This is a genomic window from Streptacidiphilus carbonis, assembly GCF_000787775.1.
In the GTDB taxonomy this organism is placed as follows: Bacteria; Actinomycetota; Actinomycetes; order Streptomycetales; family Streptomycetaceae; genus Streptacidiphilus; species Streptacidiphilus carbonis.
The window spans coordinates 1-46,382 of sequence record NZ_BBPM01000059.1 but is presented as its reverse complement, the minus strand read 5'-3'; the positions used below and the strand labels follow the sequence as shown (position 1 = coordinate 46,382).

At 70.3% G+C, this 46,382-nt stretch carries 35 protein-coding genes and 1 pseudogene; 20 read left to right on the top strand and 16 right to left on the bottom strand.

All coding sequences use genetic code 11. The features are described from left to right. The 5 genes from TR46_RS38470 to TR46_RS31200 all read right to left on the bottom strand — a co-directional run. Nucleotides 1-550 (bottom strand): BRO-N domain-containing protein (locus TR46_RS38470; protein WP_084719098.1); only part of this gene is annotated, 550 nt, incomplete at its 3' end. Beyond that, complete coding sequence (locus TR46_RS41680; RefSeq protein ID WP_052433248.1) at nt 550-1,248, bottom strand: BRO-N domain-containing protein; 699 nt, start codon at nt 1,246-1,248, stop codon at nt 550-552. The genes TR46_RS38470 and TR46_RS41680, both read right to left, overlap by 1 nt. Before the next feature lie 170 nt (nt 1,249-1,418). Further along, entirely contained in the window at nt 1,419-2,393 is a 975-nt protein-coding gene (locus TR46_RS31210; protein ID WP_042408287.1) for a helix-turn-helix domain-containing protein, read from the bottom strand. Between the two features lie 285 nt (nt 2,394-2,678). Beyond that, complete coding sequence (locus tag TR46_RS31205) at nt 2,679-4,124, bottom strand: glycosyltransferase family 87 protein (protein ID WP_042408323.1); 1,446 nt, start codon at nt 4,122-4,124, stop codon at nt 2,679-2,681. 302 nt (nt 4,125-4,426) lie between these two features. Continuing rightward, the gene (locus tag TR46_RS31200; protein ID WP_084719096.1) at nt 4,427-7,042 is read right to left on the bottom strand and encodes a transglycosylase domain-containing protein; all 2,616 of its coding nucleotides are present in this window, start codon (nt 7,040-7,042) and stop codon (nt 4,427-4,429) included. Between the two features lie 400 nt (nt 7,043-7,442). Between TR46_RS31200 and TR46_RS31195 the strand changes: the two genes are divergently transcribed. From TR46_RS31195 to TR46_RS43295, 4 genes are all read left to right on the top strand, one after another. Further along, entirely contained in the window at nt 7,443-8,102 is a 660-nt protein-coding gene (locus TR46_RS31195) for a PadR family transcriptional regulator (RefSeq protein WP_042408285.1), read from the top strand. Nucleotides 8,103-8,219: 117 nt separating this feature from the next. Continuing rightward, on the top strand, nt 8,220-9,302 hold the full coding sequence (locus TR46_RS31190; protein WP_042408283.1) for an inositol-3-phosphate synthase: 1,083 nt from the start codon (nt 8,220-8,222) through the stop codon (nt 9,300-9,302). A 142-nt stretch (nt 9,303-9,444) separates the two neighbouring features. Continuing rightward, nucleotides 9,445-10,800, top strand: coding sequence for an MFS transporter (locus TR46_RS31185; protein ID WP_236655598.1), 1,356 nt, complete (start codon nt 9,445-9,447; stop codon nt 10,798-10,800). A gap of 89 nt (nt 10,801-10,889) precedes the next feature. Then, nucleotides 10,890-11,675 carry a toxin-antitoxin system, toxin component gene (locus TR46_RS43295; protein WP_152626787.1) on the top strand — a complete coding sequence of 262 codons (786 nt, stop codon included), beginning with the start codon at nt 10,890-10,892 and terminating at the stop codon, nt 11,673-11,675. A gap of 22 nt (nt 11,676-11,697) precedes the next feature. On the opposite strand, the gene TR46_RS31175 is transcribed toward TR46_RS43295, so the two are convergent. Together TR46_RS31175 and TR46_RS31170 are read right to left on the bottom strand one after the other, a co-directional pair. Then, nucleotides 11,698-12,393, bottom strand: coding sequence for a hypothetical protein (locus tag TR46_RS31175; RefSeq protein WP_052433245.1), 696 nt, complete (start codon nt 12,391-12,393; stop codon nt 11,698-11,700). A gap of 154 nt (nt 12,394-12,547) precedes the next feature. Next, nucleotides 12,548-13,957 (bottom strand): CCA tRNA nucleotidyltransferase, encoded by a 1,410-nt coding sequence (locus TR46_RS31170; protein ID WP_042408308.1) that lies wholly within the window; start codon nt 13,955-13,957, stop codon nt 12,548-12,550. Between the two features lie 304 nt (nt 13,958-14,261). Here TR46_RS31170 and TR46_RS42760 point away from each other — a divergent pair, with 304 nt between their 5' ends. The 8 genes from TR46_RS42760 (at nt 14,262) to TR46_RS31130 (ending at nt 26,227) form a co-directional block, all read left to right on the top strand. Next, nucleotides 14,262-16,763 (top strand): DUF6049 family protein, encoded by a 2,502-nt coding sequence (locus tag TR46_RS42760; RefSeq protein ID WP_161790235.1) that lies wholly within the window; start codon nt 14,262-14,264, stop codon nt 16,761-16,763. A gap of 92 nt (nt 16,764-16,855) precedes the next feature. After that, on the top strand, nt 16,856-19,375 hold the full coding sequence (gene murJ / locus TR46_RS31160; protein ID WP_042408281.1) for a murein biosynthesis integral membrane protein MurJ: 2,520 nt from the start codon (nt 16,856-16,858) through the stop codon (nt 19,373-19,375). Between the two features lie 148 nt (nt 19,376-19,523). Further along, on the top strand, nt 19,524-21,557 hold the full coding sequence (locus TR46_RS42755) for a protein kinase family protein (protein ID WP_161790234.1): 2,034 nt from the start codon (nt 19,524-19,526) through the stop codon (nt 21,555-21,557). Then, entirely contained in the window at nt 21,554-22,366 is an 813-nt protein-coding gene (gene sigM / locus TR46_RS31150; RefSeq protein ID WP_084719095.1) for an RNA polymerase sigma factor SigM, read from the top strand. The genes TR46_RS42755 and sigM overlap by 4 nt, the downstream gene beginning before the upstream one ends. Next, nucleotides 22,363-23,385, top strand: coding sequence for an RsmA family anti-sigma factor (locus tag TR46_RS31145; RefSeq protein ID WP_042408279.1), 1,023 nt, complete (start codon nt 22,363-22,365; stop codon nt 23,383-23,385). Before sigM ends, TR46_RS31145 begins: the two co-directional genes overlap by 4 nt. A gap of 102 nt (nt 23,386-23,487) precedes the next feature. Further along, nucleotides 23,488-24,465 (top strand): thioredoxin-disulfide reductase, encoded by a 978-nt coding sequence (gene trxB / locus TR46_RS31140; protein ID WP_042408276.1) that lies wholly within the window; start codon nt 23,488-23,490, stop codon nt 24,463-24,465. Nucleotides 24,466-24,515: 50 nt separating this feature from the next. Further along, nucleotides 24,516-24,845, top strand: coding sequence for a thioredoxin (gene trxA, locus TR46_RS31135; protein ID WP_042408273.1), 330 nt, complete (start codon nt 24,516-24,518; stop codon nt 24,843-24,845). Between the two features lie 206 nt (nt 24,846-25,051). Further along, nucleotides 25,052-26,227, top strand: a complete 1,176-nt coding sequence (locus TR46_RS31130; protein ID WP_042408270.1) for an N-acetylmuramoyl-L-alanine amidase — start codon at nt 25,052-25,054, stop codon at nt 26,225-26,227. Between the two features lie 74 nt (nt 26,228-26,301). Here the strand turns inward: TR46_RS31130 and TR46_RS31125 are convergent, their stop codons facing one another. The 9 genes and pseudogenes from TR46_RS31125 to rpmH all read right to left on the bottom strand — a co-directional run bounded on the left by TR46_RS31125 (nt 26,302) and on the right by rpmH (nt 33,675). Continuing rightward, nucleotides 26,302-26,919 carry a GNAT family N-acetyltransferase gene (locus TR46_RS31125; RefSeq protein WP_042408268.1) on the bottom strand — a complete coding sequence of 206 codons (618 nt, stop codon included), beginning with the start codon at nt 26,917-26,919 and terminating at the stop codon, nt 26,302-26,304. A gap of 324 nt (nt 26,920-27,243) precedes the next feature. Further along, the gene (locus TR46_RS31120; protein WP_052433243.1) at nt 27,244-28,353 is read right to left on the bottom strand and encodes a ParB/RepB/Spo0J family partition protein; all 1,110 of its coding nucleotides are present in this window, start codon (nt 28,351-28,353) and stop codon (nt 27,244-27,246) included. 211 nt (nt 28,354-28,564) lie between these two features. Further along, nucleotides 28,565-29,411: pseudogene (locus TR46_RS31115) on the bottom strand (ParA family protein); the annotation flags it as partial. Between the two features lie 471 nt (nt 29,412-29,882). Continuing rightward, a complete protein-coding gene (rsmG, locus tag TR46_RS31110) occupies nt 29,883-30,668 on the bottom strand; it encodes a 16S rRNA (guanine(527)-N(7))-methyltransferase RsmG (protein ID WP_042408266.1) in 786 nt (261 codons plus the stop codon). A 105-nt stretch (nt 30,669-30,773) separates the two neighbouring features. Then, on the bottom strand, nt 30,774-31,316 hold the full coding sequence (locus TR46_RS31105) for a Jag family protein (RefSeq protein WP_042408263.1): 543 nt from the start codon (nt 31,314-31,316) through the stop codon (nt 30,774-30,776). A 68-nt stretch (nt 31,317-31,384) separates the two neighbouring features. After that, nucleotides 31,385-32,632, bottom strand: a complete 1,248-nt coding sequence (gene yidC / locus TR46_RS31100; RefSeq protein ID WP_042408260.1) for a membrane protein insertase YidC — start codon at nt 32,630-32,632, stop codon at nt 31,385-31,387. Beyond that, the gene (yidD, locus tag TR46_RS31095) at nt 32,629-32,988 is read right to left on the bottom strand and encodes a membrane protein insertion efficiency factor YidD (protein WP_042408293.1); all 360 of its coding nucleotides are present in this window, start codon (nt 32,986-32,988) and stop codon (nt 32,629-32,631) included. Before yidD ends, yidC begins: the two co-directional genes overlap by 4 nt. 38 nt (nt 32,989-33,026) lie before the next feature. Further along, nucleotides 33,027-33,521 carry a ribonuclease P protein component gene (gene rnpA, locus TR46_RS40215; RefSeq protein WP_084719094.1) on the bottom strand — a complete coding sequence of 165 codons (495 nt, stop codon included), beginning with the start codon at nt 33,519-33,521 and terminating at the stop codon, nt 33,027-33,029. Nucleotides 33,522-33,537: 16 nt separating this feature from the next. Then, a complete protein-coding gene (gene rpmH, locus TR46_RS40210; RefSeq protein ID WP_034089364.1) occupies nt 33,538-33,675 on the bottom strand; it encodes a 50S ribosomal protein L34 in 138 nt (45 codons plus the stop codon). Between the two features lie 495 nt (nt 33,676-34,170). Here rpmH and dnaA point away from each other — a divergent pair, with 495 nt between their 5' ends. The 8 genes from dnaA to TR46_RS44710 all read left to right on the top strand — a co-directional run. After that, nucleotides 34,171-36,003 carry a chromosomal replication initiator protein DnaA gene (gene dnaA, locus TR46_RS31090; RefSeq protein WP_500801530.1) on the top strand — a complete coding sequence of 611 codons (1,833 nt, stop codon included), beginning with the start codon at nt 34,171-34,173 and terminating at the stop codon, nt 36,001-36,003. Nucleotides 36,004-37,010: 1,007 nt separating this feature from the next. Further along, entirely contained in the window at nt 37,011-38,141 is a 1,131-nt protein-coding gene (gene dnaN, locus TR46_RS31085; protein ID WP_042408257.1) for a DNA polymerase III subunit beta, read from the top strand. Between the two features lie 123 nt (nt 38,142-38,264). After that, nucleotides 38,265-39,140 (top strand): phosphogluconate dehydrogenase (NAD(+)-dependent, decarboxylating), encoded by an 876-nt coding sequence (gnd, locus tag TR46_RS31080; RefSeq protein WP_042408255.1) that lies wholly within the window; start codon nt 38,265-38,267, stop codon nt 39,138-39,140. A gap of 74 nt (nt 39,141-39,214) precedes the next feature. Further along, nucleotides 39,215-40,396: a DNA replication/repair protein RecF gene (gene recF, locus TR46_RS31075; protein WP_042408252.1), complete on the top strand. Its 1,182-nt coding sequence runs from the start codon at nt 39,215-39,217 to the stop codon at nt 40,394-40,396. Nucleotides 40,397-40,460: 64 nt separating this feature from the next. After that, entirely contained in the window at nt 40,461-41,018 is a 558-nt protein-coding gene (locus TR46_RS31070) for a DciA family protein (RefSeq protein WP_084719093.1), read from the top strand. A gap of 362 nt (nt 41,019-41,380) precedes the next feature. After that, nucleotides 41,381-43,372 (top strand): DNA topoisomerase (ATP-hydrolyzing) subunit B, encoded by a 1,992-nt coding sequence (gene gyrB, locus TR46_RS31065; RefSeq protein ID WP_042408290.1) that lies wholly within the window; start codon nt 41,381-41,383, stop codon nt 43,370-43,372. 74 nt (nt 43,373-43,446) lie between these two features. After that, on the top strand, nt 43,447-46,107 hold the full coding sequence (gene gyrA, locus TR46_RS31060; protein WP_042408245.1) for a DNA gyrase subunit A: 2,661 nt from the start codon (nt 43,447-43,449) through the stop codon (nt 46,105-46,107). An 84-nt stretch (nt 46,108-46,191) separates the two neighbouring features. Further along, the coding region (locus TR46_RS44710; protein WP_236655595.1) for a hypothetical protein at nt 46,192-46,382 on the top strand (191 nt) is incomplete at its 3' end.

Sequence of the window (46,382 nt, the reverse complement as noted above, 5' to 3'; positions counted from 1 at the left end):
CGGCTTTGTGCACGCGCGCCGACGCAAGCCCCACCCGCGCTCCAATGCGCTCCCCGACGACCACCAGTTCTCCGTGCAGCAGGAGTTCCGGGACGATGTAGGCCGCGACGGACCAGACCTCGTCGGGAGCGGCGATCCGCGACTGCCAAGAGGCGAGGTATTCCGGTGCCGTACGCGGAGGGGCAACTGGCGGGACCTTCGGCATTGGCTGCTTCGGGATGCGAATGGTGCCGACGAGGCCGACAACCGTCTCGGTCAGGCGCTGGATTGCCTCCAACGAGACCCGATGCGATTCCATGACCGCCCGGTGGGACTCCATCAGAGCCTCGTGCGCGCGTTCTGCTCGATCGTCCACCACGGTCGCCGGCGGATCGACGAAGATCGTCCTCATTCGTGGAAGATCTACAGAACCGACAGACCTTCTCGGGAGTTCGTAAGAGCCGTCGCGCTGGATAGTGGTGACTAGCTCCGCGACCCAACGCTTGAACGGCCGGGCCTCCGGCTTGGTCGACCCGTTGACCAGCGCGACCAGGCCCTGCAGATTCACCATCAATGCATGCTTCTGCCAGCTCCGACCTGCAGGAATGTGAAGGTATAGCGTCCAGTTAGACCTTGGAGGTCTGTCCGGTCCTGGTCGGGGACATGGTCCGCGACCGTCTTTGCGGAGTTCGCATAGCCCAGGTGATTGCAGACGTCCGCTGCCGGGAACCAGTGCGATCCGTCCGGCATCGTCAGCCGGCGGATCCGGGCCCCGGTTGCCGCGTAGACGAAGTCGCTGATCTCGATGGCGTCGTGGCTGGGTTCGGGCTCGGGCTCGGGCTCGGGTTCGACCGGGTTGACGACGGCCGTGCCGGGGTGGGTGGGCGGCTTGATCACTGAGCTGCGGACCCAGTCCGCGAAGAGCGGGACCGCCGCGCCCACCGGGGAGTCCAGCAGGGCTTCCACGCCACGGCGGGAGAGCAGCGGGAGCTCGGTGCCCCAGGTCGCGTGGGTGGGGATGGGCAGGCCGTGCAGAGCGCACACGCTGCCGAGCGTGGTGCGCATCGCGCCTGGGACGTAGGTGCGGACGGCGAAGGCCTCGTCCGTTGCGTCGAGGCCCCCGCAGATGTCTGCGGTGGGGAACCACCAGCGGCCGTCGGGCATGGTGAGGCGGCGGACGAAGCCGCTGGTGGAGCGGTGGGCGAAGCTTTCGATCTCGATGTCGCGGCGGGGCGCGGCCTCGGGCAGGGCGGAGTTCTCCTGGGACACGGCGGATCTCCCTCGGGCAGGACGGATTGACGGGCCGTCGGGCCGTGCCCGTCGATGGCATGGCGGAGGAGCCCGTGAGGGTGGTGGGGTACCCAGTGCGTCGTCAGCTGGCAGGGCCCCAGGGCGGGCCGCCGGGTCGTACGTTCGTGGACCCGCCCGGTCTGAGGCGGTCAGGCCGGACAGCAGGCTGCCGGGACGGTGATGCCCCGTAGCGCGGCGCGGACGACCGCTGCGCCGCGTCGGGTGGCCGCGACGGCCGGGTTGGGCGGCGCGGGGACGTCGGGGGCCGCACAGGCCCGGCACAGCCCCGGCGCGGGCAGCGGGGCCCGGCAGTCGTCGCACTCGTGCCGGCGGGGGACCGGGGTCACAGCCACTGGATCCGGCTGCTCGGGCACCCTGGCCGGCGGCCGCTTGTGGATCAGCCGGTGCTTCAACAGGCCGACCGGCGCCAGGATCACCCGGGGCAAGCCGGTCGTCAGGGCAGCCCTGAGCTCCGCCTCGGTCGCCCCGTCGGCGAGCCATTCGGCCACCAGCGGCGCGAGTTTGGCGGCCTCGGGCACGCCGAGCCGCAGCCGCGGCTCGCCCCGGACGATCCGGTGCAGCAGGGCGGCGGCCCCGCTCAGGGCCGTGCTCGGCTCCGCGACCGGCGGCGAGGGCGGAGGCGGCTCGTCGTCGTGGTCGTCGTGATCGTGGCCGTCACCGTCATCGCCGCCATCGCCGTCGTCATCGCGATCCCCGCGATCCTCGTTGACGGCGTCGCCCCGGGGGGTGGTTTCTTTCTCCCGGTTCTTTACGGGTTTCGCTCCCGCCCCACCCTCGGGCCGCTCACCGGGACCCGGTGCCGGGGCCTGTTGCTGCGGGGTGTCGTAGACATGCGTCTCGGTGCAGAACCGGCCGTCCCTGCTCTTCCAGGTCACCACGAAGTAGTAGCCCGCGGCCTTGAGTTCGTTGAGCGCGTCGGCGACGCCGCGACGGCCCTCGGGGTGCTCCTCGGCGAGCCGACGGCAGTCCTCCTGCGCGCCGTCGGGACGGCTCAGCAGGTACCCGAGCAGACCCCGGGCGCGGAAGGAAAGTGTCTTGTTCTGGAGGGCGCAGTTCGCGAGAACCGTGAAATCGGCATGCTGGTTGGTACGGTGAACGTGCATGGGAGGTCTTGTCTCCTGTGTCGAGCCCCGGGGTGTTTGCCGCACCGCCGGGGCGTCTCGTTTCTTGGTCGGCACACACACCGTAACCGTGGAATCACTTTCTGCAACACTGATCAGTCCGGTTCATCCGATCGTGTGTGGTGCCCGAAATGTTCCCGATCGCTCGCACGGAAGTACGCCTCAACTACCCCTCCCGTACACCGTGTTGACGTACATGGAACCGCCCCTGTGGACAACTTGTTGTCCACAGGGGCGGGGTGAGTTATCCACAGGGCCGCTCCGTGCTCAATCCGGCACGGTGTCCTGGTACTTGGTCGCCGCACTTCGCCTCGCGCGCCCTGCGAAGATGTCAACTGCCCTGTCCAGCACACCTCCTGACGGATCGTCACTACCGTCCCAGCGCACCGAGTCGTACTCCGGCATCAGGATGTCGCGGATGACCATGACGCACAGGTAGAGGGTCCCCAGGATGTGGACAACGATCGCGCCGTGGTACCAGTCGGTGGGCAGCCCCTTCTGTGCGGAGGCGGAGGTGTAGGCGAAGTTGTACCAAATAGCAAGGAAGTACAGGACCTCGCAGGCCTGCCAGACCAGGAAGTCCCGCCAGCGCGGCCGGGCCAGCGCGGCCAGCGGCAGCAGCCAGAGCACGTACTGCGGCGAGTAGACCTTGTTGGTGATGGTGAACGCGGCGATGATCAGGAACGCCAGCTGCGCGAAGCGCGGCCGCCGCGGCGCGGCCAGGGCCAGCCAGGCGATGCCGAGGCAGCACAGCGCGAGCAGCATGGTGATGATCGTGTTGACGGTGCCGACCGACCAGTTGATCACCCCGTTCTGGCTGAGGATCAGCCAGAACGAGCCGTAGTCGATGGTCCGGGTCTGGCTGAAGGTGTAGAAGGTCGCCCAGCCCTTGAAGTTGAGCAGCATGAACGGCAGGTCCACGGCCAGCCAGGCCACCGCGGCACCGGCCAGCGCCTGGCCGAAGGCGCGCATCCGCCCGGCCCGCCAGCACAGCACCAGCAGCGGGCCGAGCAGGAACACCGGGTAGAGCTTGGCAGCGGTGGCCAGGCCGATGAAGACGCCGGCCCACACGGTGCGGCGGCCGGCCCACAGGGCCATGGCGACGGCGGTGAGGGCGACGGCGAGCAGGTCCCAGTTGATGGTCGAGTCCAGGGCCAGTACCGGCGCCAGGGCGAACAGCAGCGCGTCCCAGGGGCGGCGGCGGTGGGTGCGCATCACCGCGACCACCGCGACCACCGCGCAGATCATCAGCATGCCGGCGTTCAGCAGCCAGAAGACCTGCTCGCGGTGGACGTCCCCGCCGCCCGACGGGGTCAGCCAGGCGGCCAGCCACATGAACAGGCCGGTGAGGACCGGGTACTCCAGGTACTGCATGTCGGGCGAAGCACTGGGGATCTTGTCCAGGTAGGGGATGTTCCCGATGGAGAAGCCGCGCAGCGTGAACAGGTGCGGGATGTCGCTGTAGCAGGCGTGGTCGTACTGGGCGGTCGCCCCGTAGAACCAGCCGCTGTTGTAACAGGGGATCTTCTGCACCATGCCGAGGGCGAAGACGATGATCGTGCAGATCGCCAGCACCCGGGCCGCGGTCCACCAGCCGACGCCGAGCAGGGCCCGGCGCCCGGGCGCACCGCCGAACAGTTCGCTGCCGGCCGCCGAGACCGGGTCCTCGTCGGCGGGCACCACGACGGTGTCCTCGGGCGGCGCGGCGGGCATGGTCACGGTGCCCCGCCCGGCCCTGTGCCCAGGGGTGCTGTCAGGGGTGCGGTCCGGCTCGGGCGCCGCTGCCTCGTCACGCTCGCTCGACGTCATGCCGGACATCCTGCCGCACCTTCCTGTCGCCGCACTGGGCACCCGGCAGTTGGACATGGGCCCGGGCCCGGAACGGGCTAACTGTCCGGCTTTTGCCGGGTGCTCCCGGGGAAGGAACGCCCCTGGCCCCGGCGCGCGCCACCTGAGTGGCTCGTACCGGGGCCGGGAGGGCCGTCCGAGCGGGACCGGACCGCTGTCCGCTTCCGCTATCCGCCGAACTTGTTCTTCGAGGGCGACGCGGACGCCGAACTGCTCGCCGAGCTCGAACTCGCCGGGGCCGACGGACCGCCGCCACCGCCGCACTTCCAGTTCAGCACACCGCAGGTGTTCGTCGCGGACGGGCTGCTCGACGGCGAGAGGCTCGGGGACAGCGAGATCGTCGGCGACGCGCTCTGCGACTGCACCGGCGGCTGACTGGAGGCACTCGGCGTGGCGCTGGCGCTGGCCGACGCGGACGGGGACGGGGCCCCGGACTCGTTGGCGCCCTTGCCCAGCTTGGGAGCGGCCGGGAAGTCGACCGTCGGCGTGCCGTTCAGGGCCGACTCCATGAACGTCAGCCAGGCGGTCGCGGGCAGCGCCCCACCGAAGAACTTGCCGGTCCCGGAGTCGCCGGTGCCCTTCATGCTCTCCAGGGTCGGGCTCTTCGGGTTCTCACGGAACATCGTGACCGCGGTCGACAGCTGCGGGGTGTAGCCGATGAACCAGGCCGACTTGAACTCGTCGGTGGTACCGGTCTTGCCGGCCGTGGGGCGGCCCAGCGGCTTCACGCTAGTGGCGGTGCCCTTGTCGACGACCTCCTGCAGCATGCTGTTGATGGTGTTGGCGGTGTCCGCCGACATCACCGCCGCCGACTTGGGCTTGGCCAGCACCGGCTGGTCCGCGGTGGCGACCCCGTTCACGCTGAGCTTGGTGACCGTGTAGGGGTCGTGGTAGACCCCGCCGTCGGCGAAGGTCGCGTAGACGTTGGCCATCCGGATCGCGCTCGGGGTCGAGGTGCCGATGTAGAAACCGGGGGTGTCCGGCGCGAAGATGCTCTTGTCCAGGCCCAGGTTGGTGGCCATCGACGTGACGTCGCTGTAGCCGACGTACTCGCCGAGCTGGACGAACGGGGTGTTCACCGAGTTGTCCATGGCGGTGCGCAGGGTGATGAACCCCGGCATGTCGGTGTTGTCGTTCTGCTGGTGCAGCAGCCCGTCCGGTGACTTGTCCTTGGGATCGGTGTCGGTGATCAGCGTGCCCGACTGGTTCCTGATGGTGATGCCGTTGTCACCGTTGAACTTGCTGTCCGGGGTGATCGCCGAGCGGGTCGAGCCCGGCGTCAGCAACGCACCCTTCTCCAGGGCCGTGGCCATCACGATCGGCTTGAACGTCGAGCCGACCGGGACACCGGAGGAGTTGGCGTTGTTGACGTAGTGCCCCTTGTCCATGCCGGGGCCGCCGTAGAGCGCCTTGACCGCGCCGGTGGCCGGATCGACCGCGGCCGAACCGGTCTGCACGTCGGTGTCGTACTGGGGCCGCTTCTTCGGGTCGATGTGGTCCTTGTTCATCTTGTCGACCGCGTCGGACATCTCCTGCACCTCCTTCTTGTCGAAGGTGGTGTAGACCCGGTAGCCGCCGTTGGCGAAGTTGCCGTCGGTCAGCTTGGGGGTGGTGTGCTCCTCGACGTAGTTCTGCGCCGTCTGCACCAGGTAGCCGATCTGGCCCTTCAGCGTCGAGTTCTGCGCCCACTTGACCGGGGTGGGGAACTTGTCCGGGGTGTAGGTGGCCCGCTCGGCCGCCGTCATCCAGCCGTTCTTGGCCATCCGGTCCAGCACGTAGGTCCACCGCTGCACCGCCGCGGCCTTGACCTTGGCGTCGCTGTCGACGTCCTGGTAGTAGCTGGGCTGGTTGACCGTGGCGGCGATGAAGGCGCCCTGCGAGACGGTCAGCTGCGAGGCGTGCACCCCGTAGTAGGCCTCGGCCGCCGCCTCGATGCCGTTGGCGCCGCGGCCGTAGTAGTTGCTGTTGAGGTAGCCCTCCATCACCTCGTTCTTGGTGTAGTGCCCCTGCCCGATCTTGATCGAGATCATGATCTCGTTGAACTTGCGGGACACCGTCTGCTGCGAGTTGGACAGGATGCTGGTCTTCACCCACTGCTGGGTGATGGTCGATCCGGACTGGATCTGACCGCCCGTCACCATGTTCTTGACCGCGCGCAGGATGCTGGTGGCGTCGATGCCCGAGTTGGTCTCGAAGGTCTCGTCCTCGGCCGCCATGAAGTCGTCCTGGACCTTCACCGGGACCTGGGCCAGTGAGACGTTCTGGCGGTTCACCGTGCCGGTGGTGGCCATCACCGAGCCGTCGGCCCAGTAGAAGATGTTGTTCTGCTGCTGGGTGGACGGGTTGACCGGGGGCACGGTGGTGTTCGCGTAGGCGTAGCCCACCACGCCCACCGATGCGGCGAAGAACAGCAGGGCGCCGCTGAGCAGTTGCTTGAACGAGGGCATCCAGTGGCGGACCCCGGACTTGCCCCAGCGCGGGTAGTCGATCAGGCGCTTCGGCTTGGGTCCGGCGGGGGCGGCGGCCGCCCCGGCGCCGCGTCCCTTGCCCTGGGCCGCCTTGCGCATCTCGGCGCGGGTCAGCCGCGGCTGCTGCCCGGTCATCCCGTTGCGCGCGGTCTGGCCCTGCGGGCGAGCGGTCCGGCGCGACGCTCCCGGCCCCGGGCCCTGGCCGCCCTGGGGCGGCCCCTGCGGCCGCCCGCCTCCGGGGGGCGGCGGCTGCGGGCCGCGGTGCCCGGCAGAGGGGCCGTCCGGGTTCGACTGTTTGCGCCGATGTTCGCTCATGCTTCCAGCTGCTCCTCGAACAGGCCGCGCGGCCTGAAGGCGGTGGTCCACTTCCGGTTCGTCGCGGCCCGGCCGGCCGCGCCAGGAGCAGCCGCGCCCCTGGCGTCACTTCGGTTACCGGCTTTCTGCATAGGCGACAGAGTACGCAGCCGTTCAAGGTGGATAAACGGGCACTCCACGTCAATCGGTGCAAACCACCCGCAGATACTTACGAAAGCCCCAGTCCTTCCCCACCTTCGACGCACCGTGGGAGGCGCTACTCACGGGCCGTCCGGAAGCCGCTGTGATCACCTTCACCGAGTCGCCTCTTGCCCGAACGGCGCTCGCGGCCTATCGTCTCGATGTATCGACTCGATACATCGGGTCGGCATAGCGGCAGCGACGGAGAGGTGAGGACAGCGTGAGCAGGCGCTCCGGCATCCTTGAGTTCGCCGTCCTCGGGCTGCTGCACGACGCCCCGATGCACGGCTACGAACTGCGCAAACGCCTGAACGTGCTGCTTGGTTCCTTCCGTGCCTTCTCCTACGGCACGCTCTACCCGTGCCTGAAGGGGCTCGTCGCCCAGGGATTCCTGGTCGAGGACAACCCCGGCACCGAGTACATCCCGGCCACCGCCCTCAACGGCAAGCGGTCGAAGATCGTCTACCGGCTGACCCCGGAGGGCAAGCAGCGCTTCGAGGAGCTGCTCGCCGACTCCGGTCCCGACGCCTGGGAGGACGAGCACTTCGGCGTCCATTTCGCCTTCTTCGGTCAGACCGACCGAGCGGTGCGGATGCGGGTCCTGGAGGGCCGCCGCAGCCGCCTGGAGGAGCGGATGGAGCGGATGCGCACCTCGCTGGCGCGCACCCGGGAGCGGCTCGACGGCTACACGCTCGAACTCCAGCGCCACGGCCTGGAGTCGGTGGAGCGCGAGGTCCGCTGGCTCAACGAGCTCATCGAGACCGAGCGCGCCAACCGCAACGGCGGCGTGGCCCCACAGATTTCGGACGGCAGGGAACGGCCGGCAGGCAATGCCGCACCGCCCCCCGACCGCCCGGCGCACTCCCCAGAGGAGCGCTGACCCCGGAGCGGACCGGGTTGACGAGTGGCACTGCATGTACCGCCGAAGTACCGCACTGAACCATCTTTTCCAGGTGGGCATATCAGCCCAAATCGATCACAACAGGGAGCAGCCGAAATGAGTTCGGTTCGCGTAGCCATCGTAGGTGTGGGCAACTGCGCCGCCTCGCTTGTCCAGGGCGTCGAGTACTACAAGGACGCCGACCCGAACAGCCGCGTGCCCGGCCTCATGCACGTGCAGTTCGGTGACTACCACGTCCGCGACGTCGAGTTCGTCGCCGCGTTCGACGTCGACGCCAAGAAGGTCGGCCTGGACCTCGCGGACGCCATCGGCGCCAGCGAGAACAACACCATCAAGATCTGCGACGTGCCGACCACTGGCGTCCAGGTCCTGCGCGGCCCGACCAACGACGGCCTGGGCAAGTACTACCGCGAGACCATCGAGGAGTCCTCGGAGGAGCCGGTCGACGTCGTCCAGGTCCTGAAGGACCGCCAGGTCGACGTACTGGTCTGCTACCTGCCGGTCGGTTCCGAGGTCGCGGCGAAGCACTACGCCCAGTGCGCCATCGACGCCAAGGTCGCCTTCGTCAACGCCCTCCCGGTCTTCATCGCCGGCACCAAGGAGTGGGCCGACAAGTTCACCGAGGCCGGTGTCCCGATCGTCGGCGACGACATCAAGTCGCAGGTCGGCGCGACGATCACGCACCGCGTGATGGCGAAGCTCTTCGAGGACCGCGGTGTCCTGCTGGAGCGCACCATGCAGCTGAACGTCGGCGGCAACATGGACTTCAAGAACATGCTGGAGCGCGACCGGCTGGAGTCCAAGAAGATCTCCAAGACCCAGGCCGTCACCTCGCAGATCGTGGACCGCGACCTGGGCGCCAAGAACGTCCACATCGGCCCGTCCGACTACGTGGCCTGGCTGGACGACCGCAAGTGGGCGTACGTGCGCCTCGAGGGCCGCGCCTTCGGCGACGTCCCGCTGAACCTGGAGTACAAGCTCGAGGTGTGGGACTCCCCGAACTCGGCCGGTGTGATCATCGATGCGGTGCGCGCGGCGAAGATCGCCAAGGACCGCGGCATCGGCGGACCCATCCTGTCGGCGTCCAGCTACCTGATGAAGAGCCCGCCGGTCCAGTACTTCGACGACGAGGCCCGCGACAACGTCGAGAAGTTCATCCGCGGCGAGGTCGAGCGCTGAACGACCGGCGCTGAGGTCCGACAACTCCGTTATGGGCGGCTCCTGGTCACCTGTTTCACGTGAAACGTGAAACAGGTGACACGGGGTCGCCCGCTGGCGTTTGGGCATGCACATCTCCGCTGCGGCGTGGCACGCTGTGCACGTGTCGATCACCCGCGGTGCGCCCGCCCCCCAGGGCCGCGCCGCGGCCCTGCTGCGACTGCCCGACTTCCGCCGCCTGCTGCGCACCCGGCTGCTCTCCCAGCTCACCGACGGCGTCTTCCAGGTGTCGCTGGCGTCCTATGTCGTCTTCTCGCCGGAGCGCCAGCCCACCCCCGGCGCCATCGCCTCCGCCTTCGCGGTGATGCTGCTGCCGTTCTGCGTCATCGGCCCCTTCGCCGGACCGCTGCTGGACCGCTGGCGCCGGCGGCAGATCCTGCTCTACGGCAACCTGGTCCGGCTGCTGCTCTGCCTGGGCACCGCGGCCCTGGTGCTGATGCGGGTGCCCACCCCGGTGTTCTTCGGAGCCGCGCTGCTGGTCACCGGCGCCAACCGGTTCGTGCTGGCGGGCCTGTCCGCCGCGCTGCCGCAGGTCGTCCCGGCCGCCCTGCTGATCGGGGCCAATGCCATCGCGCCCACCCTGGGCACCATCGCCAGCACCGTCGGCGGCGGATCGGGATTCCTGGTGCGGCTGGTGCTGCCGGGCGGCCCGGAGGCCAACGCCGCCCTGCTGGTGCTGGCGGCGCTGGGCTACGGCAGCGCCGCCATGGCCGCCGCCACCATGGGACCCGACCTGCTGGGACCCGACCTGTCGGAGCGGGCCGGCCGGGCCCGGGAGCCGCTGCTGACCGTGGTCGCGGCCACCGGACGCGGACTGCTCGCCGGGCTGCGCCACCTGGTCCACGACTGCCGTCCGGCGGCGTGGGCGCTGGGCGCCGTCACCGTCTGCCGGTTCTGCTACGGACTGCTGCTGGTGCTGCTGCTGATGCTGTGCCGCAACACCTTCGCCGCCCCCGACGACCAGGCGGCCGGCATCCGCTGGCTGGGCCTGGCGCTGGCCGCCTCCGCGGCCGGCTTCTTCGCCGCCGCGCTGTTGACCCCGGTGGCCACCCGGCGGATCGGGGTGTCCGGGTGGCTGGTCGCCTGCGCGGCCATGGCCGCGGTGCTCACCCCGGCGCTGGGCCTGTCCTTCGCTCCCGTGCCCATCATCACCGCCGCCTTCCTGCTGGGCCTGGTCTCCCAGGGCATCAAGATCAGCACGGACACCGTGGTGCAGACCTCGGTGGAGGACGACTACCGGGGCCGGGTCTTCGCCGTCTACGACGTGCTGTTCAACGCGTCGCTGGTGGCGGCCGCCGCCGTCGCAGCCGTGGTGATGTCACCGAGCGGCCGCTCGGTGGCGCTGGTGCTCGGCTCCGCCGCCCTCTACGCCGCCACCGCCGTCGGCTACGGGCTGACACTCCGCCACAGACCGCCCCTCACTCCACCGCTGTGCCCACCGGTACCTTCTGACAGATGACCAGGAGTCCGCCCCGCGGGCTCCCCCGGACGGATAGCGTGCCAACGTTCCTCCCGTACCCGTCAACCCTCCCTCCGCAGAGGATCCACATGGCCACCCCGCCTCCGCCCATGCCGGGCAACCCCTACGCGAAGCCGGGCAACCCCTACGCCCCGCAGCCGCCGCAGGCGCCCCAGCAGCCCAACCCCTACGGCGGCGCCGTGCCCCCGCAGCAGGGCTACGCCCCGCCGCCCCCGCAGGGCTACGCGCCCCCGCCGCAGCAGGGCTACGCGCCGCCCCAGGGTTACGCCCCGCCGCCCCAGGGCTACGCGCCGCCCGCGCAGGGCTACCCGCCGCCGCCCGCGCAGGGCTACCCGCCGGCGCCCCAGCAGGGATTCGCCCCGCCGCAGCAGCAGGGCTACCCCCAGCCGCAGCCGCCCCAGCCGTCTCCCTACGGCGGCCCCGGTCCGGGGCAGGCCCCGCAGCAGTACGACCCCAACGCCCCGACCTGCCGCGTCTGCGGCGGCTTCCCGGCCGCGAACGTGACCTTCCACGGCCACAAGGGCATGATCCTGGTCATGCAGTTCCTGAAGTCCCGCGGCCCGTTCTGCCGCACCTGCGGCACCGCGGTGATGCGGGACATGTCCGCGAAGACCATGGTCCGCGGCTGGTGGGGCTACAGCTCCTGGCTGTTCAGCTGCATCGCGCTGATCCGCAACGCCATCGGCTTCAACAAGGTCAAGGCGCTGCCGGAGGCCGTCCCCGCGCCCGGCGGCCAGCAGCTGAACCCGGGCGAGCCGCTGTTCAAGCGGCCCCAGGCGCTGGGCCTGCTGGTCCCCGGCGGCCTGGTGCTACTGATCTTCGTGATCCTGCTCGCGGGCGCCGCCTCCAGCTGAGGAATCGGACGGATCCCGCGGCTCACTGCTGGTCGCCGTCGGCGGGCCCGGCCGGTTCCACCCCGTGCACCAGGTGGAACCGGCGGGGCCCCGGCACGCCGGAGCCGTCCCCGTCCACGATCAGCAGCTCCAGCTGCTCCAGCCGGCAGCGGACCTCGCCCAGCGTCAGCTCCTGCGTCCCGGCCTGCTCCAGCAGCGCGTTCAGCAGCGGCACCACGGTGCTGCCGATCACCGAGCGCAGCGCCGTGGAGGCGACCTCCACCGGGTCCGGCTCCGGGCCGCCGGACCGCTCCCGCAGCGGATTGTCCACCGGCAGGAACCGCGCCCCCGCCTCCAGGTCCAGCAGCCGCGAACGCACCTGCCGGGCGATGTCGCTCTCCCTGAGCAGCATCGCGGCGCAGAGCACGGTACGCCGGTTGAACAGCGCCAGCTGCCGCGCCCTGGACTGGATTCCGCTGGCATTCTTGAACGCCGTCAGCCGCGCCCCGGTCAGCACCTGGTAGCCGTACGCCTCCAATTCCTCGCGGTGGTCCAGCACCAGCGAGTGGACCGCTCTGGTCGGCACGGCGAAATAGTCGGCGACGGCCTCCGTGAGCAGGTGCAGCCCATTGGGAAGGGTCAGTGCTCCCAGCGGTTTGACCCGTTCCAGGGCCTCGATCCGTCCGGCGAGGGCGGCGCGCATGGTCCGTGATTCCAGCAGGACCTGATCGCCTGTCATCGCATTCCCTCCGATTCCGGGAGGTTCAGCGCCTCCCCGAAATGGAGTAACGAGAATCAGGCAGGACAGTTACATCGCCCATGAATCCTGGATTATGGGCGATGCATTCGTTGTTGGTATCAATTTTTATTCGCGGCGAAAAGGAAAACCCCTACTACTCGCGGCCGGCCCACCATTCCCGCAGCGCCGCCTCGGCCGCCTCCGGCCCCAGCGGACCGTGCTCCAGCCGCAGCTCCAGCAGGAAGTCGTAGGCGGCGCCCACGTCCCGGCCCTTCACGCCCAGGATCGCCATGATCTGGTGGCCGTTGAGGTCGGGCCGGATCGCGTCCAGCTCCTCCTGCTCCTGGAGTTCGGCGATGCGCTGCTCCAGGCCGTCGTAGGAGCGCGAGAGGGCGGCGGCCTTCTTCTTGTTGCGGGTGGTGCAGTCGGAGCGGGTCAGCTTGTGCAGCCGCGAGAGCAGCGGCCCCGCGTCGCGCACATAGCGGCGCACCGCCGAGTCGGTCCACTCGCCGCTGCCGTACCCGTGGAACCGCAGGTGCAGCTCCACCAGCCGGGACACGTCGGCGATCAGCTCGTTGGAGTACTTGAGGTCGCGCAGCCGCTTCTTGGTCATCTTCGCGCCGACCAGCTCGTGGTGGTGGAAGGAGACCCCGCCGCCGTCCTCGAAGCGCCGGGTGCGCGGCTTGCCGATGTCGTGCAGCAGCGCGGCCAGACGCAGCGTCAGGTCCGGGCCCTGGTCCTCCAGGGCGATCGCCTGCTCCAGCACCGTCAGCGAGTGGTCGTAGACGTCCTTGTGGCGGTGGTGCTCGTCGCGCTCCAGCTGCAGCGCCGGCAGCTCCGGCAGCACCCGCGCCGCCAGCCCGGTGTCGACCAGCAGCAGCAGGCCCTTGCGCGGGTGCTCGGACAGCAGCAGCTTGTTGAGCTCGGCCTGGATCCGCTCGGCGGAGACAATGTCGATCCGCTCCGCCATCCCCGTCATCGCGGTGACGACCTCGGGGGCGACCCCGAAGTCCAGCTGCGCGGCGAAGCGGGCCGCCCGCAGCATCCGCAGCGGGTCGTCCGAGAAGGACGCCTCCGGGGTGCCCGGGGTGCGCAGCACCTTCGCCGCCAGGTCCTGGAGACCGTGGTGCGGATCGATGAAGGCGACCTCGGGCAGCGCCACCGCCATGGCGTTCACCGTGAAGTCCCGGCGCACCAGGTCCTCCTCGATGGTGTCGCCGTAGGAGACCTCCGGCTTGCGCGAGTCCCGGTCGTAGGCCTCGGAGCGGTAGGTGGTGATCTCGATCTGGAAGTCGAACAGCTCGCCGTGCTCCGGGTCGGCCGTGGGCCTGGCCTTCTTGCGGGCGCCCACGGTGCCGAAGGCGATGCCGACGTCCCAGATCGCGTCCGCCCACGGCTTCAGCAGCGCCAGGATCTGCTCCGGGCGGGCGTCGGTGGTGAAGTCCAGGTCGTTGCCGAGCCGGCCCAGCAGCGCGTCCCGCACGGAGCCGCCGACCAGCGCAAGGCGGAAACCGGCCTGCTGGAAACGGCGGCCCAGCTCCTCGGCGACCGGATAGGCGCCCAGTACCCCGCTGACGGCGGTGAGCTGGACCTCGCTGAGCGCGGCGGCGGAGGAGTTCGGGGGGAAATCGCTGGGATCATTGTCGTACGGCACGACAGACAAGAGTACGTGCCGTGACGCACCGGCCGCGCCTCGTTATAGCTCGTAGGAAGGCGTGCGGCCATCCGGGCTCGCCCGGACGATCCTGCTGCACCCGTTGCCAGGCAACGTCGTTACGATGCCGGGGGCTGGGTGGCATCCCGGGATCGGGCAGTGGCGGCAGCGGCCGAGACACCGTAAGCGACGAGAACGGCGAGGGCGCGTGGACGTGGCGGCACGGCAGGCGGGACGCGGCTCCGGGCCGCGCAGGGGCACGGGCCGCGGCGGGGCACGACTTCGGGGCGCACGCCGGGCCGGCGCGGTGGCACTGGCCTCGGGGCTGGTGCTGGGCACCGGCACCACGCTGGCCCCCGCCGCCGCCTTCGCGGCGCAGACCCGCTACACCGTCGGCGACGTCCACGCCCTCGGCACCGGGGCCGTCGACGCGTCCGCCACCAGCAAGGCCCCCGAGGCGAGCGGCGGCGGCGGCCAGGCCGTGGTGACCCTGGACACGATCACCCCGCAGACGCCCTCGGTGACCAACACGGTCACGCTGACGGGCACGGTCACCAACAAGGGCAGCACCTCGATCAGCTCCCTGCACGTGGGGGTGTGGGCGGACACCCAGCCGCTGACGAGCCGTTCGGAGATCTCCGCGGTGGCCGCGCTCACCGGGCCCAACGACCAGGACCCGGCCGAGCTGGACAAGAGCGGTCTGCAGCCGGGCCTGGGCACCCTGGCGCCCGGCGCGACCAGCGCCCCGTTCACCATCGCCGTGAAGATCAGTGATCTGGGCCTCAGCGCCGGCCATGTGTACGAGCTGGCGGTGGACGCCCAGGGCAGCGTCTCCGGCTCCTCGGTGCACCCGCTGGGCGTCGCCCGCACCTTCCTGCCGCTGTACGACCCCGGCAGCGGCGCCCAGCCCACGAAGATCGCCACACTGTGGCCGGTGGTGGCCGCGCCCCGGGTGCAGCCGCAGACCTACAGCGACTCCAAGGCCTCCGACCAGGCCGTGCTCAGCGACGACACCCTGGCCGACGACCTGGGCACGGACGGCCGACTGGGTCAGCTGCAGTCCCGCGGCGCCAGCATCGCCGCCCTGAAGCCGACCTGGGTGATCGACCCGGACCTGATCACCAGCGTGCTGGACATGGAGTCGGCCTACCAGGTGGCCGGCTCGGGTGGTGACGCCAAGGGCGCCACCACCGCCTGCAAGTGCACCACGGCCGGCAGCGGCTCGGCCGCGGCCAAGACCTGGCTCGCCGACATGCAGCAGACCCTCTCCGGCCTCAGCAGCCAGCAGGTGCTCTCGCTGCCCGCCGGTGACCCCGACCTGGCCTCCATCGCCCACAACGGCTCGGGCTCGCAGTCGCTCAAGGACGCGCTGAAAGTCGCCACCAGCGACCTGGGACAGGTCGGCCTGAACCCGCTGCAGGTCAGCGCCTCCCGTACGGTCGCCTGGCCGTACCAGGGGTACATCGACAGCTCGGTGGTCTCGCTGGCCCGCAGCATCGGCAGCACCCAGATCATCACCGACAGCAGCAGCCTGCCGGACTCCCGCAGCCTGACCTACACCCCCAATGCCGCCCGGTCGCTGGGCAACGGGACCACGGCTGTGGTCGCCGACTCCACCATCGACGACATCTTCGCCGGCAACCTGTCCACCCAGAGCGCCCAGACCATGGCCGAGCAGCGCTTCCTCGCCGAGACCCTGGCGATCACCCTGGAACGGCCGAACGACCAGCGCAGCATCCTGGTCATGCCGCCGCGCGACATGGTGGCGAGCACCGCGCAGACGCTGGCCAACTCGCTGGCGGCGGCGGTGACCGCCAAGTGGGCCAAGGCCGCCGGCTACGGCGAGGTGGCGTCGGCGACCCCGACCCCGCACGCCGGCACCATCGTGCCGTCGGTCTCCGACTACCCGTCCGCCGCCAGGAAGACCGAGCTGAGCAGCGGCGACCTGACCGCGGTGACGAGCACTCAGGACAATTTGGCCGAGCTCGGCAAGATCATGTCGAACCCGGCGCCGATCCGCACCGCCTTCAGCTCCGCGGTGCTGCGGTCGGTGTCCACCCAGTGGCGCGACCAGTCGGACCAGGGGACGGCCTACCGGGAGAACGCCACCGAGTACCTCGACAACCTGCATGACGCGGTCTCGATCCTGCACAAGCCGAACAACTCGATCACCCTGTCCGGCAGCGGCTCCGCCACCATCCCGATCACGGTCCAGAACGACCTGCCGCAGCCGGTGCTCAACCTGGAGGTGGAACTCACCTCCTCCAGCCCGACCCGGCTCAGCCTGGACAAGAGCAGCCCCAACTTCAAGCTCATGGCGGTGCGGGCCAACGGCGACACCGTGGAGACCCTCAGATTCCCGGTGACGGCCACCGCCAACGGGCAGGTCGAGATGACCGCCCAGCTGTACACCACGGCCGACCAGAAGCCCTACGGCAACCCGGTCAGCTTCACCGTCGACATCAAGCAGCTGCGCAACGGCGTGATCGCCGTGGTGGCGGGCGGCGTGCTGCTGGTGCTGCTCGCGGGTGTCCGGCTGTACTCGAAGCGTAAGCACGCCAGGAGCGGGGAAGGTGCAGACGGCGGCGCGGCCGAGGGCGACGACGCCGAGGACGCCGACGCCGAGCGCGACGACGACGCCCGGGACGACGACGCCTGGGACGAGGACGGGAACAGCACGTCGGACGAGCGGACACTGCACCGGGAACGGGAGTGAAGCACTGGCTTTGGGCCGCCGGATGAGAGGGTGGACTCCATGGACGGCCAGGTGACACCCGGCCGCCCCGTCCAAGGATCCGGAGAGGTGGCATGAGCGCCGCGCGTGACGGCAGAACCCAGCAGGGACGCGATGGACGCGGCCCCAACCGAGGTACGCCCCCCGCCGCCCCCGGCCAGGACCAGCAGCCCCAGGCCGCCGACCCGTACCTGGACGAGACCTATGCGCGCGACCCCTACGCCCAGGACCCGTACGGCCAGGACCCCTACGCGCAGGATCCGTACGCCCAGGACCCGTACCCGCAGAACCAGCAGCAGCAGTATCCGCAGCAGGCCCAGCAGTACGGACAGGACCCGTACGCGCAGGACCCGTACGCCCAGCCGCAGCAGCAGCCCCAGCAGTACGCCCAGCCCCAGCAGCCCTACCACGAGCAGCCCTACCAGCAGCCGCCCTACCCGGAGCAGTACAGCCAGGAGCAGGCGTACCAGCAGCAGTACAGCCAGGAGCAGTACAGCCAGGAGCAGAACTACCAGCAGCCCGGCTACGCCGCTCCCCAGTACCCGCAGCAGCCCCAGCAGCCGTACCAACAGCCCTACCAGGAGCCCCCGCCCCCGCAGCAGCCGTACGGCGGCGGCGTCCCGGACGGGGCCACCGTGCCCGGCTTCGGGCCGGCCCAGACGCCGCAGGGCTTCCCCCAGGGATACGGTCCGTCCGTGCCGCAGCCGGCCCAGCCGCCCGCCGCCGAGGTCGGCGTCGACGAGCTGCTCAGCAACGCCACCCGCAGCAAGCAGGACAGCGACCCCTACGCCTACCTCTTCCGCGAGAGCGACCAGGCCTCCTACGCCCCCGGCTGGTACGGCGAGGCCGGCGGCGGAGACGCCGAGGCGACCGGCACCATCCCGCTGCTGCGGTTCAACCCGATGGCACCGCCGCCCCCGGGCGCCGTCGCCGGGACGCCCACCGCCCCGGCGGAGGCGAAGCCCGCAGGCAGGGGCGGCGGGATCCTCGGCTCCAGCGCCATCATGGCGGCCGGCACCCTGGTCTCCCGGGGCACCGGCTTCGTCCGCACCATGATCATCACCTTCGCCATCGGCGTGGGAGCCATGGGCGACTCCTACAACGTCGCCAACACCCTGCCGACCCTGCTCTACATCCTGGTCGGCGGCGGCGCGCTGAACGCCGTCTTCGTACCGCAGCTGGTCCGCAGCATGAAGAACGACGAGGACGGCGGCGAGGCCTACGCCAACCGCCTGCTCACCCTGATCGTGGTCGGGCTCGGCGGTGTGGTGTTCGTCACCGTGCTGGCGGCACCGCTGCTGGTCCGGCTGGTCTCCGCCTCGATCATGAGGGACCCGCAGAGCGCCGATGTGACGGTCGCGCTGGCCCGCTACTGCCTGCCCACCATCTTCTTCATGGGCGTGCACGTGGTGATGGGTCAGATCCTCAACGCCCGCGGCCGCTTCGGGGCCATGATGTGGACCCCGGTGCTCAACAACGTCGTGGTCATCTTCACCTTCGGCATGTACGCCTGGGTGTACGGGTCGTTCAACAAGACCGGAGTCACCCCGCACAGCATCTCGCCCGAGGGCGCACGGCTGCTGGGTATCGGCACCCTGCTCGGCCTCACCGTCCAGGCGCTGTCGATGATCCCCTACCTGCGGGCCGCCGGGTTCAGGTTCCGCCCGCGCTTCGACTGGCGCGGCCACGGCCTGGGCCACGCCGCCAAGCTGGCCAAGTGGACCTTCCTGTTCGTGCTCGCCAACCAGGCCGGCTACCTGGTGGTCACCCAGCTGGCCACCGCGGCGGGCAACGCCTCGGGCCGCAACGGCGCGGGCCTGTCCGCCTACTCCAACGCTCTGCTGATCTGGCAGCTCCCGCAGGCCGTGATCACCGTGTCGGTGATGAGCGCCGTGCTGCCCAGGATCTCCCGCGCGGCGGCGGACGGCCGGGCCGCGGCCGTCCGCGACGACCTCTCCTACGGGCTGCGCACCTCGGCGGTGGCCATCGTCCCGGGCGCCTTCCTCTTCCTGGCGCTGGGCCCGGTCATCGGCTCGGTGATCTACGGCTTCGGCAACTCCTCCCAGGGCACCTCCGTGGGCTGGATGCTCTCCGCCTTCGCGCTCGGCCTGATCCCCTACTCGGCCCAGTACGTGCTGCTGCGCGGCTTCTACGCCTACGAGGACACCAGGACGCCCTTCTACAACACGGTCTGGGTCGCCGCGAGCAACGCCCTGCTCTCCGGCTTCTGCTACCTGGTCCTGCCGGCGGACTGGGCGGTGACCGGCATGGCCTTCGCCTACGGCTTCTCCTATTTGGTCGGACTGCTGGTCGCGCTGCCCCGGCTGAAGCGCCGGATCGGCGACCTGGACGGCCCCCGGTGCAAGCGCACCTACGGCCGGCTGATCGCCGCCAGCATCCTCCCGGCGGTGCTCGGCTTCGCCGTCTCCACGCTGATCGTGGACTCCCTCGGCCAGGGCCTGCTCCCGGACATCGCCGCCCTCGTGGTCGGCGCAGGACTGCAGATCGGACTGTTCGTCGTGATCGCCCAGCGGATGCGCATCGAGGAACTCAACGGTCTGATCGGCATGGTGCGCAGCAAACTGGGGCGCTGATACCGACTCACCCCGATTTGGCGAAGAGGGGACCTCCCCGGAGCAACCTCCGAGGGGGATCGTGGGTCGTAGTCGGATAGCGGGCATTGGCACAATTGACCGCGGCCCGGAATGATCGAGGGCACAGCACAGGGGAGGCAGGACGACGGTGGCGGATCGCAGCAAGGCTCCGGTCGAGACGATCGCGGAGAGCAGCGCGGACGCCTGTCCCGCGGAGCCCGCAGCGGAGCTGACAGCCGAGCTCACCGCGGAGGAGATCGCCGGCGAACTCCGCGCTGACGAGGGGTCACCCGCCGACGGGCAGCAGCACGCTGTGCCCGACGCCCCGGCCGACCGGACCGAGGACGGCGACCAGGCCGAAGGCCCCGAAACCGAAGGAGCGGCCGCTGCCGGCGGCGCCGCCGAGGACCACACCGAGGACCCCGCCGACGACGCCACTGACGACGCCACCGTGGCCATCACCCCGGCGGCCGTGAAGGACGCCGCGGCGTCCGAGGAACCGGCCGGGGCCGAGGAACCGGCCGGGGCCGTCGAAACCACCGCACCCACCCGGGCCCTCCGGCCGCCTGAGGCGGCCGCACCCGCCGGGCCGGTCCCGCTGCTGCCCGCGCCGGTGCGCCACAGCGGCGACCGCATCGCCGACCGCTACCGGCTGGAGGAATGCCTCACCCAGGCGGGCGTGTTCACCAGTTGGCGCGCCGTCGACGAGAAGCTGCGCCGCGCGGTCGGCATCCACCTGCTCGCCTCCGGCCACCAGCGCTCCAAGGACGCCGTCGCCGCCGCCCGGCAGGCGGCGCTGCTGGGCGACCCGCGCTTCGTCCAGGTCCTCGACGCGGTCGAGGACGGCGAGTTGGTCTACATCATCCGCGAATGGCTCCCCGACGCCACCGATCTCGGCACCCTGCTCGCCGAGGGGCCGCTGGAGTCCTACGAGGCCTACCAGATGGTCCGTCAGGTCACCGACGCCATCGCGGCCGCACACCGCAAGGGCCTGTCACACCTGCGGCTCACCCCCTCGTGCGTGCTGCGCAGCGACAGCGGCCAGTACCGGATCAACGGCCTGGCCATGGAGGCCGCGCTGCACGGACTCGTGCCCGAGGACCGGGCGGCGGCCGAGTTGGACGACACCCGGGCCATCGGCGCGCTGCTGTTCGCCTCGCTCACCCACCGCTGGCCCTACCCGGAGGACCGCCACGGACTGCAGGGCATCCCCAGGACCGTCGGCGTCGTCCCGCCCGAGAAGGTCAAGGCGGGCATCCACCGCGGCCTGTCCGACCTGTGCTCCCGGATCCTGTGCGAGACCCCGGCCCGGCACCTGGAGCCGCTGACGTCCCCTCAGGAGCTGGCCAGGGCCATCGGCCAGCTGCCCAGGATCAAGCAGCCCGAGCCCGAGCCGCTGGTGCTGCCCGAGTACCCGGCCGCCCGGTCGGTGGCCTACCCGCAGCGCGACCAGGGCCCCACCGTGCCGCTCCCGCCCAGGCGCGCACCGATGCCGCCGCCCCCGCCGCCGGCCCTGCCCGGACGCACCGGGAAGGCACTCAAATGGGGCATCTCCCTGGTCCTGCTGGCGGCGGTCGGCCTCGGCAGCTGGGGGACGGCCCAGGCGCTGATGGACAAGCCCGACACCGGCAGCAGCCAGCTCCCGGTGACCGCCGGGGTCGGCGGTCACACCTCCGCGTCACCCAAGCCCTCAACCGCGACGCAGCAGTTGCTGAAGATCGCCGGGGCGACCGAGTTCTCCCCGCTCGGCGCGCCGATACAGGCCGATCAGGTGCCGCTGGCCATAGACAGCAAGAACAACACCTCCTGGATCACCGCGGAGTACCAGCACTACCCGAACTTCGGGAACCTCGGCAGCCGCGCCGACGGCAGCGGGATCATCGTCGACCTCGGCAGCGTGCAGAGCGTCTCCGGCGTCAAGCTCGTCCTGCCGGTGGCCGGGCAGACCCTGGAGGTGCTGGCGGCCCCCGCCGACGCCGCCTCCGAGCCCACCTCCTCCAGCTCCGCCTTCACCCAGCGGATCGCCAACTCCACCACGGCCGCCACCACCTTCAACAGCGCGCTGCTGGCCACACCGGTGCGCACCCGCTACGTTCTGATCCACATCACCAGCCTCCCGCCGGAGGCCGGAAACTCCTCGGCGTACCGCGGCGGGATCTCGGAGATCCAGATCATCGGATGACAGCCTCCGAGGGGGGAAGCACGCCCGTGGCCGGAACGCCGCAGGAAGTCAGCGACGCCGAACTGCTGGCACGGCACGTCGCGGGAGACCACGACGCCTTCGGCGAGCTGGTCCAGCGCCATCGCGACCGGCTCTGGGCGGTGGCGCTGCGCACCCTGGGCGACCGCGAGGAAGCCGCCGACGCCCTCCAGGACGCCCTGGTCTCCGCCTTCCGGGCCGCCCACACCTTCCAGGGGCGCTCGGCGGTGACCACCTGGCTGCACCGGATCGTGGTCAACGCCTGCCTGGACCGGGTCCGCCGCAACGCAAGCAGGCCCACCCGCCCGCTCGACGAGCAGACCACCCCGGACGACCTGCTGGGCCACGGCGAGGGGGCCGACGTGTCGGCGGAGCGCAGCGAGCTCCGCCGCGAACTCGGCACCGCCCTCGCCACTCTCCCCCCGGAGCAACGGGCCGCCCTCGTCCTGGTCGACGTCCAGGGCTACCCGGTCGCCGAGGCCGCCCGGATCCTCGACATCCCGATCGGCACGATCAAGAGCCGCTGCGCCCGCGCCCGGGCCCGGCTGCTCCCCCAGATCGCCCACCTCCGCCGCCCCGTCCCGCAGGCTCCGATCCCCCGGGGGACGACCCCGGAACCCCCGGCGGACGGCGCCGGTGTTTCACGTGAAACAGATGGTCCGGTGCTTCCGCACGCCCCCACCGGCGGGGATACCGCGCCACCGGGACGGGAAGGGAACCCGAACGAGGGACCGACCGTCCCACTACTGGCCAATCGACGACCCGACGCAGGAGGGGAGCAGCCGACATGAGCCAGACCACCCCGCCGTTCGGCCTGGACTCCTCCGGCCACCCCCCGGTCGAGGCCATCGCCGACTACCTGGAGGACCTGCTCCCCGACGAGGCCGCGGCCGAACTGGGCGAGCACCTCGCGGGCTGTCCCGAATGCCTGGACACCCACGCGGCCATCGAGGAGATCCGGGCCCTGCTCGGCGAGGCCGCGCCGGTCGCGCTTCCCGGCGACATCGCTGTCCGGATCGACGCGGCCCTCGCCGCCGAGGCACTGCTCAGCTCGACCGCACCGACCGCGACCGGCGAGCCCGCTCAAGCCCCTGACGCCGACGATCCCGACGGAGCGGCCGAGCCCGCCGAAGCCCCTGAGACGGCCACAGCGCCGCTGCAGACCGCCGGCAGCTCCCATGGCGCCGGGCGCCGCTCCGGCGCCGCCCACGGCCCGGCAGGCCCCTCGGGCCCCTCGGGCCCGCCCGCGCCTTCCACCGCGAGCACCGGTCCCGGCCGCAACCGCCGCCGGATCCTACGCCGGGCCGCCATGGGGCTGGCCGCGCTCGCCGTCGTCGGAGTTGTCACCGTCTCAGCGCTCCAGATCCACACGCCGCACAGCTCCAATGGAGCCGCATCCACCGCTGCGGGCCCCGGAAACGCGGCAGGACTTGTGCCCGGAGTCCAGGCGTACATCGACTTCACCGACGCCGCGCTGACCCAACAGGTACAAGCGCTGCTGCGCCACACGTCCCCGAGCGGGGGGACGCCGAGGACCGCCGCTGGAGCGAACGCGACCGAACACTCCGCGGCCACTCCGGCCTCCACCGTCCCCGCGTGTGTCCTCCAGGCCGCCGACCGCAGCGGGGACCGACCCCTGACCTCGGGCCAGGGCAGCTACCGGGGCACCCCGGTCTTCGCTCTGGTCTACGCCGACGCCACGAACCCCCAGCAGACCCTGGACGTCTATCTGATCTCCTCAGCCTGTACCGCCGCCACCGGGTCCCAACCCGGCCAGGTCCTCCTGCACAGCACCGTGCCGCGCGACTGAGCGCCCCGGGAATGCGAGACACTGGGGAACCGTTGAGCGATGTGGGCAGCGACCCGTCCACTCGACCGCCCCAGGCTTGCGAAGCGATTCAGGAGATGTGCAGTGAGCGACGTCCGTAACGTGATCATCATCGGCTCCGGCCCGGCCGGCTACACGGCTGCGCTCTACACGGCACGTGCCTCGCTGAAGCCCCTGGTCTTCGAAGGGGCGGTTTCCGCCGGCGGCGCTCTGATGAACACGACCGAGGTGGAGAACTTCCCCGGCTTCCAGGACGGGATCATGGGCCCGGAGCTCATGGACAACATGCGCGGACAGGCCGAGCGCTTCGGCGCCGAGCTGATCCCGGACGACATCATCGCGGTGGACCTCAGCGGCGACATCAAGACCGTCACCGACTCCGAGGGCACCGTGCACCGGGCCAAGGCCGTCATCGTCACCACCGGATCCCAGCACCGCAAGCTCGGCCTGCCCCGCGAGGACCAGCTGTCCGGCCGCGGCGTCTCCTGGTGCGCGACCTGCGACGGGTTCTTCTTCCGGGACCAGGACATCGTCGTGGTCGGCGGCGGCGACACCGCCATGGAGGAGGCGACCTTCCTGTCGCGCTTCGCCAAGTCGGTCACCGTGGTGCACCGCCGCAGCGAGCTGCGTGCCAGCAAGACCATGCAGGAGCGCGCCTTCGCCGACCCGAAGATCAGCTTCGCCTGGAACAGCGAGGTCGCCGAGATCCACGGCGACGCCAAGCTCAGCAGCCTGACGCTGCGCGACACCGTCACCGGCGAGCTGCGCGAGCTGGCCGTCACCGGGCTGTTCATCGCCGTCGGCCACGACCCTCGCACCGAGCTCTTCAAGGGCCAGCTCGACCTGGACGACGAGGGCTACCTGCGGGTCCAGGCCCCCTCCACCCGCACCAACCTGGAGGGTGTCTTCGGCGCCGGCGACGTCGTCGACCACACCTACCGCCAGGCGATCACCGCGGCCGGCACCGGCTGCGCCGCCGCACTGGACGCCGAGCGATACCTGGCCGCCCTGGCCCACGCCGAGAGCGCGCACAGCGAGAGCGCCGCGGCCGTCGCGGTCTGAGCCGCCCCCTTCACCATCCCAGTCACCCCCCGCACACCCGAGGAGCCCCCGTGGCCGGCGCCACCATCACCGTGACCGACGACACCTTCGAGACCGAGGTGCTCAAGAGCGACAAGCCCGTGCTCGTCGACTTCTGGGCCACCTGGTGCGGCCCGTGCCGCCAGGTCGCCCCCGCGCTCGAGGAGATCGCCGCCGAATACGCGGACAAGATCACCATCGCCAAGTTGGACATCGACGCCAACCCCAATGTCCCCGCCACCTACGGCGTCCTGTCCATCCCCACCATGAACGTCTACCAGGGCGGCGAGGTCGTGAAGACCATCGTCGGCGCCAAGCCCAAGAGCGCGCTGGTGCGCGACCTCGCCGAGTTCCTCGCCTAGGTCGCCCGCAGTCGGCACTGCGAACGCCGGGACCGCCACCACCCCGTGGCAGTCCCGGCGTTCGCATGTTCCCGCACGTTTCACGTGAAACAGTTCTCCGAGGAGCGACCCCCAAGCTCCCACGTAACAACCACAACGGCAGGCGTCGACGCGGCCCTGACGGCGCGTACGATCATGGGATCCGATGAGGAGGGGACCCTCGCGTCATGACCCAGCAGCAACCAGCGCACGCCTACCACTGGCAGCTCGGCGACAGCGGACCGGCAGTGGCAGAGATCCGGTTCAAGCTCGGTCTGCTGGGGCTGCTGCCCGCCGTGGACAGCACCGTGGGCAGTCCGCTGGCCTCCGCCAGCTCCCTGTTCGACTCGCTGGTCGACGCCGCCGTGCGCTACTTCCAGCAGCAGCGCGGACTCACCGCGGACGGCATCGTCGGGCCGGAGACCTACCGGCACCTCAACGAGGCCCGCTGGCAGCTGGGCGACCGGGTGCTCAACCACATCGTCGGCAACCCCCAGGTCGGCGACGATGTCGCCCAGCTCCAGCAGCGGCTGCTGGACATGGGCTTCACCCCGGGGCAGGTGGACGGCATCTTCGGCGCCACCACCGCCCAGGCGCTCAGCGAGTTCCAGCGCAATATGGGCCTCTACCCCGACGGCACCCTGGGCCCCGCCACCTTCACCGTGCTGGCCCGGCTGGCCCGGACCGTCGTCGGCGGAGCACCGCACGTGATGCGGGAGACCGAGATGCTGCTGCGCTCCGGCGCGTCCCTGCCGGGAAAGGTCATCGTCATCGACCCCGGGCACGGCGGCGACGATCCGGGCGTGAGTGCCCACGGCCACACCGAGGCCGCCATCGTCTGGGACGTCGCCACCCGGCTGGAGGGCAGGCTCACCGCCCTGGGCGTGCGCACCTATCTCACCCGCAACGCCGAGAACGGCGGCGACGAGGCCCAGCGCGCCCGCTTCGCCAACTCCACCGACGCCAATCTGATGCTCTCGCTCCACCTGGACGGGCACCACAACCCCTGGGCCGCCGGCGCCTCCAGCTACTACTACGGAGACGAGAGCCGGGGCCGCTGGTCCCACACCGGCAAGCAGTTCGCCGGCCTGCTCCAGCGCGAGCTGGTCGCCCGCTGCGGTCTCGGCGACAACCGCAGCCACGCCCGCACCTGGACCCTGCTGCGGTCCACCCGGATGGCCGCGGTACGCCTGGAGCTCGGCTACCTGACCAACCCCGAGGACGCCATGCGCCTGGTCTCCCCCCAGGTGCGCGCACAGGCCGTGGAGGCGATCGCGGTGGCGGTGCAGCGGCTCTACCTCCCCCCGGAGGAGGACGCCCCCACCGGCGTCCTGCACCTCCCCGCCGACATCCGCAGCAACTGACCCGCCGCTGTTTCACGTGAAACAGCGCGGCTTCCCAGGGGGGGTGCCCCCGGGAAGCCGTTTCACGTGAAACATCAGAGCGGCCGCAGTGAGGGCTCCTTCTGGACCGCGCCGAGCAACCGCTCCAGCGCGACCTCCATCTCGCCCTTCCAGGAGATCGCAGAGCGGACTTCCAGCCGCAGCCGCGGATAGCGCGGGTGCGGCCGCACCGTCTTGAAGCCGACGGCCAGCAGGTGGTCGGCCGGCAGCACGCAGCTCGGCCCGGTCCACTTGGCGTCGCCGAACGCCTCGATGGCCTTGAAGCCGCGCCGCACCAGATCCTTGGCCACCGCCTGTACCAGAGTCCGTCCGATTCCCTGCCCCTGAAACTCCGGCAGGATCCGGGATGTCATCAACTGCACCGCGTCGGGGGAGACCGGACTGGTGGGAAAGGCCAGCGACCGGGGGACATACGCGGCCGGCGCGTAGAGCACGAACCCCACCGGCACATCGTCGACATAGGCGACCCGGCCGCAGGATCCCCATTCCAGCAGCACCGCCGAGATCCAGGACTCCTTCTCCTGCTCCGCCTGCCCCGCTTTGATCGCCGCCTCCCCGTTCACCGGGTCCAGTTCCCAGAAGACACAGGAGCGGCAACTGAGGGGGAGTTCAGCGAGAGAGTCGAGAGTCAGCGGTACCAGCCTGCGTCCCATGCACCACACCTTCGGGCCCGGCGGCCGCCGCCCGCGCCGCCTCCTGCTTCCACGATAGAGCCGCATCCCGCTCGGCAGCACCCTGCCGGGACCGGTCCAGGATCATCGTGGAGACAAAGCCGCAGACTGCCCCGGCCACCAGTTCTCCGGTCAGCAGCACCGCTCGTCCTTGTGCGCGCATGACCCCTCCCACGGGCTCAACGCAGTACCGAGAGAACCTTCGGCGCCATCGTAGCCACCACTCGGGGCGACAAGAAGGGCCTTCGTTCCCTCCAGAAATGGAGCACCTGGAACGAAGGCCCTTCCCTGTCTCTGCCGTTCGGGTCAGCCCTCTGACTCGGCCGCCTCGCCGTCCATCCCCTGCTTCAGTAGCTGGCCCTCGCCGGGAGCGAAGGAGCCGAGGATCCGGTCGAGATCCTCCACCGAGGCGAACTCCACCACGATCTTCCCGCGCTTCTGACCGAGCTCGACCTTCACCCGGGTGTCGAAGCGGTCGGAGAGCCGACTCGCCAGACTGGCGAGTGCGGGGGACACCAGCTTGCCGGCCCTCGGGCCCCGCGCCCGGCGCTCGGGGTGCCGCTCCTCCGACATCAGCTTGACGATCTCCTCCACCGCACGCACCGAGAGTCCCTCGGCGTTGATGCGGTGCGCCAGCCGGTCCTGCTCGGCGGGATCGTCCAGGGCCAGGAGTGCCCGGGCATGCCCTGCGGACAGGATCCCTGCGGCGACCCGGCGCTGCACCGGCGGCGAGAGCTTCAGCAGCCGCAGCGTGTTGGACACCTGCGGGCGGGAGCGCCCGATCCTGTCGGCCAACTCGTCATGGCTGCAGGAGAAGTCGCGCAACAGCTGGTCGTAGGCGGCAGCCTCTTCCAACGGGTTGAGCTGCGAGCGGTGCAGGTTCTCCAACAGGGCGTCAAGGAGGAGCTTCTCGTCCTCCGTTGCCCGGACGATCGCCGGAATGGCCTCCAGCCCGGCCTTGCGCGACGCCCGCCAGCGGCGCTCGCCCATGATCAGCTCATAGCGGTCCGGCGAGGTCTGCCGGACCACCACCGGCTGCAGCAGGCCCACCTCCTGGATCGAGTGGACCAGCTCCTCCAGAGCTTCCTCGTCGAAGATGTCACGCGGCTGGCGCGGGTTGGGAGTGATCGCGTCCAGCGGAATCTCGGCGAAGTAGGCGCCCTCCACCGCCTGCAGCTCGGGGACGGCCGCGGCGGCCGCCGCCGTTTCACGTGAAACAACGCTCTCGGCGGTGCGCTCCAGGGTGCCGACACCGCCCCCGGCCGAACCCGCCTCAGCTCCCGCACTGAGCGAGGGCACCTCGCCCGGCGACCGGGTACCGCCGATCGCGGCGGGGGCCGGCCTGCTCTCCGGACCACTGGCCGCCGGGATCAGTGCCCCGAGACCGCGCCCCAGACCTCTACGACGTTCACTCACCGCTGCCCCTCCATCGTGCCGTGCTGCTGTACTGCGGCGTGCTGTCCTGTGCTCCCCGACCCTGTGCTCCCCGACCCTGTGCTCCCCGGCCCTGTGCTCCCCGGCCCTGTGCTCTCCGGCTCAGCCATCCGGCGGGGCTGCTGCTGGTATACGCCCGGGTTGCCCGGAGTCGCGGCGAAGCGCTCGTCCGCGGCCCTGCTGTCCTTCTCGGCGCCGCGCAGCGCGATCTCCTTGGCGGCCTCCAGATAGGAGAGCGCCCCCGTCGATCCGGGGTCATAGGTGAGCACGGTCTGCCCATAGCTCGGCGCCTCGGACACACGCACCGACCGGGGGATGCTGGTCCGCAGCACCTCGTCCTGGAAGTGGCTGCGCACCTCGTCGGCGACCTGCGACGCCAGTCGGGTACGGGCGTCGTACATGGTGAGCAGGATCGTGGACACATGCAGATGGGGATTGAGGTGCGCGCGTACCAGGTCAACATTGCGCAGCAGCTGGCCCAGCCCCTCCAGCGCGTAGTACTCGCACTGGATCGGGATCAGTACCTCGCGGCCGGCCACCATGGCATTGACCGTCAGCAGCCCCAGCGACGGCGGACAGTCGATCAGCACATAGTCCAGCGGCTGCTCATAGGCCTCGATCGCACGCTGTAGTCGGCTCTCCCTGGCCACCAGCGAGACCAGCTCGATCTCCGCGCCGGCCAGGTCGATGGTGGCCGGGCAGCAGAAGAGCCCCTCCACATCCACCACCGGCTGGACCACGTCGGCGAGCGGCTTGCCCTCGACCAGGACGTCATAGATGGAGGGAACCTCGGCGTGGTGGTCGATCCCCAGAGCCGTGGAGGCGTTGCCCTGCGGGTCCAGGTCGATCACCAGCACCCGGGCTCCGTGCATCGCCAGCGAGGCCGCGAGATTGACGGTGGTGGTGGTCTTCCCTACCCCGCCCTTCTGGTTCGCGACCACCATCACCCGGGTGGCCGCGGGGCGCGGCAGCGCCTCCCCGACCCGTCCCATCGCATCGACGGCGGCCTGGGCAGCCCGTCCGATGGGTGTGTCGTCAATCAGCGGCGTGGCTTCCGACTCCTGCATGGGATGCATGGGCGTCAGTGTTTCATGCGCCGCTGTTTCACGTGAAACAGCGGTCCCCATGTGTCCATTTCGGATCTGTCCGCTCCGGGCCCGCGGCCCCGGAAGCGGCCCCTCTACGGTGTGAGTCTCGCTGGGCAAGGGATCGCCCCCCTCTCCGTCACGGCTGTCGATGGAATCATCGCGCAGCCGAGTGACACGGGGGGCGGGTTGTGGTCCTTCTGGACCCGTTGATGGCCGATCTTCACCCAAATGACGACTGAACTGAGCGGCTCCACGACTGCGGCTCAGGATCCCGGGAAGCAGAGAGCGACGTTTCACGTGAAACACGATGCCCGTTATGGGCAATATATGACGGAACGACACTCCGAGGACCCTGGAGACCAAGAGAGCCCCCGTTTCACGTTTCACGTGAAACGGGGGCTCTGCCAGTCGATCAGAAAGGCGTCAGCGCCGCCGACGGGAGCCGCCGCGGCTTGCGCCACCTGCCGCCTGCCCGGGGGCCCGGCCACCCTTGCGGGCCGCTCTGGCCCTGCGGGTCGCCGCCCGGACACCGCCGGGGCTCTCGCCGACCTTGACCCGCACCACATGCGTCGGGGTCTCCACCACACCCTCGCCGGCCACACCCACCGACCACTCGGTGGCCCCCAGCTTCACCAGCGCGCCCTTGTGGTCCACGAGCTCCTGGCCGGCCGAGTCGCCCTTGAGCGCCAGCATCTCCCCGAAGGGTCGCAGCAGCGGGAGTCCCCAGCCCGCCAGCCGGTCCAGCGGGGCGACCGCCCGCGCGGTCACCACGTCCACCGCGAGCTTGCCGACCATCTCCTCGGCCCGCCCGCGCAGCACCGTGACATTGGCCAGACCCAGCTCCTTCACCACCTCCTCCAGGAAGGTGGTCCGCCGCAGCAGCGGCTCCAGCAGGGTGATCTGCACATCGGGACGTGCCAGCGCCACCGGGATACCCGGCAGCCCGGCCCCCGAGCCCACGTCGCACAGCGACGCGTCCTGCGGCAGCAGCTCGCCCAGCACCGCGCAGTTCAGCACATGCCGCTCCCACAGCCGCGGCACCTCCCGCGGGCCGATCAGCCCGCGGCGCACCCCGGCGTCCGCCAGCAACTCGGCGTAGCGCACCGCCAGCCCGAAGCGGTCACCGAACACCGCCCGTGCCGCCGCGGGGGCCTCCGGAAGCTCCCGCGAGAACTCCTCGGCCACCAACCGACCGTCCGCCTCCGACATTGCCGAACCTCTCCCTTACCACCGCGGCAGCACGGCCCCGCCTGCACGTCGCAGACGGGGCCGTCCATCGTTCACATCACCCTGTCCCAGTGTGGAACAGTCCGACTAAGCAGGCAGCACCACGACGCGCCGCTGCGGCTCCTCGCCCTCCGACTCGCTCCGCAGCCCGGCCGCCGCGACGGCGTCATGGACGACCTTGCGCTCGAACGGCGTCATCGCCCGGAGCTTCACCGGTGTGCCGCTCTCCTTGGCCTCCTTGGCCGCCTGGGCGCCCAGCTCGGCCAGCTCCGCCCGCTTGCGCGCCCGGAACCCCGCGATGTCCAGCATCAGCCTGCTGCGTTCCCCGGTCTCCCGGTGCACCGCCAGCCGGGTCAGCTCCTGCAGAGCCTCCAGCACCTCACCGTCCTGGCCGACCAGCCGCAGCAGCGACCGGTCCGCGCCGGGCGCCTCACCGATGATCGACACGGAGGCGCGGTCGCCCTCCACATCCATGTCGATGTCACCGTCGAGGTCCGCGATGTCGAGAAGGGCCTCCAGGTAGTCCGCGGCGATCTCGCCCTCCTGCTCCAGGTGGCCGAGCACGTCGGTGACTGTCGCGGCACTCTTCGGCTCGTCGCTGGGGACGGGTGCCACGGTTCCTTCCGTCACGGGTGGACTCCTTTGGATTCTGTGATGCTGACTGGGAAATCAGTGCGGAAGCCGTCGCCAGGACGTGCTTAGGACTTCTTCTTCGGCCGACCCGCCGGCTGCGGGTTGCGCTTGCCGGGCTGGTTGGTGCGCTTCTGGCCGCCGCTCTGCGCGGCCCCGGTGCCACCGCCACCGCCGCCACCGGTCTTGGCCCGCCCGCGGGTCTGGCTCGGCGTCTGCTTGGGCGCCTGCTTCGGCGCCCCGGTGCTCTTCGGGGTGCCGTTCTTCGCCGGCGTGCTGCTGCCCTGGGCGGTCGACTCCGCGGCCTCGACCACGGCGTCGGCCGGGGCCGTACCGGCGGCACCGGCCGCGGCGCCGCCGCTCTGACGCTGGGCCTTGGTCTGCCGCTTCGGCTGCTGGCGGCGCACCGGGGCGGCGTCCTCAGGAGCCTCCTCGACCGGGGCGCTGCCGCCCTTCACCAGGGAGGCCAGACCGGCCTTGACCGGGGTGCCGTCGGCGTTCAGCTTGCCCGCGGCCTTCAGCCGCTCCTGGCGCTGCTTGAAGGCCACCGAGCCGGGCGTCGGGTTCTGCCGGATGATCACCAGCTGCTGGCCCAGGGTCCACAGGTTCGAGGTGACCATGTAGATCAGCACACCGACCGGCATGTTGATGCCGAAGAAGATGTAGATGACGGGGAAGACGTACATCATCATCTTCTGCTGCTGCATGTACGGCGTCTTGACCGTGAGGTCGACGTTCTTCGTCATCAGCTGGCGCGTGGTCAGGAACTGCGTGAAGCACATCGTCAGGATCATGATCGCGGTGACGACCTTGACGCTGGTGAGTGTCGAGTGCACGAACGAGGCCGACAGCGGGGCGCCGAAGATGTGCGCCTGCTTGGCACTGTTCAGCAGCGTCAGGTTGATCACGCCGACGGTCTTGCCGTGCGCGACATTGCTGAGCACGCCGTACAGCGACATGAAGAACGGCGACTGGATCAGCAGCGGAAGGCAGCTGGAGGCCGGGTTGGCGCCCGCCTCCTTGTAGAGCTTCATCTGCTCTTCGGCGAGCTTCTGCCGGTCGCCCTTGTAGCGGTCCTGGATGACCTTGAGCCGGGGCTGCAGGGCCTGCATCGCCCGCATCGACTTGGTCTGCTTGATCGTCAGCGGGATCATGCAGGCGCGGACCAGGATCACCAGCGAGACGATCGCCAGACCCCAGGCCCAGCCGCCGTCAGGATTGAAGACCTGGCTGTACAGCGAATGGAACTGGACGATGATCCACGAGACGGCTGTGTACAGCGGGCCGAGGATCGGGTCGAGAAACCCCACGGTCATGCTCCTTGGGCGTTGGTCGAGGGAGCCGGCACATCGGCCCGGCTAGAGGTGTGGGGTCCCAAGTCGTCGCTCTTAGGGGAGACGGGGATGTCTCGGGACAGAACGTTGAGCATCCGCCGATGCCAGACCGGATGCTTGCGCTCAGGAACATAGTCGACGCCGCCGGCACTCCACGGATTGCACCGCAGAATGCGCCAGGCGGTCAGGGCCGTGCCCTTGACGGCGCCGTGCACCCTGATCGCCTCGAATCCGTACCGCGAGCACGAGGGGTGGTACCGGCAGACCGGTCCCAGCAACGGGCTGATGGTCCACTGGTAGAGCCTGATCAGGCCCAGCAGCAGGTATCGGCCCGCCAGCAGTCCGGCCAGGCAGACAGCCGCCACCAGCAGGTACGTCACTGCCCTGCTCCCATCGGCGAGGATGCATCAGGAGGTGCGGTACCGGTCGTGCGGGAGCGGCCGCCCCGGGGGGCGGACAGCTTCCGCAGTGCGGAATCCAGGTCACGTTCCAGGTCCGCGAATTCCGCCGTCCCGGCAGGGGGCAGCGCGCGTACCACTATCAGGCTACCTGCGGGCAGCCCGGTGATACGCGTGGCCATGAGGTGACGCAGGCGACGCTTCACACGGTTGCGGACCACAGCCGGTCCCACGGCCTTGCTGACGACAAAACCCGCACGCGCCGGAGAAGGGTTCTCCCCGGCGCTGTGCGGGTCCGTTGACGACAAGTCCGTGGCGGCCACGGGGTCGCTCTCGCCGTACGGCGCTCCGGTCGCGGCATCCCGGCTCTCGCTGAGATGCACGACCAGGAGCGGTCGTCCGGCACGGCGGCCCCGCCGCACCGCGGTCGCGAAGTCCTGGCGCCGCCTCAACCGATGTTCGGAAGGCAGCACGACATGACCTGATGAATCAGGCGGACAGGCGAGCGCGGCCCTTTTCGCGGCGGGCCGCGAGGATCGCACGGCCGGCACGGGTGCGCATCCGCAGGCGGAAGCCATGGGTCTTCGCACGACGACGGTTGTTCGGCTGGAAAGTGCGCTTGCTCACGGGGGGACTCCAGGATGAATCGAAGGGTGGCGGGGCGTCGGTAGCCGTCACCGTGCGTCCGCGCGATCCCCATAACCGTTATGTACGGTGATCCACGACGCCCGTAGCTGCGCGCCGTGGTGTGCGGATATTCCGCGGGCATGCGGCAGCGGCCATCGACAACTCGACCTCGTTACGGTACGCGGAAGCCGGTCCACGGGTCAAACCAGCCCCTGCCGCAGCCGCTGCCCGGCCGTTGCCGGAGCTGCGCTGCCCGGCTGCCCGCCCCCGGTCTGCGACACTGCTGTACACAGCCTGTGGACAAGAACTTGAATGCGGGCCCCCTGCCTGACTACCGTTGGCAGACTCCTTCCTGCCCGTCCTCCCCACCTGGCCCCCACCACCTGCCCCGGTGGAACGAGAAAGCGTGCACCAGTGGCTGATAACAGCAGCGACCTTGCGACCGTCTGGGCGCGGGTCGTCGAGCGACTGGGCAACGACCAGGACGTCAAGACGATGGACGCCCAGTGGCTGCGGAGCACCCAGCCGATGGGTCTGATGCAGGACACCGCGCTGCTGGCCACCCCCAACGACTACGCCAAGGGGGTGCTCGAAGGCAGGCTGCTGCCGGCCATCACCGAGCAGCTGAGCCACGAGTACGGCCGACCGATGCGGATCGCGGTGATCGTGGACGCCAACGCGGCCCCGCTGGCCCCGGCGCCGCAGGCCCCGCAGCCCCGTGAACCCGAGCAGCAGGGCCCCCAGCCGGACGAGTACTCCCCCTATCCGCAGCAGCGCGACTTCGGCCCCGACTACGGCTACGACCGCCGCGGCGACCGGCCCGCCCCTCCGTACCAGGAGCGCGGCGGCTACTACGGCGTCCCGGCGGGCGGTCCGGGCGGCGGCTACCAGGGCGCGTTCCCCGGCCGGGCGCAGCACGACCCCGAGGACGAGTGGCCCCCGTCCGGGCCGCCACCGCAGCAGCAGCGCCCCTGGGAGCAGCACCGCCCCCCGGCCGAGGCCTTCCACCCGTCGGCCGGGCACCAGAACGACGGCCACCCCGGCAGCGGCCACCAGAACGACGGCCCGCTCGGGCGCGACAGCCGGGACGGACGCGACGGACGCGACCCCCGGCACGCAGCCCCCCGGCACGCCGATCCACGCCACGGCGACCCCCACCAGGGCGAGCCGGGCCGTGAGGACGGCGGCGGCGAGCACCGCGGCGCGCTGCGCCCCGAGCCGACCCCGCCGGAGCACCCCAGGAACCGTCCCGGCGGCGGCTCCAGCGGCTCGCCCCAGCTGCCGCGCAAGGACGAGCCGGCCGCACGGCTGAACCCCAAGTACCTCTTCGAGACCTTCGTCATCGGCTCCAGCAACCGCTTCGCCCACGCGGCCGCGGTGGCCGTGGCCGAGGCACCCGCCAAGGCCTACAACCCGCTGTTCATCTACGGCGAGTCCGGCCTGGGCAAGACCCATCTGCTGCACGCCATCGGGCACTACGCCCGCAGCCTCTACCCGGGGACCCGGGTGCGCTATGTGAGCTCGGAGGAGTTCACCAACGAGTTCATCAACTCGATCCGGGACGACAAGGGCGACGGGTTCCGGCAGCGCTACCGCGACATGGACATCCTGCTGGTCGACGACATCCAGTTCCTGCAGAGCAAGGAGTCGACCCAGGAGGAGTTCTTCCACACCTTCAACACCCTGCACAACGCCAACAAGCAGATCGTGATCTCCTCGGACCGGCCGCCCAAGCAGCTGGTCACCCTGGAGGACCGGCTCCGCAACCGCTTCGAGTGGGGGCTGACCACCGACGTCCAGCCGCCCGAGCTGGAGACCCGGATCGCGATCCTCCGCAAGAAGGCGATCCAGGAGCAACTCAACGCCCCGCCCGAGGTGTTGGAGTTCATCGCCTCCCGGATCTCGCGCAACATCCGGGAGTTGGAGGGCGCGCTGATCCGGGTGACCGCGTTCGCCAGCCTCAACCGGGCGCCGGTGGACCTGCAGTTGGCCGAGATCGTGCTCAAGGACCTGGTCCCGGGCGGCGAGGAGGCCGGCCCGGAGATCACCGCGACGGTCATCATGCAGCAGACCGCCGCGTACTTCGGCCTGAGCGTGGACGACCTCTGCGGCTCGTCCCGGAGCCGGGTGCTGGTCACCGCGCGGCAGATCGCCATGTACCTGTGCCGGGAGCTCACCGACCTGTCGCTGCCCAAGATCGGGGCGCAGTTCGGCGGCCGGGACCACACCACGGTGATGCACGCCGACCGGAAGATCCGCACGATGATGGCGGAGCGGCGCTCCATCTACAACCAGGTCACCGAGCTCACCAACCGCATCAAGACCTGACCGGGCGGCAGGACCAGGCACGGGCCGCGCCAGACCGCTCCGCCATGACGATCGCCCCACCAGACGACCGTCGCAGAAGGGCCCCGGAGGACGCCTCCGGGGCCCTTCTGCCGTCCCCGGCAGCACCCCTGGGGCCCGGAACCGCCTGCGGCAGCCCCGCACTGGCGTACTGCTGGTTCGAACAGGAACGGTCCGGTCGGCTCCGGTCCACAGGAAGGCGGACCTTTCCCCGTCCACACCCTGGGGAGGGCGGAGTTATCCAGAATCCCTCCACAGGCTGGGCCATCATGGAGCTGTCCGTGCAGCTCACCTGCCTGTGTACTTGTGGGCGGCAGTCCTCCACAGGGTGTGGACAACTGAAGGGCCGTCAACACGGTGCCTGGGTTATCCACCCGCCGTCCCCAGGACCAGGCCGGTTGTCCCCAGTTTCGGCCGGGTTCTCCACAGCAATGTCCACAGTTCGGCAACGTCAATCAACATTTCACCGTTCCGAGTGAAAGACGACACAGGATGTTGCCAGTGGGGCTGGGGAGAACCAGGCACAATCCTGGGGATGCAGTTGGGGAAAACCTGGGGACAACTCAACTGCCCTGTGGGGGAAGGGTGCTGTGTCCACAGCAGGCGTAGTTTTTCCACCGGTTCCCCACAGGTCCAATGTGGACAAAAAAGCGGGTCTGAGCTGGGTGGAATGGGGTTGTCCACGGTTTCCACAACCCCTACTACTACTACCCCACGTATAGAGCTCGAGGATGATCGAAAAGCAGGTCGGGGCCTGATCTGTGGATGACGGCGACCCGACACGGGTTCGAGCCGTCTTCCCCCCATCTGCCTCGGCTGTCGGTGGAGTGCGTCAGACTGTCTCCAGCAACAGGGAGCGGTCCGGGCCACTCGCACCGGACTCCGCACCCACAGGGATGGTCCCCACCCTGGGGACGGGCTCAAACCGAGAGCTACCCGTACACGTGACAACGAAGCGATGAACAGCAGCACACAGGAGGCGGTTACCGGTGAAGTTCCGGGTCGAGCGTGACGTCCTCGCGGAGGCCGTGGCCTGGGCCGCGCGCAGCCTCCCGGCACGGCCTCCGGTGCCTGTGCTCGCCGGGCTGCTGCTGGCGGCCGACGAGGGCAAGCTGAGCCTGTCCGGCTTCGACTACGAGGTCTCGGCGCGGGTCGAGACCGAGGCCGACGTCGAGGAGCCGGGCACGGTCCTGGTGTCCGGCCGACTGCTGGCCGACATCTCCCGCTCACTTCCCAACAGGCCTGTGGAGATCTCCACCGACGGTGTGCGGGTGATCGTGGTCTGCGGCAGTTCGCGATTCACACTCCCCACCCTCCCTGTGGACGAGTACCCCGCGCTGCCGCAGATGCCCACCGTCTCCGGCACCGTCCCCGGCGAGGCCTTCGCCGCCGCCGTCGCCCAGGTGGCCACCGCGGCAGGCCGCGACGACACCCTGCCGGTGCTGACCGGTGTCCGGGTCGAGATCGAGGGGGACCGGGTCACCCTGGCCGCCACCGACCGCTACCGCTTCGCCGTCCGCGACCTGATGTGGAAGCCGGAGCAGGAGGGGCTCTCCGCGGTCGCCCTGGTGCCCGCCAAGACGCTGCTGGACACCGCCAAGTCCCTCAGCGCCGGCGACGTCGTCAGCATCGCCCTGGCGGGCAGCGGCAAGGGCGAGGGGCTGATCGGCTTCGAGGGCGCCGGCCGCCGCACCACCACCCGGCTGCTGGAGGGCGAGTTCCCGAAGTTCCGGGCGCTGTTCCCGACCGAGTTCAACTCGGTGGCGACCGTCCCCACCCCGGCCTTCGTGGAGGCCGTCAAGCGCGTCTCGCTGGTCGCCGAGCGGAACACCCCGGTGCGGCTGAGCTTCGAGCAGGGCGTGCTCACCCTGGAGGCCGGCTCCGGCGACGACGCCCAGGCCACCGAGCGGGTCGAGGCGGACCTGGAGGGCGACGACATCTCCATCGCCTTCAACCCCGCCTACCTGCTGGACGGCCTGGCCGCCATCGACGCCGCGGTGGCCCAGTTGAGCTTCACCACCTCGACCAAGCCCGCTCTGCTCAGCGGCAAGCACGCGCCGGACGCGGAGGCCGACGAGGCGTACAAGTACCTGATCATGCCCGTGCGGCTCTCGGGCTGAGCGCGCGGCAGCTCACGCGGATGGGTCCTGCGCCCGGTGGTCACCATGCACCGGGCGTAGGCTCACGTCTGGCGGCAAGGGCGCCGCGCGCTGTGCAGTCACCTCAAAACGAAGGACTTCGCGATGGAGCTCGGACTCATCGGTCTCGGCAAAATGGGCGGCAACATGCGTGAGCGCATCCGCCGTGCGGGCCACACGGTCGTCGGATACGACCGCAACCCCGACCTTGCCGACGTCGCCGGCCTCAAGGACCTGGTGGCGGCCCTGCCCGCACCGCGGGTCGTCTGGGTGATGGTCCCGGCCGGCGGCCCGACCCAGGACACCGTCGACGAGCTGGCCGAACTGCTGGAGCCCGGCGACGTGGTCGTGGACGGCGGCAACTCCCGCTGGACCGACGACGAGAAGCACGGCGCCGAACTGGCCGCGAAGGGCATCGGCTTCGTCGACTGCGGTGTCTCCGGCGGCGTCTGGGGCCTGCAGAACGGCTACGCGCTGATGTACGGCGGCAAGGACGAGGACATCGCCAAGGTCCAGCCGATCTTCGACGCGCTCAAGCCCGAGGGCGATTTCGGCTCGGTCCACGCCGGCAAGGTCGGTGCGGGCCACTTCGCCAAGATGGTCCACAACGGCATCGAGTACGCCATGATGCAGGCCTACGCCGAGGGCTGGGAGCTGCTGGAGAAGGTCGACTCGGTCACCGACGTCCGCGAGGTCTTCCGCAGCTGGCAGGAGGGCACCGTGATCCGGTCCTGGCTGCTGGACCTGGCCGTCAACGCCTTGGACGACGACGAGCACCTGGACAAGCTCAAGGGCTACGCCGCCGATTCCGGCGAAGGCCGCTGGACCGTGGAGGCCGCGATCGACAACGCGGTGCCGCTGCCCGCGATCACGGCCAGCCTGTTCGCCCGCTTCGCCTCGCGCCAGGACGACTCGCCGCAGATGAAGATGATCGCCGCGCTGCGCAACCAGTTCGGCGGCCACGCGGTCGAGAACAAGTGATCCCAGCTCCAACCCGTTCCAACACCGTTCGCAGACAGCAGAGTTGACGAGAAGAAGGCTGACGAGTCCAGAGCATGCACGTCGCGCATCTGTCGTTGGCCGACTTCCGTTCCTACGCCCGGGCCGAGGTTCCCCTCGACCCGGGCGTCACCGCGTTCACCGGGCCCAACGGCCAGGGCAAGACCAATCTGGTCGAGGCGGTCGGCTATGTCGCCACCCTGGCCAGCCACCGGGTCGCCGGTGACGCCCCGCTGGTGCGGCTGGGCGCCGAGCGGGCGGTGATCCGGGCCAGCGTGGTGCGCGACCAGCGGCCGACCCTGGTCGAACTGGAGCTGAACCCGGGGCGGGCCAACCGGGCCAGGATCAACCGCTCCGACAACGTCCGCCCCCGGGACGTGCTGGGCCTGCTGCGGACCGTGCTGTTCGCCCCCGAGGACCTGGCGCTGGTGAAGGGCGACCCGGGGGAGCGCCGGCGCTTCCTGGACGAGCTGCTGGTCGCCCGCGCGCCCCGGCTCGCGGGCGTGCGCCAGGACTACGAGCGGGTGCTGAAGCAGCGCAATGCGCTGCTGAAGAGCGCGGCGATGGCGCGCCGGGCCGGCGCCAAGGCCCAGCTGTCCACCCTGGACGTCTGGGACGAGCACCTGGCCAGGGCCGGGGCCGAGCTGCTGGCGCACCGGATCGACCTGGTCGCGGCGCTGCAGCCGCTGGTCCGCAGCGCCTACGAGGAGTTGGCGCCGGGCGGTGGTCCGACCCGGCTGGAGTACCGCAGCTCGATGGGCGAGGGGGTGCCGCTGAGCGGCGGCAGTGTGGCTGCGGCGCGAAGCGCCACGGAAGGGGGTGGTGCTCGGGCGACTGGCGGGCCGCTCGCCGCCGCGCTGCTGGGGGCGATGGGGGCGGCCCGCAAGCAGGAGCTGGAGCGCGGGGTGACCCTGGTCGGCCCGCACCGCGACGAGCTGGGGCTGCAACTGGGCGAGCTGCCCGCGAAGGGCTACGCCAGCCACGGCGAGTCCTGGTCGTACGCGCTGGCGCTGCGGCTGGCCTCCTACGAGCTGCTTCGTGCCGACGGCGGCGAACCGGTGCTCATCCTCGACGACGTCTTCGCCGAGCTGGACACCCGGCGCCGGGAGCGGCTGGCGGAGCTGGTGGCCGGCGGCGAGCAGGTGCTGGTCACCGCCGCCGTGCCGGAGGACGTGCCGGACGCGCTGGCGGGGAGCCGCTACTCGGTCGCGAACGGTGAGGTCGACCGAATCGCCTGAAGCCCACTGATGTCGGTGGGGCCTCGTACGCTGGTATCCCCAAGCTGGGGAGAGTGAGGCTGCTGTGAGCGATTCGACCGGAGTGACCGGAGCCGCCGGAGCAGGCAGCGGGGCGGACGAGCCGCAGCTGTCCGGGGTCGACCTGGCCCGGGTGGCGCTGCGCAACGCCAAGGAGCAGGCGCGGCTGCGCGGCGACGGTGTGCGGCAGAAGAAGGAGGCCCGACGCAACGGGCTGCGCTCCGGCGCGCGCGCGGACGGTCGCGACCCGCAGCCGCTGGGCGCCGCGATCAGCCGGTTGGTGGCCGAGCGCGGCTGGGAGGCGCCGGCCGCGGTGGGCGGGGTGATGGGCCGCTGGCCGCAGATCGTCGGACGGGACCTGGCGGCGCACTGCGAGCCCGAGCACTACGCCGAGGACGACCGGGTGCTGTCGGTGCGCTGCAGCTCCACCGCCTGGGCGACCCAGATCCGGTTGCTGGCACCCCAGTTGGTGCGCAAGCTGAACGAGGAGCTGGGCCACGGCACGGTGAAGCTGATCAGGGTGCAGGGGCCGGCGGGTCCCACGCGCTCCTACGGCCGGCTGAGGGCTCCGGGGAGCAAGGGGCCCGGTGACACCTGGGGGTGACCGACGGGTGACGGGCCGGACCGGCTGAGTGGCCGCGTGAGCCCATTTCGCCCCCCGTGCGCGTGGTGGAGACAATCCGCCCGGATTTCGTGCGGCACGTGGGAAGCCAGGGGCCGCCAAAGGCCCATGAGTGTCGGTCGTACCGGTAGACTGGACAGAGAAATCGCCGCTTGCGGTGACGTAGCAGTGACTGAGTCGAGTGCCGAGGCCGCTCCGGTCCCACCCACGGGGTACGGAGACGGCCCGAGCTGTGCCAGAAAGGGCGCTTCGTGGCCGATTCCGGCGACCCCAGCCAGACCCCCGAAAACCTGTCCGTCGAGGCTGCCGCTGCCGCAGCGCCCGTGACCGAAGGGGTCGCGGAGGTGTTGGAAGCCCTCGCGCCCTCCTCCGGTTCGCTCTCGGAGAACAACTCGTCCTACGACGCCAGCGCGATCACCGTGCTGGAGGGTCTGGACGCGGTCCGCAAGCGCCCCGGCATGTACATCGGCTCCACCGGCGAGCGCGGCCTGCACCACCTGGTCTACGAGGTCGTGGACAACGCGGTGGACGAGGCCCTCGCCGGGCACGCCGACACCATCGGGGTGACCATCCTCCCCGACGGTGCGGTCCGGGTCACCGACAACGGCCGCGGCATCCCGGTGGGCATCGTCCCCGGGCAGGGCAAGCCCGCCGTCGAGGTGGTGCTGACCGTGCTGCACGCGGGCGGCAAGTTCGGCGGCGGCGGCTACTCCGTCTCCGGCGGTCTGCACGGCGTCGGAGTCTCCGTGGTGAACGCGCTGTCGCAGCGCCTCGCGGTGGAGATCCGCACCGACGGCTACCGCTGGAGCCAGGACTACAAGCTGGGCGCCCCCACGGCCGAGCTGGAGCGCCACGAGGAGACCGAGGAGACCGGCACCACGGTCACCTTCTGGGCCGACGGCGACATCTTCGAGACCACCGAGTACTCCTTCGACACCCTGTCGCGGCGCTTCCAGGAGATGGCCTTCCTCAACAAGGGCCTCACCATCGCGCTGACCGACGAGCGCCCGGACCACGTCGACGACGACGGCAAGCCGTTCTCGGTGACGTACCACTACGAGGGCGGCATCTCCGACTTCGTCACCTACCTCAACTCCCGCAAGGGAGACGTGATCCACCCCACCGTCATCGCCTTCGAGGCGGAGGACAAGGGCCGGACGATCTCGGCCGAGATCGCGATGCAGTGGAACACGGCGTACAGCGAGGGCGTGTACTCCTTCGCCAACACCATCCACACCCATGAGGGCGGCACCCACGAGGAGGGCTTCCGCGCAGCGCTGACCGGTCTGATCAACCGCTACGCGCGCGACAAGAAGCTGCTCCGGGAGAAGGACGAGAACCTCACCGGCGAGGACATCCGCGAGGGCCTGACCGCGATCATCAGCGTCAAGCTGGGCGAGCCGCAGTTCGAGGGCCAGACCAAGACCAAGCTGGGCAACACCGAGGCCAAGACCTTCGTGCAGAAGGTGGTCCACGAGCACCTCAACGACTGGCTGGACCGCAACCCGGTGGAGGCCGCGGACATCATCCGCAAGTCCATCACCGCCGCGACCGCCCGGGTGGCCGCCCGCAAGGTGCGCGACCTGACCCGTCGCAAGGGCCTGCTGGAGACCGCCTCGCTGCCCGGCAAGCTCTCGGACTGCCAGTCCAAGGACCCCTCCGAGTGCGAGATCTTCATCGTCGAGGGCGACTCGGCCGGCGGCTCGGCCAAGCAGGGCCGCGACCCGCGGGTGCAGGCGATCCTGCCGATCCGCGGCAAGATCCTCAACGTGGAGAAGGCCAGGATCGACAAGGTCCTGCAGAACACCGAGGTGCAGGCGCTGATCTCGGCCTTCGGCACCGGCGTCCACGACGACTTCGACGTCTCCAAGCTGCGCTATCACAAGATCGTGCTGATGGCCGACGCCGACGTCGACGGCCACCACATCAACACCCTGCTGCTCACCCTGCTGTTCCGGTTCATGCGGCCGCTGATCGAGGGCGGCTACGTCTTCCTGGCCCGGCCGCCGCTGTACAAGATCAAGTGGGGCAAGGACGACGTCCAGTACGTCTACTCCGACCCCGAGCGGGACGCGGTGATCGCCGCCGGGCGCACGGCCGGCCGCAAGCTGCCCAAGGACGACGCGATCCAGCGCTTCAAGGGCCTCGGCGAGATGAACGCCGAGGAGCTGCGGGTCACCACCATGGACCGGGACCACCGCATCCTCGGCCAGGTCACCCTCGAGGACGCGGCCCGCGCCGACGACCTGTTCTCCATCCTGATGGGCGAGGACGTCGAGGCCCGCCGCTCCTTCATCCAGCGCAACGCCAAGGACGTCCGCTTCCTGGACGTGTGACGCAACCGGGCGACACCGCCCCGAGCCCGTCAGCAGCGTCCCTGGCAGCACGCACGAGAGGAAACTGACCAGCAGTGGTCGACGACGACAAGCCCACCAGCCCCGAGGGTCCCGAGGGCAACGGCCCCGACGAGCAGCTCGCCCAGGTCGAGGGCGCCCTGCGGATCGAGCAGGTCGAGCTCGAGAGCGAGATGCAGCGCTCCTACCTCGACTACGCGATGAGCGTCATCGTGAGCCGCGCCCTGCCGGAGGTCCGCGACGGGCTCAAGCCCGTGCACCGCCGGGTGCTGTACGCGATGTACGACGGCGGCTACCGCCCCGAGAAGGGCTACTACAAGTGCGCCCGCGTCGTCGGCGACGTCATGGGCAACTACCACCCGCACGGCGACACCTCGATCTACGACACCGTGGTGCGGCTGGCGCAGCCCTGGTCGCTGCGGATGCCGCTGGTGGACGGCAACGGCAACTTCGGCTCGCCGGGCAACGACCCGGCGGCGGCCATGCGCTACACCGAGTGCAAGATGATGCCGCTGGCCATGGAGATGATGCGGGACATCGACGAGGAGACCGTCGACTTCTCCGCCAACTACGACGGCCGCTCGCAGGAGCCGGACGTCCTGCCGGCCCGCTTCCCCAACCTGCTGGTCAACGGCGCCACCGGGATCGCGGTCGGGATGGCCACCAACATCCCGCCGCACAACCTGCGCGAGGTCGCCTCCGGCGCGCTGTGGTACCTGAACAACCCCACTGCCTCCAGCGAGGAGCTGCTGGACGCGCTGATCGAGCGGATCAAGGGCCCCGACTTCCCGACCGGGGCGCTGATCGTCGGGCGCCGCGGCATCGAGGACGCCTACCGCACCGGGCGCGGCTCGATCACCATGCGCGCGGTGGTCGAGGTCGAGGAGATCCAGGGCCGGCAGTGCCTGGTGATCACCGAGCTGCCGTACCAGGTCAACCCGGACAACCTGGCTCTGAAGATCGCCGACCTGGTCAAGGACGGCCGGGTCGGCGGCATCGCCGACGTCCGCGACGAGTCCTCGTCCAGGACCGGCCAGCGCCTGGTGATCGTGCTCAAGCGCGACGCGGTGGCCAAGGTGGTGCTGAACAACCTCTACAAGCACACCGACCTGCAGACCAACTTCGGCGCCAACATGCTGGCCCTGGTCGACGGGGTGCCGCGGACGCTGGCGATCGACGCCTTCATCCGGCACTGGGTCAACCACCAGGTCGACGTGATCGTCCGGCGCACCACCTTCCGGCTGCGCAAGGCCGAGGAGCGGGCCCACATCCTGCGCGGGCTGCTCAAGGCGCTGGACGCGATCGACGAGGTCATCGCGACCATCCGGCGCTCGCAGACGGTCGAGGAGTCGCGCCGGGGCCTGATGGCGCTGCTGGCGATCGACGAGATCCAGGCCAACGCGATCCTGGAGATGCAGCTGCGCCGGCTGGCCGCGCTGGAGCACCAGAAGATCACCGCCGAGTACGACGAGTTGATGGCCAAGATCAACGAGTACAACGCGATCCTGGCCTCGCCGGACCGCCAGCGCGCGATCATCGCCGAGGAGCTGGCGGTCATCGTGGAGAAGTACGGCGACGACCGCCGCAGCACGCTGATCCCCTACGAGGGGGACATGTCGGTCGAGGACCTCATCGCCGAAGAGGACATCGTCGTCACCATCACCCGCGGCGGCTACGTCAAGCGCACCCGCAGCGACCTCTACCGCTCGCAGAAGCGCGGCGGCAAGGGCGTGCGCGGCGCGCAGCTGAAGCAGGACGACATCGTCGACCACTTCTTCGTCACCACCACCCACAACTGGATCCTGTTCTTCACCAACAAGGGCCGGGTCTACCGGGCCAAGGGCTACGAGCTGCCGGACGCCGGCCGCGACGCCCGCGGCCAGCACGTGGCCAACCTGCTGGCCTTCCAGCCGGGCGAGCACATCGCCCAGGTGATGGCGGTGCGCACCTACGAGGCCGCGCCGTACCTGATCCTGGCCACCCGCGAGGGCCTGGTGAAGAAGACCCCGCTGAAGGACTACGACTCGCCGCGCTCCGGCGGTCTGATCGCGATCAACCTGCGCACCGACGAGGAGGGCCGCGACGACGAGCTGATCGGCGCGGTGCTGGTGTCCGCCGAGGACGACCTGCTGCTGGTCAGCAAGAAGGCCCAGGCGATCCGGTTCACCCCGACCGACGAGGCGCTGCGGCCGATGAGCCGGGCCACCTCGGGTGTGAAGGGTATGAGTTTCCGCGAGGGCGACGAGCTGCTCTCACTGAACGTCATCCGGCCCGGAACCTATGTGTTCACCGCGACCGACGGCGGTTACGCCAAGCGGACGAAGGTGGACGAGTACCGTGTTCAGGGACGGGGTGGGCTGGGGATCAAGGCAGCCAAGATCGTCGAGGACCGGGGCACCCTGGTCGGAGCGCTGGTTGTGGAGGAATCCGACGAAATCCTGGCAATCACCCTGGGCGGCGGTGTGATTCGCACCCGGGTTGTCGAAGTTCGTGAAACCAGTCGTGACACCATGGGCGTCCAACTGATCAACCTGGGTAAGCGGGATGCCGTCGTCGGCATCGCCCGCAACGCCGAGGGAGCCGGTGAGGACGACCTGGACGAGAACGGCGAGGACGGCACCGAGGGAACCGCTCCGGCGGTCTCCGGTGTTGCCGATGCAGGGTCCGGGGCAGTCGACAACGGGGACGGTGGCGAGGCGGACGGTTCGTCCGACTAGTCGCCGCACCGGCTGCACGTCGACTGACACAAGGACACGGACCAGGACCGACCGGTGCTGGCGGGGAATTGCGGGAGGACCAGGGTGAGTGGAGCCAACGGCGCGGCAGGTGGTGCCGGCGGCGCCGCCGCGGGGCGGCAGGGACCGGGTGCGCCCCCGGGCGGAGCGGCAGGCGGCTCCGCCGACCGCACTCCGGGATTTGGACCGGCCGCCGGGCAGAACGCTGCCGGGACGACGTCGATGATGCCGACGGTCACCGGAGGGACGCCCCCGCG

What these genes read in the sequence shown, in the direction of transcription:
- TR46_RS31210 (WP_042408287.1), bottom strand. Translation starts at nt 2,393, where the DNA reads ATGCACGTTCACCGTACCAACCAGCATGCCGATTTCACGGTTCTCGCG.
- TR46_RS31205 (WP_042408323.1), bottom strand. Translation starts at nt 4,124, where the DNA reads ATGCCCGCCGCGCCGCCCGAGGACACCGTCGTGGTGCCCGCCGACGAG.
- TR46_RS31200 (WP_084719096.1), bottom strand. Translation starts at nt 7,042, where the DNA reads ATGAGCGAACATCGGCGCAAACAGTCGAACCCGGACGGCCCCTCTGCC.
- TR46_RS31190 (WP_042408283.1), top strand. Translation starts at nt 8,220, where the DNA reads ATGAGTTCGGTTCGCGTAGCCATCGTAGGTGTGGGCAACTGCGCCGCC.
- TR46_RS43295 (WP_152626787.1), top strand. Translation starts at nt 10,890, where the DNA reads ATGGCCACCCCGCCTCCGCCCATGCCGGGCAACCCCTACGCGAAGCCG.
- TR46_RS31175 (WP_052433245.1), bottom strand. Translation starts at nt 12,393, where the DNA reads ATGACAGGCGATCAGGTCCTGCTGGAATCACGGACCATGCGCGCCGCC.
- murJ (WP_042408281.1), top strand. Translation starts at nt 16,856, where the DNA reads ATGAGCGCCGCGCGTGACGGCAGAACCCAGCAGGGACGCGATGGACGC.
- sigM (WP_084719095.1), top strand. Translation starts at nt 21,554, where the DNA reads ATGACAGCCTCCGAGGGGGGAAGCACGCCCGTGGCCGGAACGCCGCAG.
- TR46_RS31145 (WP_042408279.1), top strand. Translation starts at nt 22,363, where the DNA reads ATGAGCCAGACCACCCCGCCGTTCGGCCTGGACTCCTCCGGCCACCCC.
- TR46_RS31130 (WP_042408270.1), top strand. Translation starts at nt 25,052, where the DNA reads ATGACCCAGCAGCAACCAGCGCACGCCTACCACTGGCAGCTCGGCGAC.
- TR46_RS31125 (WP_042408268.1), bottom strand. Translation starts at nt 26,919, where the DNA reads ATGGGACGCAGGCTGGTACCGCTGACTCTCGACTCTCTCGCTGAACTC.
- rsmG (WP_042408266.1), bottom strand. Translation starts at nt 30,668, where the DNA reads ATGTCGGAGGCGGACGGTCGGTTGGTGGCCGAGGAGTTCTCGCGGGAG.
- yidC (WP_042408260.1), bottom strand. Translation starts at nt 32,632, where the DNA reads ATGACCGTGGGGTTTCTCGACCCGATCCTCGGCCCGCTGTACACAGCC.
- dnaA (WP_500801530.1), top strand. Translation starts at nt 34,171, where the DNA reads ATGGACGCCCAGTGGCTGCGGAGCACCCAGCCGATGGGTCTGATGCAG.
- gnd (WP_042408255.1), top strand. Translation starts at nt 38,265, where the DNA reads ATGGAGCTCGGACTCATCGGTCTCGGCAAAATGGGCGGCAACATGCGT.
- recF (WP_042408252.1), top strand. Translation starts at nt 39,215, where the DNA reads ATGCACGTCGCGCATCTGTCGTTGGCCGACTTCCGTTCCTACGCCCGG.